Source organism: Deinococcus aetherius, assembly GCF_025997855.1.
GTDB classification, from domain to species: domain Bacteria; phylum Deinococcota; class Deinococci; order Deinococcales; family Deinococcaceae; genus Deinococcus; species Deinococcus aetherius.
Genome location: NZ_AP026561.1, coordinates 287,497 through 344,605 on the forward strand (window position 1 = coordinate 287,497; position 57,109 = coordinate 344,605).

Sequence of the window (57,109 nt, forward strand, 5' to 3'; positions counted from 1 at the left end):
CCGGTTGACCTGTGGGTTCGTCAGCGCGTGGGTCAAGCACAGGTCGTTCTCGCGCACGAACTCGTAGTAGCGGCGCATGTTGGCGGCGAAGTCGCGCACGCCGTCCCCGCTCGCCTCGCACCCGGCGAAGTACCCGGCGCCCATCCCCGCCGCCATCACGTTCGCGTTCATGTAGTCGGGCGCGCGGCCCAGGAAGCCCAGCGAAGAGTTCGCCCGGATGCGGTGAGCCTCGCCGATGCGCCCCAGGTCCTCCTTCGACCTCGGCACGAGCAGGCTCATCGGGAAGCGTTCGCCGCCCTCCTCGAAGGTGAGGGCGTCACGCATCTCAGGGCGGTGCTGAAGGTCGTACAGCCCGGCGAGGCTGCGCGCCATGTTGCGGGTCGCGGGGTGGGTGGTGGGGTCGGCGACGCGGGCGCCGTCCACGTAGAGGGTGGGCGGGTTGTGCCGCAGGCGGTCGAGGAACTGCTGGCCGGTGAGGGTTGCCATGGGGGCCTCCTTATGCCTCTTCGGTAGCGTTGTATTTGAAGACCTTGACGACGTAGCCATCCGGGTCAAGCACGAAAAAGCCGTAAGGTCCGGTGGCATGACTGTATTCCTCACGCATGTCCCGGTGAATGTTCGCTTGAGTTGCCAGCCGGGTGAACAGCGCATCCACCTCGTCAAAGGAAGCCAGTTCAAGACCTAAGTAGGTCAGGGCGCCCGAATCGGGGGAGAAGTCGACTTGGTCAAAAATCAGTCGCGTCCGACCGTCGAAAGTGGCGAATAGCCGCTGCCCACCGGCAGGGCGAGAGACGTTGGCTCCGAGGGCCTCGTAGAAGACCTGGGTGCGGCCAAGGTCAAGGGCCTTGAGGGCGACGTGTTCTAGCAGGGGCACGTCAATTTCCCCCTTTGCTTGGGGAGGCGAAAAAGCAGGGCGAGCGGGGCTCGCCACCCCTCTCCCAACCCTCTCCCGCAAGGGGAGAGGGCTTTAGGCTGCGGGTGTGGATAGGTTTTCGCGGCGGGAGGGCAGGGAGAGGTCGCGCGCCCTGCGGGAGCGGAGCACGCCGCAGGAGGTATTGCTGTGGGAGCACTTGCGGGCAGGCCGCCAGCTGGGCGTGAAGTTCAAGCGTCAGCAGCCACTCGGGTTTTACATCGCCGACTTTGTGGCGTTGGAGCGAAAATTGATCATCGAATTGGACGGCAGCCACCACGCCGGAAGCGAGTACGACGCTGTAAGGGATGCCGAACTTCGTGCCCGGGGCTTCACCGTCCTGCGCTTCTGGAACAACGAGGTGACGGACAACCTGGAGGGCGTACTGGCGCGAGTAGCCGAAGCCCTGGAGTAGCCCCTCTCCCCCTGCGGGAGAGGGGTTGGGGAGAGGGGTGGCAGCCCACGACTGCCCTCTCACGTCTTCTCCTGCCACCGCTCCAAAATCTGCTCCCCGGCGCTCTTCAGGCGATTCTTCTCGATAAACGCCGGTACGTCCTTCAAACGGGTCGGGTACGGTCCCCACGTTCCCCAGTAGCCGAAGCCAGCGTTCAAAAGCGTCTCTGCAACTCGCCATCCCTCCGTGTCGTCCTGCTGCGGCGCACGAAAGTTCTTCCCGATGAGGCGCATCTCTTTTCCACATTGGGGACAGAGATGTGCGATGGGCTTTGGGACGACTCGCAGGGCCTTCGAGTTAGGCCGACGAATAACTACGACTGGTGAGCGGTCGTCATGGACCTTTTGAAATTGCTTCCGGCAGTCAAAGCAGACATAGTGGTTGCTGCTCACCCCTCCGCCACCTCCTTGCTTACCACAGGCGCCTGCCCCACCCCCAGCCTCGCCGTCTTGTGCGTCCCCAGTGAGATGGCGATATTCTTCGTCTCCATGTAGAAGTCGAAGGAGTAGTCGCCGCCGTCGCGCCCGATGCCGCTGTTCTTCACCCCACCGAAGGGCGTCGGCAGGTGCCGGACGTTCTCGGAGTTCACCCAGATCATCCCGGCCTCCAGCCCATGCGAGAAGCGGTGGGCGCGGGTGAGGTCGTTCGTCCACAGGTATCCGGCCAGCCCGTATTGCACGTCGTTGGCGAGGGCCAGGGCGTCCGCCTCGTCGGTGAAGGGGATGGCGGTCAGGACCGGGCCGAAGATTTCCTCCTGACTGATTCGCATGTCGTTGCGCGCCTCGGTGAAGAGGGTAGGGGAGACGTAGTTGCCTTCCCCGCCCACACGCCCACCGCCCGCCGCGATGGTCGCGCCCTCCTCCCGCGCCCGGTCGAAGTACCCCATGACTTTCTCGAAATGCCGGGGGTGGACCAGCGGCCCGATCTCGGTCGCCGGGTCGAGCGGGTCGCCCACCCGGATGTTCCTCGCGCGTTCGGCGATGCGGGCCGTGAACTCGTCGTAGATGCCTTCCTGAATCAGCACGCGGCTGGAACTCGTACAGCGTTCGCCGTTCAGGCTGTAGATCATGAAGACGACGGCGTCGAGGGCCTTTTCCAGATCCGCGTCCTCGAACACCACGACCGGGTTCTTGCCGCCCAGCTCGAAGTGGACGCGTTTGAGGGTGTCTGCCCCCTGTCGCATGATGTGGCTCCCGGTCGTCGTCTCGCCCACGAAGGCGACCGCCTTGATCAGGGGATGCTCGGTCAGCGCCCTGCCCGCCGTCTCCCCGAACCCGTGGACGAGGTTGTGGACTCCTCCCGGCAGCCCCGCCTCGTCCATGATCTCGGCCAGCAGGGTCGCCGTGACCGGGCTCCACTCGGCGGGCTTGTGGACGACCGTGCAGCCCGCCGCGAGGGCCGGGGCGATCTTCCACGTCGAGAGCATGAAGGGCGTGTTCCAGGGCGTGATCACGCCGACCGGGCCGATGGGCTGGCGCAGGGTGTAGTTGAGGAAGCCGGGGGCGGGGAGGCTCTGCCCGTCCGAGGCGGAGGGCGCCCGGTCGGCGAAGAAGCGGAAGTTCTCGGCCCCGCGCGCCGCCGCCGACTTCATGAAGCGGATGGCCTGCCCGGTGTCGAGACTTTCGAGCAGGGCGATCTCCTGGGCGCGGGCCTCGATCAGGTCGGCGACGCGGTGGAGGACTCTGCGGCGTTCGGCCCCGCCCACCTCGCGCCAGGTCTGGAAGGCGTCGAAAGCGGCTCTGGCGGCCCGGTCGATGTCCCCGGCGTCGCCGCTCGCCACGCTGGCGATCACGGAATTGTCGGTGGGCGTGTGCGTCTCGAAGGTCTCGCCGCTCAGCGAGTCTACCCACGCCCCGCCGATGAAGTGCCGGATGCCCCGCGCGTGGGTGCGTTCACGAAGTTGACGGGCCTGCTCGTGGTTGTCGTGGGCCTGGGGTGGGGATTGTGTCTGAGTCATGGTGCCTCCAGGTCGAAGACGCCGCGCTCGCCGTGGGCGCGGAGGTGAAAGGGGAGACGGCGGGCAGGCTCTCCCACCGGGAACCAGCCGCGTCCGACCGGAACCACGATGAGCAGCCCCTCCTCATCGCCCAGGGGGGTGAAGGTGGGGGAAGACTCCCCGTAGGTCCGGAGCCCGAAGCGGCCTTGCAGGTCGCGCACGGTGCCCGGCACATCGGAAACGGACACCCCCAGCTCGCTCACGCCGAGAAGGTCCGTCACGTCGAAGCCGCTCCCGGGGAGGGCGGGAAGGGTGTGCCGCGCGATCAGTTCCAGAATGTTGCCGCCCGCGTCCCGGAAGTAGACCATGTCCGCGTTCCAGTTCTCCGAGTGGAAGACTGTTTGTCCCGTATCGTCGGGCAGCAGCGCCACCCGTTCCTCCAGCCAGGCCCTCGCCCCGGGGAAGCGGTCTTCGGGCACGTTGAGGGCGAAGTGGTACGGCCCGCCCGCCTCCCCGGGGACGAAGCGCAGGAGGGTGGAGCCGGCGCGCAGGGAGAGCCCGGTGGCGTCGTCCTCCAAGGGAAACCCCAGCACGCCCGCGTAAAAGGCCCGTTGCCCCTTGGGGTCGGGGGTGTGCAGGGTCAACCGCTCGAACCTCATGGCCGGGCCCCGGCGGGAAGGCTGACGGAGTAGGCGTTGAAGGATTCGTCGAGAAGTTGTTGGTTGCCCTTGGACACGAGGAGGGAACCTGCTCCGCCGTACTGCGGCGTCCACAGTTCCACCCGGTAACGGTAACCGTTCTTGGTCGTGAACTCGTAGGCCGTCAACTCCTCATTGGTGATCTTGCGGCCCCCGGTGACGTACACGCCCGGTGTTCCATCGAAGTTCCGGGTGGCGTAGGTCGCCGCCCTGCCGTTGTCCCAGACGATGACGGTGCGCTTGCTCGTCGCGCCCAGGAAGGCGGCCTGGGGGACGTAGCGGCAGGGAAAGTTTCCTTCCGGCGTGCGGAACCGGCCCACGCGCGTCATGCGGTAGGCGGGGTCGTTCACGCTTTCGACGTTGCTGGTGTGGATGTAAAACCGTCCGCCCCCGCCCGTGCCGTCCGGAAAGGTCAGGGGCGTGTAGATGTTCCCGGCGCCGGGATCGGGCGTGCCCAGGAGGTAGGTGGCCGTCAGGACGGCGGCGTCCGCTTCTCGCGGTGGGCGTTTCAGCCAGCGGCGGAGAGTGACGGGCTGCGGCGTGGCGGGGTCTGCCCTCACGGGTTGCGTGACTGCCAGCACCCGGTCCGGGGCGTCGCACCACGCAAAGGCGGACTGCACCTTCCCGCCCACGTTGACGTAAGACCGCATCTCGTACCGCTGGGGCGCGGCCAGGGCGAGGACGGAGAGGGCGAGGCCAAGGGGCAGGACATGCTGAAACTTCATGCTCACAGGTTGCCCCTGGCGCGTGAACCTCGCCATCCAATTTCCTGACGGCCCTTTCCTCCTCACCGCCCGTCCCATTCCCCTTCCCTGCTCTCCTTGCCCCGGATCGGCTCGGCGCCCTCGTCCTCCTCCTGAATGTCGTTTTCCAGCACGCCCAGGCCCTCCACCTCCAGCCGCATCACGTCGCCGGGGCGGACGTGGGAGATACCCTTCGGCGTGCCCGTCAGGATCACGTCGTCCTTTTGCAACGTCATGAAGCGGCTGATGTGCTCGATCAGCTCGGGGATGGAGAAGATCATGTCGTGCGTGGACCCCCGTTGCCGCAGCTCGCCGTTCACGTGGGCGGTGAGGGTCAGGTTATGCGGGTCCGCGACCTCGTCGGCGGTGACGTAGTAGGGGCCCAGCGGCCCGAAGGTGTCCCAGCCCTTGCCGCGCAGGGGGGGGCGGAAGGTGTTCGTCACGTAGTCGCGCACCACGAGGTCGTTGGCGACCGTGTAGCCGCCGACGTAGTCCAGCGCGTCCGCCGCCTTCACCCGCCGGGCGTCCCGGCCGATGACCACCGCGAGTTCGACCTCGTAGTGCATGAACTGGGCGCCGCGCGGGTAGATCACCGTGCCCCGGTGCGGCAGCAGGGTGGTGTTCGGCTTCCAGAAGAGGGCGGGTTCCTGCGGCTGGGTCAGGCCCAGTTCGCCCGCATGGTCGTTGTAGTTCAGCGCCAGGGCAAGGACCTTGGGCGGCTCGACGGGGAGGCGGAACTGCACCCGGTCCGGGTCGTGGGCGACTCCGGCGGGGTCGATCAACCTGCCGTCTTGCAGGTGGCCGGTCAGGGGGCGACCCCCGGCCGTGAAGCGGGCGAGTTTCAAGGGGTGGCTCCGGTCATGGGACCTCCGGGGGAGGGGAGAGGGGCTTCAGGTTGTCGGTGCCCCAGCATAGGCCCACTCGCGGCGGGGGGGGAGGCGGGGCCGTCCGTCTCCGCGCTGACCTTTCTGCTACGATCCCACAAAGCCCAACCCAGCCGGGGCACAGTCCTGCCCCTCGCCGTTCGAACCGTCCCCACGGAGGTTTTCCCCATGATGCGACCCGCCCGCCTGATCGTGACCGCCCTGCTCGCCCTCTCCTCGCTCGCGCTGGCCGACGTCCGGGTGGGGGTGGTGGTGTCCTCGACGGGTCCGGCGGCGAGCCTGGGTATCCCCGAGAAGAACACGGTCGCGCTGCTGCCCCAGACCATAGGCGGGCAGCGGATCGTGTACACGGTCCTCGACGACGCCTCCGACACGACCGCCGCCGTGACGGCCACCCGCAAGCTGATCCAGGACAACAAGGTCGACCTCATCATCGGGACGACGACCACGCCCGCCTCGCTCGCCATGATCGACGTGGCCGCCGAGGCGAAGGTGCCCATGATCAGCCTCGCCGCCTCCGAGTCGATCATCAAGCCCGTGGACGCCCGGAGGGGCTGGGTGTTCAAGACCCCGCAGACGGACGCCCTGATGGCCGCCGCCGTGGCCGCGCACATGCAGCAAAACGGGGTGAAGACCGTCGGCTACATCGGCTTCAACGACGCCTACGGGGAGGGCTGGCTGAACGAGCTTCAGAAGAACGCGGCGGCGCGCGGCCTGCGGGTGGTCGCCGTGGAGCGGTACGGGAGAAGTGATACCAGCGTCACCGGGCAGATTCTCAAGGTGCTCGCCGCCCGGCCCGACGCGGTGCTGATCGGCGCGTCCGGGGTGCCCGCCGTGCTGCCGCAGAAGACCCTCAAGGACCGGGGGTACGCGGGCAAGATCTACCAGACCCACGGGGTCGCCAACGCCGACTTCCTGCGGGTGGGGGGCCGGGACGTGGAAGGGGCGATCCTGCCCGCCGGGCCAGTGCTCGTCGCCTCCCAGCTTCCCGACGCCAACCCCAGCAAGAAGGTCGGGCTCGCCTACACCAGCCTGTACGAGGGCCGCTACGGCCAGAACAGCGTCAGCACCTTCGGGGCGCACATGTGGGACGCGGGCCTGCTGATCCAGAAGGCCATCCCGGTCGCCCTGAAGCGGGCCAAACCCGGCACCCCCGAGTTCCGCGCCGCCCTGCGCGACGCGCTGGAGGGCACCCGCAACGTGATCGGCGCCCACGGCATCTTCAACCTGGGGCCCCAGGACCACCTCGGCCTCGACGCCCGCAGCCGCGTGATGGTGCAGGTCGTGAACGGCGACTGGAAGCTGATCCGGTAGGTGGAGTCGGGGGCGGGGTGGGCTGCAGAGGAGCGGTCGGCCGTCAGCCGTCAGGAAAGACAGGCGTGTCCGCCCTGGGCGGGACGTGGGCCTGGGGTCGGGGGCGTCGCGGCTCCCGACCTCTCCCGTGAGGAGGTGAGGGCGTGACGACCCTGAGTTCAAGCTGGCTCAACGCGCTGCGCGCTGCGTTGGGCGACCGGGTGAGTGCCCAGCCCGGCCACCTCGGCGCCCACGCCCGCGACGAGGGCACGCCCCTGACCCGCACGCCGGGGGCGGTCGTCTTCGCCCGGTCGGAGGCGGACGTGCTGGGGACGCTGGCCGTCGCACGGGAGCACGGCGTGCCCGTCACCCCGTGGGGCGCCGGGACGAGCCTGGAGGGGGCGGCCCTCCCCGTGCCGGGCGCCATCTCCCTCGACCTCACGGGCCTGGACGCCGTGGGCGAGGTGGACCCGGTGGGCTGGACGGTGACGGTGGGGCCGGGGATGCGGCGCCTGAATCTGAACCGCCGCCTGCGCCCGCACGGGCTGTTCTTCCCGGTGGACCCGGGGGCGGACGCCTCCTTGGGCGGCATGGCCGCCACGAACGCCAGCGGCACGACCACGGTGCGCTACGGGGGGATGCGTGAACACGTCGCCGCCCTGCGCGTGGCGCTGGTGGACGGGCGTGTCCTGACGCTGGGAAGCGCGGCCCGCAAGAGCAGTAGCGGGTACGCGCTCAAGGGGCTCTTCATCGGCTCGGAGGGGACCCTGGGCGTGATCACGTCCCTCACCCTGCGGCTGCACCCGCTGCCGCCCGCGACGGCGAGCGCCCAACTCGCGTTCCCGGACGTGGAGGCCGCCGTGGGGGCGAGCCTCACCCTGCGCGGGCTCGGCGTGCTGCCCGAGCGGCTGGAGTTCGTGGACGCGGCGACCGTGCGGGCGGTGAACCGCCACCGGGACCGCCGTGACCCCGAGGAACCGACCCTCTGGGTGGAGGTGGCGGGCCGTGACCGGGGGGACGTGGACGCGCAACTCGCCCTCGTGGCGGAGGCGGCGGGCCTGCACGGGGGTCAGGTGGTGGGGGAGGCCCGGACGCCCGAGGCGGCGGGGGCCCTGTGGGCGGCCCGGCACGGCGTGTACGACGCCCTGCGTGCCGCGTGGCCCGGGCACGCCACTCGCATCGGGGACGTGTGCGTGCCCCTCCCGGCGCTCGCGGGAACGGCGGCCCTCGCGCTGCGGCTGCTGGGCGAACGCGGCCTGACCGCCCCCCTGGTAGGGCACATCGGGGACGGCAACCTCCACCTGCTCATGCACGCCCCGCCGGACGACGCGGGGGCCTGGGCGCGCATCGACCACGTCCTGCACGCCCTCGCCGCACACGCCGTCGCGGTGGGGGGCACCTGCACGGGCGAACACGGGGTCGGGCTGCGCAAGCGGGCCTACCTCCGCGCCGAGCACGGGGACGCCCTCGACGTGATGCGCGACGTGAAGGCGCTGCTTGACCCCCGGGGGCTGCTCAACCCCGGCAAGGTGGTCGGTGATCCCGGCTGGGACCCTGTTCCCTCATCCTGACCCGCGCTCGCGCGTCACCTGCGCCCCGGTTCCGTGCGGCGCAGGAAGCGCGTGAGGAGCAGCACCGCCGCCGTCGTCAGCCCCGCCGTCAGCCCGAACCACAGGCCGCGCGGCCCCAGCCCGAGGGGAAAGGCGAGGAGCGCCCCCACCCCAAGCCCCACGAGCCAGTACGAGGTCAGCGAGATCAGGAGCGGCCAGCGGGTGTCGTGCAGGCCGCGCAGGGCGGCGTTCGCGGTGACCTGCACCCCGTCGAGCGTCTGGAACAGGGCGGCAATGACGAGCAGGGCCGTGCCCGTGGCGATCAGGGCCGCGTTGCGCGGGTCGTCCACGTCCACGAAGACGCCGAGCGCCAGGCGGGGGGCGAGGAGTTCGAGGAGGGCGAACAGGGCCATCACGCCTGCCGCTACGCCCACGCCCGTCAGCCCGGCCCGGCGTGCCCCCGCCCGGTCCCCCGCCCCCGCCGCGTGGGCGACCCGGATGCCCGTCGCGGTGGCGAGCCCCAGCGGGATCATGAACACCGCCGTGATGACCTGCAACGCGATGTTGTGCCCGGCGAGCGCCTCCGGGCCGAAGCCCGCCATCAGCAGCGAGACCACGCTGAACATGCCGCCCTCGGCGCCGAGGGTCAGGCCGATGGGCCAGCCCAGGCGCAGCAGGGCGCCCACCTCCCCGCGCGTTCCCCCCGGCGGGCGGGGCGCGGCCCGCAGCGCGGCGGGAAGCAGGGCAAGGGTGGTGGCCCACGCCGCCCCCGCGCTCGCCACCCCCGCCCCCACCAGGCCCAGCCGGGGCAGGGGCCCCCACCCGAAGGCGAGGGCCGGGCTGAGCACGCTCACGAGCGCCACGCCGCCCAGCGCCACCGCCGTCACCACCCGGGGCCGCCCGGTGCCCTCCAGCGTGCCGCGCAGCGCGGTGAAGGTCAGCGCGGGAAGCATCCCCAGCGCGTACACCCGCAGGTAGGTGGCGGCGAGGTCGGCCCGGATGCCCTCCGGCGCGAGCCCCGGCAGGAGCGCCGCCACGCCCCACATCAGGGGAAAGGCGAGCGCCGCGAGCCCGAGGGCCAGCCGCAGCCCGCCCCGCAGCGCCCGGCCCACGCCCGCCGGGTCTCCCGCCCCGTGCGCCTGCGCGGCTCGGGGGCCCACCGAGAGCATCACCCCCACCAGGATCATGAACAGGAGGTAGTACGTGGCGTTCGCGTACGCCGCCGCCGCGAGTTCCGCCTCCCCCAGCCGCCCGATCACCGCCGTGCTGATCAGCGCCAGGGCGTTCGAGGCGAACTGCGACACGACCACGGGTCCCGCCAGCCGGGTCAGGGCCATGAGTTCCCCGCGCAGGGGGGAGGGGAGGGAGAGGGGGGTCAGCGTCACGGTCTGGCAGTCTACGCGCCGGGGGCGGAAAGGGAGGCCGGGCGAACCTGGCCTCCCCCGCGCCCCGCGCCGGGGTGGGCTACTGCGCCCCGTACCGGGTCAGGAAGTCGTAGCGCAGCACCCGGCCCGTGCCCGGCTCCCCGACCCCGTTCACCGCGACGAAGGCGTCCCCACGCGCGTTGAAGGCGATGGAGGTGGGGAAGTTCAGCCCGCCGAGCACCGTCTCCTTGACGTTGTTGGCCTTGACCCGGATCACCGAGCCGCTCCCGGGCCCGGTGGGGGCGAAGGACACCGCGTAGAGGTTGCCGTCCGGCCCGGCGCGGAGGTCGGTGAGCCCGCTCAGGCCCGTGGCGTAGTCGGTCTGCGCGCCCGTGACCGGGTCCACCCGGATGATCCTGGCCGACCCCGGGAGTTCCGGCCCGCCGGGGAACAGGGCCACGTACAGCGCCCCGTCGGCCCCGGCGGCGACGCCCGTGGGGACCGCCTGGGCCTCGATGGGCTCGGTGGCGCCCGGAGGCGTGACCCGCAGCGCCTGGAAGACGGTGACGGTGGCGAGCGTCTTCGTCGCCGGGTCGAGCCGCAGCAGGGTGTTGGCCGCCGCGTCGGTGATATAGAGCCTGCCGTTCAGCGCGGTGAGGCCGTAGGGGTGGGAGTCGATGCCGCCCTGTTCGGCGGGCACGCCGTCGGGGTTGTTGGCGGCCTCCCAGGCGTAGGTGTCGGCGACCTCGGTGGCCGCGTTCCCGCTGATCTTCAGCACGGCGGCGAGCTTGGCGGGCCGGGTTCCCCCGCCGGGGAAGGCAGTCCACTGGCCGTTAGTGACGTACACCTCGCCCCCCAGCGTGGTCAGCCGCGAGGCCCCCACCGCCCCGAAGGGCGTGCCCAGCGACGGCAGGGTCGTGACGACCGTCTGCTCGCCCCCCGCGCTCACCCGCACCACCCGCGCCGTGTCCCCGAGGGTGATCGAGACGGGCCCGCTTTCGCCGGGAATCGACCCGATCACCTGCGTGCCCCCCGTCCCGCTGTCGGCGACCCAGACGTTGTCCTGCCCGTCCACGTACACTCCCTGCGGCCCGTTGAGACCGCTGGCGACGACGCTGCCGTGGGCGGGGGCCACCACGACCTCCCGGGTGCAACCCGCGAGCAGGAAGGCGGTGGCGAGCAGGGCGGCGGAGCGGCGTGTTGCTGTTAAGCCCATAGTTCCTCCCGAGGCCAGCTCCCACCGGAACCGGGGCCGGCAGCCGTCACCCCGGCCGTGGGAAAAGGCAGACGGACCGTAACATTTTTCACTTTGGCTGTGAAGGGTCTCCCTTCGGCCTAAGCCATCTGGCTGATTCGGGAGACATGGGGAAGGAGCGGAGGAGGGAAGCGGCCCGTCTGCTCGTCACGTGACGAGCAACCTGTTTTCCCCTGCTCCCCCCCTCGTTGAGAGGACGGCCGACGTGTGGGCTACCGCCCGCCGAAGCCGTGCTCGCGCAGCCGCACCACGTAGTCCGCGAGCGCCTCCAAGTCCGCGTCGCTGATCTCGGAGGCGTCGAAGGCGGGCATGGCGCCCAGCCCGGCGCGCACCTGGGCGCGGATGGCGAGGTGGGGCAGGGGCTTGTTGTTGAGGGCCGGGCCCAGCCCCTCGGCGCCGCCGGGGTGGCACTGCTGGCAGTTCGCCATGTACACGACCCGCCCGCGCGCCTCCTGGGGGCTGAGCCCGGTGAGTTCCCCGACGAGGGGCGCGTCCCGCCGCTGGGGGAGGCAGGCGGTCAGCAGGGGGGCGAGCAGGAGGAGGGGAAGGAGCCGTCTCACCGCGCCCCCTCCCGGGTGATGCGCCACAGGACGCCCGTGTTGGGCTGCGGGATCTGGCCCTTCTTCGTCGTGGTCATCACCCCGAAGTCCACCACGTACAGGGCGTCGCCCGCCGGGGTGAAGCGCACGTCCACCGGGCGCTCGAAGCCGCCGCCCCCGAGTCTGGAGGCCGGGCCGTTCTCGGGACCCCGGTTCACCGCGAAGTCCTCCACCCGCCCGGTCGCCACATCCACCCGCACCACCTTGTAGCCCACCGGGCCGAGGACCTTGCCGACCCCCGGCGCGAGGTCCCCGAACTGGGCGACGAACGCCTCGCCCGCGTACCCGAAGGCGCCGCGCCCGAAGTCGATCCCGTTCGAGGAGGAGTGCACGCCCAGCAGGGCGGCGGGTTTCGGCGGGGTGCCCGGTGCCCGCGCCAGAACCTGTCCGGGCGGCGGCTTGCCGGGCCCGGTGAAGTGGTCGGCGTCGCTCAGGGGCCGCCCCGCGTGGAAGTCGGGCCAGCCGTACCACGTCCCCGGCGTGACCTTCCACAGCGGGTCCCCGGCCCCGTACACCGGGCGGCTGCCGCGCTCGTCGTAGCTGTTGTCCGCGACGTAGAGAGCGCCGTCCGGCGCGAAGGCGAGGCCGAAGGGGTTGCGGAAGCCCCAGGCGACGAGTTCGAGCGGCCCGCCCCGTTCGGGCACCCGCATCACCGCGCCCCCGCAGGGCAGCGCGCCGCGCACGACCTGCCCGGGTTGCGAGGGAGTGCCGAAGGGCAGGAACGCGCCCGTCGTCACCCGGTCGGCTTGCGGGGTGAGGGGATTTTCCGACTCGAAGTTGCGCCCCGCGAGGGTCACGTCCGCGCAGGGGGTGTCGTGGAACTCGGGGTGACGCCTGAGCCAGCCGTAATCCGCGTTGTCCGGCCCGACGACGGCGCTGTTCGTGGCGGTGCCCTGCCCGAAGTACACGTAGCCGTCGCGGCCCACGACCGGGCGATTGGTGTGGTGGTCCCCGAAGCTCGGCAGGTTCTCCACCAGGGGCGTGACCCGCCCGTCCGGGGTGATCTTCACGATCCGCCCCCCGCCGACCTCGCCCCCCTCGCCGACGTAGAAGGTGCCGTTCGCGTAGTCCAGGCCGTTCCAGGGCGGGCTCTCGCCCCGCGCGACCTCGGTGCGCTGGCCGTTCGCCTCGACCCGCAGGAGCCGGGGAACCGAGAAGACCTCCCCGTAGGAGTACCCGGCCTCCAGCACGTGGGGGCGCCCCGAGTCGTCGAAGGCGACGGCGGTGGGGAAGTTGAGCCCGGTGGCGACGGCCTCCACCCGGTACCCGGCGGGAACGGCCACGTCGGCGGGCCGCACGAGGCGGGCGGCGGGAGGAGCGATCTGCCCCCCGCCCTTCGAGGGGAGCAGGCTGTAGCAGGAGGTCAGCAGCAGGCCGGTGAGCAGGGCGGCGGCGAGGGAACGTCCGGGGGAGCGCGCGGTCTTCAAGGTCCGCCTCCTGATGGGAAAACAGCTTCGGGTCAGGCTTCCATCGTAGGAGGTGGGGCGTGCCCGCCACCGCAGCCCCTTTGACACTTTCTTCAGGTTCCCCGGAATCCACGGTCGGGCCCACGGCGGCGCACTTGCCCTCCGCCCCCGCCGGGCGCCGCCTATGCTGGGGTATGCCGCGCCTTTCCCTGCGAGCCCTCCTGCTCCTGACGGCCTGCCTGGGGGCCAGTGCCCGGGCGGACGTGACGGTCGCGCCCACCCCGCTGTACGCCTCCCCGGCGCTGGGCGGCGCCCCGGTCCTCACGCTGCCCTCCGGGAAGCCCGTGACCGTCCTGCGCACCTCGGAGGGGGAGCGCCCGGTCGTGACCATCCCCTACGGCGAACGGGTGCTCTACGGCCGCGCCGGGAACGTGAAGTCCACTCCCGAGTCCGTGCGGCTGAGCGGCCCGCAGTGGTATGTGCCGCCCCAGCCGAGCGCCCGCCCGGTGACGCTCTTCCTCAACCGGGAGTCGAACGCCCCCTCGGGTCAGGGGACAGATTGGGAGGTGCGCGTGCTGCCGCTCGCCCCGGCGACCCCCGGCGAGGTGAGTCTGCGGACCACGGGCGGCGCCCTGCGCACCGTGCGTGTGAGGCTCGCGGGGGACCGGGCCGCCGTCCCGCTGGAGCGCCTGAGCCCCGGGCGCTACCTCGTGACCGCCTCACGCGCTGACGCGCCCGCCTCGGTCCTCGACGCCGAGGTGCTGGAGGTCACCGACCTCGCCCTGACGGCGCTGACCACCCCGGCGGGCGTGTGGGTATGGGCGGCCCGGCTCGACGACGGCAGGGTGCTCCCCGGCGTGCGGCTGCGGGCGGTCGCCTCCCTCCTGAATGACGAGGGCCGGACCGTGTCGTCGCGGCCCCTGCCCCCTGTCACGACGGACTCCCGGGGTCTCGCGTTCCTGCCCCACCGGGACCGGGAGCGGCTCGCCGTGTACGGGGACGCGGCGCCCGGCGGCGTGACCCAGCGGGCCGTGCTGGGGGCGGGGGAGTTCGGGCTGTGGACGGGCGACGAGACGCGGGCGCGGGCCCTGATCCAGACCGACAAGCCGGTGTACCGTCCCGGCGAGACCCTGCGTGGGCTGGCGGTGGCCTACAGGCTCGGGCCCGGGACGCGGGTGCCGTACCGGGGCCCCGTCACCGTGCGGCTGGTAGATGACGGCTACCCGGCCCTGACCCTCGCGCGGCGGTCGGCCACCGCCGACGCGAACGGCCTGGTGGGGTTCGAGTTCCCCCTCCCCGAGGACGTGCGGGTGGGCGAGTACCGGGTGGAGGTCGAAGTGCCCGGCCCCTCCACGCCGGGCAACCCTGCCCCCGCGCCCGACATCGCCAGCCTGCCCGTGCGGGTGCAGGCCTTCGTCAAGCCGCAGTTTACCCTCGATCTCGGCGGCCCGGCGGAGGTCGTGAGCGGCGAGCCCCTGCCGGTGAACGCCCGAGCCGAGCTGTACGCGGGGGGCGGAGCGACTGTGCGGGCGGACGCCTACCTCGGCGGCGGCTACGAGCGCGGGACGCTCTGGCCGGGGGCGGTGGACACCGGGAACCCGTACGAACGTTTCGGGCTGGAGACCGAATCGTGGGACTACTGGCGCTCCTCGCCCAGCCTTGACCCCGGGCAGAAGCCCGCCGCCCGGCTCGACATCGCCTCGGGGAAGGGGCAGACCACCCTGCGCCCCACCGCGACCGGTGGCGTGCCCCGTGTCTACACGGTCGTCGTCCGCGCCCGCGACGAGTACGGGCGGGACGTGCTCGCCTCGCGCGAAGTCACCGTCCACCCTGCCGGGCTGAAGTTCGAGCTGCCCGGCTTCCCGAACCAGACGGGCGAGGAGGTGCGGGCCCGCGTCCTCGTCCGGCAGGTCGGCAAGGGCGCGCCGCTGGCAGGCCGCCCCGTGGCCGTCACAGTGGTCCGCGCCTACAGCGAGGCCGTGCAGGTGGGCGGGCGCACCGAGTCCCGCGACCGCGAGGAGGTCGTCTCGCGGCGGGAGGAGCGCAGCGGGGCCGGGGGGGCGCTCGACCTCGCCTTCCGGGTGGGGAAGCCGGGGGCCTACCTCGTCCGCCTGTCGGCGCGGGACGCGGCGGGCCGCCCGGTGCGCGCGACTTTCCAGGCCGCCTTCGTGCCCGAGCCCGCGCGAATCGAGCAGGGTCGCACGCTCGGCCTGAGTGCCGACCGCACCCGCTACGCGGTGGGCGACACCGCCCGCCTCACCCTGCGCACCAACCTCCCGACCGGCACGCCCGTCCTCCTGAGCGCGAACGCCGAGGGCCGCGTGACCCCGCGCCTCGTGCGGGTGACGGGGCCCGAGATGCGCCTGGAGTGGAAGGTCACCCCCGACCTCGCGCCCGGCCTCACCTTCTCGGCAGCGGCGGTCTTCGGGGCGGACTCGCTCAGATCGGGCACGGACCTCCTGTACGTGCCCCGCACCGACCGGCAGCTCGACGTGACGGTCACCTCCGGGAAGGCCACCCTGCGGCCCGGGGAGGAGACCACCCTGACCGTGAGCACCCGGCAGGGAGGCCGCCCGGTCCCCGCCCTCGTCACGCTCGCCGTGGTGAACGAGGCCGTCTATGCGCTCGCGGGCGACCCCAGCCCCGACCCCTGGCGCCTGCTGTGGGGGGCGAGCTACCCCGACGTGCAGGTGTACTCGACCGCCGGGGCGCCCGCCGACGGGGGCGGCGGGGGCGGGGGCGGGGCCGAGGGCGGCGTGCCGAGGCAGGACCTGCGCGAGGTGGCCCTCTTCCGCACGGTGACCACCGGGCAAGACGGCACCGCCCGCGTCCGGGTCCGCCTCCCCGAGGCGCTGGGGCCGTACCGGGTGAGCGCCCGCGCCCTGACCCGGGGGGGCGGTGCCGGGGAAACCCGGGGGGAGGTGCGCGCCGAACTGCCCTTCGCCCTGCGGCTCGCCCGCCCCCGCGTCCTGACTCAGGGGGACACGGGCCGCGCCGCCGTGAGCGTCCTCGACCGCACCGGGCCGGGAGGGGCCGCCGGGCAGGGCAACGTCACCCTGGGCCTGGGGGTCGGCGGGAAGGAAACCACTCGGGTCCTGCCCCTGAAGGCCGGGGCCGCGACCGCGCTCCTCCCGCTCACCGCGCCGGGGACAGGCCGCAACGTCCTGCTCGACGCCTGGGCACAGCGGGGCACGAACCGTGACGCGCTGCGCGAGACCCTCCCCCTGCGCGAGGCGGGGCCGCGCACCCTCCTCACCCGGAGCGGGGCGCAGGCGGGACCGGGCACCCAGACCGACCCCCTGACTCGGCCCGGCGGCGCGGCGGTCGAGAGCCTGGTCGTGGACCTCGCCGCCACGCCGCTGCAAGCCGCCCTGACCGGACTCGACGCCTGGCTCGCCGACCCGGAGGAACGCTGGGTCACGACCGACGGGGTGGCGGCCCGATTGGGAGCCAACCTCGACCTCGCGGCGATGGGCACCCGGTTGGGCTGGCCCGACGTCGCCGGGCGGGCGCTGGGGCAGGCCCGGCGCGACCTCGCCTCCCTGCTCGCCCTGCGGGGCCAGGAGGGGTGGGGCTGGACCGCCGGGAGCGCCCCCACCGCCGAGATGACCGCACGGGCCCTGGGCGCCCTGACCCAGGCGAAGGGGGTGGGCCTGACGGACGCGGCGACCCTGACGGTGGCCGCCGACGACGCCCGCCGCCTGCTGGCGAAGGCGGGCACGGGCGAACCGGACCGCGTGCTCCTCGCCGCCACGCTCGCCCGGGCCGGAGACCCCACCGCCGCCTTCCGCCTCGCCCGGTCGGGTGGCCCCGCCGACCCTGCGGACGCCGCGCAGCTTGCCGCCGTCCTCGCCCCGGTCGCCCCCGACCTCGCCCGGCCCCTTTACACGCGGGCACGGCGCGGGGCGCGGACGACCACGACGGGCACCCTGGTCCTCGGTGACGCCGGGGGCTGGAGGGGCGACACCGAACCCACCGCCCTGCTGCTGGAGGCGGCGGCGGCGCTGGGACAGCGGGCGGACATCCCGCCCCTGACGGGGGCGCTCCTCGACCGCAAGACCGGCGCCGCCTGGCCCGGCCCGCTCGCTACCGGGGCGGCCCTGCGCGCCCTGCGCCGCGTGGTGGAGGGGGAGACGGCGGGGCAGCGGCCGGGCGAGGTCACCCTGCGGGTGGGGCCCTGGGAAAAAACCGTGCGGGTGGGCGCCCCCCTCCGCGTTGTGGTGCCCCCGGAGGCGGTGAAAGCAGGAGGGGCGCTGACCCTCCAGGGGGACGGCCCCTTCGCCTTCCGCAGGGAACTGCGGGTCCGCGCGGGAGGCACGGCGCCCGCCGCCCCCAGCCTCGTCCACGTCGAGCGGCAGTACGACCGCACGCGGGTGGAGCGCGACGGGGTGGTCACGGTGACGCTGACCGTGCGCGCCGACGTGGGGACGCGGCACCTGCGCGTCACCGATCCCCTCCCCGGCGGCCTGGAGGCGGTGGACGACCGGCCCTTCGCGTATCCGGGCTCGGTCAACCCGCCGCGCTCGGGCACCGTGGCCTGGGCCGAGCGGTCCCTCTACGACGACCGGGCGGTCTTCTACCTGGAACGGGTCGCGCCGGGCGTCACCACCATCCGCTACCAGTTGCGCGCCCTCGCCCCGGGCCGCTACACCGCCCCGGCCCCCCGGGTGGACTTCGCCGGTGGCGGCGTGCCCGCCGTCGGGAGCGCGGAGGCGGTGGAGGTGCTGGAGTAGGGCTCAGGACGCGGGCGACTCCTGGGCCCCGCCCGACTGCTCCTCCCCCGCGAAGGCGGCGTCGAAGGCCACGTTCGAGCCCGGGAAGTCGAGCCGCCGCAGGAAGGCTGCGCTCTCGGTCGCCCCGTGTACCCGGTCCATGCGCGAGTCCTCCCACTCGACGCTCAGCGGCCCCGCGTAGCCGATGTCGTTCAGCGCGACGATAACTGCCTCGAAATTGATGTCCCCGCGTCCCATCGAGCGGAAGTCCCAGTAGCGGCGGTGGTCGCCGAAACTCGTGTGCCCGCCGAAGACGCCCACCTCGCCCGTTCCGTGGCCCCACCACACGTCCTTCATGTGCGCGTGGAAGATGCGGCCTCCGAAAGTGTGCAGGAAGCGGACGTAATCCACGTGCTGATACCCCAGGTGGCTGGGGTCGAAGTTGAAGCCGAAGCGGGGGTGATTCCGCACGGCCTCCAGCGCCCTGTGCGCCGTGGCGATGTCGAACGCGATCTCGGTGGGGTGGACCTCCAGCGCGAAGTTGACCCCCTCCGCGTCGAAGGCGTCGAGGATCGGCGTCCAGCGGGCCGCGAAGTCCGCGAAGCCCCGGTCCCAGAACGCCTGGTCGGTGGGCGGGAAGGCGTACAGGCTGTGCCAGATCGACGAGCCCGTGAAGCCGTTCACCACGCCGACGCCGAACCTGCGCGCGGCCCGGCCCGTGTCGATGATCTCCTGTGCCGCCCGCCGCCGCACCCCCTCCGGGTCGCCGCCCTGCCAGACGTGGGCGGGGAGGATGGAGCGGTGCCGCTCGTCGATGGGGTCGCACACCGCCTGCCCGACGAGGTGGTTGCTGATCGCCACGCATTGCAGGCCGTGTTGCTCAAGTAGGGCGCGTTTCTGCTGCACGTAGCCGTCGTCCCTCAGCGCCGCCTGAACGTCGAAGTGGTCGCCCCAGCAGGCGAGTTCCAGGCCGTCGTAGCCCATCTGCTTCGCCAGCGGCGCGAGTTCTTTGATTGGGAGGTCGGCCCACTGGCCGGTAAACAAGGTCACGAGTCTGGGCATGGGGTCTCCAGGGGAGGGGCCGCCCGCAGCCGGGGGCTGGACGGGCGGCGCGGGAAGGGCGTGTGGGTTGTGTGGGTCGGATGCCCGGGGGACAGCTTAAGCCCCCGGCGCCCCCGATGGCGTGCCCCTGAACCATGCGGGCTGGGCCGCAAGTGCCTCGGGCCGCTCCGCGTAGCTGCCCGGCGCCAGCGTGCGCTCCTGCTCGGCAGCCTCCAGGATCGTGTGCATCACGTCGAGGACGTGGAAGGCGAGGTCGCCGCTCGCCCGGTGGGGGGTGCCGTGCGCGATGGCGTCGAGCATGTCCGCCAGCCCGATGCCCCGGGCATTGCTGTGGAAGGGGCGGGTGAGTTCCACCGTCTCCCACTCCTCGGCCCCCCGGCGGCGCAGTCTCAGCGGGCCCCCGAAGGTGTTCGGGTCGGGGAGGCTCAGGGTCCCCTCCGTCCCGTAAACCTCGATGCGCGGCAGCTCGCTCGCGGGCGTGTCGAAGCTGGCGATGAAGGTGGCCGCCTGCCCGCCCCCGAAGCCGAGTTGCGCGGTGACGTGGGTGGGGGTGTTCACCCCTATCTTCTCCCCCTGCCGCGCCCCGCTGCCCACCACGCGCTCCTCGAACGCTTTCACGGCGCTGCCGCCCACCCGCGTCACGGCGCCGAGCATGTTGATCAGGGCGGTGAGGTAGTACGGCCCCATGTCGAAGAGCGGCCCCGCCCCCGGCTGGTAGAAGAAGTCCGGGCTGGGATGCCAGGACTCCGGCCCGCTCCCCATGAAAAAGGCCGTGGCGGCGACCGGGCGCCCGATGGCCCCGGCGTCGAGGAGTTCCCGCCCGGTCTGGAGCCCCGCGCCCAAAAAGGTGTCCGGCGCGCAGCCCACCCGCAGGCCGCGTTCTTCCGCCTCGCGCAGGATGGCCCGCCCGTCCTCGCGCTCCACCGCCAGCGGCTTCTCGCTGTAGACGTGCTTCCCGGCGCGCAGGGCTCCCAGGCTCACCTCCGCGTGCGCGGCGGGCGGCGTGAGGTTCACGACGGCCACGATCTCGGGGTCGGCGAGGAGTTCTTCTCGCGTCATCGCCCGCGTGCCGTGCTCGGTGGCCTGCGCCTGCGCGCGTCCCGGGTCTATATCGGTGACCGCCTTCACCTCGAAGAGTTCGAGTTCGCGGGCGATCTTGAGGTAGGCGGCGCTGATGTTGCCGGTCCCGACGATGCCGATCTTGTGGGTCATGGGTCTTCCTTTTGGTGGGGGAGAGGAGAGGGGCTTACCCCTCCCAGCTTGAGAGGCCCTCTTCGACAAGTCGGCGCGCACTCTGCTCGACGTCGGCGAACACGTCCCCGGCGCTGCGGTCCATCTCCAGCACATGCCACTTCGCGGAGGGGGCGGCGAGGATGGCGGCGCGGTAGTCCACCACGCCCCCGCCGAGCGGCACCTGATCCGCCTCGGGGGTCGCCGGGCCGTCCTTGACGTGGAGGGCGAGCGTCCGGTCGCCGAGGCGCTGCAGCAGCTCGGCCGGGTCCTGCCCCGCCGTGCGCGCCCAGTAGATATCGACCTCGGTGAAGACCTGGGGATCGAGCAGGCCCAGGAGGGTGTCGTAGGCGGCCTGCCCGTTTTCCAGCGTGTCCCACTCCCACCAGTGGTTGTGGTAGCCGAGCCGGATGCCCCGAGCCGAGGCATTCCGCGCGGCCTCGTTCATCGCCCCCGCGAACCGCCGGGTGCCGTCCAGCGTCGAGAGGGCGTCGCGCTCGAAGCCGTGGACCTCGCCGGGCCAGGAGACGACGGCGAGTTTGGCCCCGATAAGATCAAGTTCGTCGAGGATGGCGTCCGCCTGCGGCCCGTACGGCGCGGCGGCGTGGACGGACGAGAGCCCCAGGCCGTGGTCGCCGAGGTCGCGGCGCAGGGTGGTCGCCGTCGCCATCCGCGCGGCGGGGGTCTGCCGACTGCTGCCGATGCCGAAGGGCTCGACGTACCTGAAGCCGATCCCGGCAACCCGCGCGACCGTGGCGGTGGGGTCGGCCTGCTGAGCGTCGCGGAAGGTGTACATCTGCACCGAGAGGGTGCCTCGCGGGGTGGTCTGTGAGTCGGTCATGCGGAAACCTCCGGGGAGTGGGGTCGAAAGACGTTGTGGGGGGAGGAGGTCAGCGGGCGGCGGTCGGGGCCACCTCCCCACGCGCGGCGAGCAGGCGGGCGACGTGCCCGCTCACCCGGTAGGCGAGCGCCAGGATGGTCAGGACCGGGTTGACCCCCCCGTTCGTGACGTGGAGCGAGCCGTCGACGACGTGCAGGTTGTCGTGCCCCCAGACCTGCCCCCAGGCGTTCGTCACGGAGGTCGCCGGGTCGCTGCCCATCCGGCACGTCCCCGCCTGGTGCTGCCCGGCGCTGGGCCCCTCGGGCGGCGCGAGGACGAGAGGGACGACCGTGGTGGCGCCGCTCGCCCTCATCCACTCGGCGGCCCGCTCCGAGACGAACCGCGCCGTCCTGTGGTCCTCGGGGTGGAGGCCACCGCTCAGCCGGGCGACGGGCATCCCGAAGCGGTCGCGCACCTGGGGATCGAGAGTGACGCGCGACTCGGGGTTGGGAACCTCCTGCACCGGGCCGAACACCAGCGCGAGGCGGGAATAGAGCGCACGCATGCCCTGCTTGCTCGCCAGTCCCCACGCCGGGAGGGCCGACAGCGACGAGAACATCGTGTAGACCCACAGCGGCATGGGCACGAAGTCGTTGGCGAGCATCGCCCCGCCCAGGATGCCCGTGTTGCCGTGGCGGTGGTCGTTCGTGGAGAGGCTCGGCCCCGGCCCCACGCAGTCCTGCACCGGCTCGTCGAACACGGCGAACGCCCCCGCGTACACGTGCCCCTGGAGGTTGCGCCCGACCTGACCGTGATTGTTGCCCAGGCCGTTCGGCTCCCGCGCGGAGGGACTGTTCAACAGCAGGCGGGCCGTCTCGATGGCCCCGGCCCCCAGCAGCACCCCATCGGCGGTGACGGTGCGGCGCAGAACTTCCCCGTTCACCTCGGTCACGAGCGCGACGCCCGTCACCCGGCCCCCCTCGTCCGTGACCACCCGTTCGGCCTGCACCCCCACCAGCACGTCGCAGCGCCCGGTGGCGACGGCGCGCGGGATGACGGAGTTGCGCGTGTCCGTCTTGAACTCCCCCGGGCACCCGAAGCCCACGCAGGCCCCGCAGTGCAGGCAGGCGCCGCGCCCGCTGAACGGCACCGAGTTGATGAGCAGAGGAACCGGGGAGGTCCGCAGGCCCAGCGTCTCGGCACCCTGTCGCAACACTCCCACGCTGCCGTTGGGAGGGAGCGGCGGCATCGGGTAGCCGCGCCTCCGGGGCCCGGCGTGGACGTTGCCCGTGGGGTCGCCCGACACGCCCAGCTCCCACTCGGCGCGGTCGTAGTCCGGTTCCAGGTCCTCGTACGTGAGGGGCCAGTCGGCGAGGGAACTGCCCTCGGGCACCCCGTACGTCGAGGCCATCTTGAAGTCCTCGGGGCACAACCGCCACGCCTGCGCCCCGTAGACGCGGGTGCCGCCGCCCACCGTCATCGCGTTGTTGTTCCAGCGCGGGTCGCCGGGAAAGACCGTCACGTCCCCGGCCGCCCCCGCGAATACCCGGGGGTTGCCCTCGGCGGGCGGCCCGGCGGGTTGGTCGTACCCCAGGGCGAGGCGTTGGCTGCGGAGGTGGTCGGGCCGCAGGTCGCCCGAGGCCAGCCAGGGGCCGCGCTCGACGAGCAGGACGCGGTGCCCCGCCTCGGCGAGGACGCAGGCCGCCACGCCCCCGCCCGCCCCCGAGCCGACGACGACGGCGTCGTAGTGGTCGCGCGCCGCGTGCCAGTCGGTGACGGGTGCGGGTGTTCTCTCCCGCTCCGGCCACTCGACGCCCTCCGGCAGGACGCGGTAGCCGACCATGTGCCACGCCACCCCGTCCCGGTTGCCGCCGTTGTCCGGGTCGCCGTAGAAGCCCTGCATCGTCAGCCGGACGAGGGTCTGGAGAAAGGCGCCGGGAGGGGTGTCGCCCCACTCCGCCGCCGTCCTCCCGGCCAGCAGGTCCGTGATCAGGGCGTCCTGCGCCTCGCCGCCCAGGTTGGGAAAGGGAAGGGCGTGCCGCGCCCGTGCCTCCTCCTCCAGCCGTTCCAGCCCGGCCAGGAGGGAGGGAAGGCGGCCCCGCAGGTCCCGCTCGAAGATGCCGTGCAGGAAGTCGCCGACCCCCGCTTCCCAGCCGGAGGGAAAGTCGTCGGCGGGGATGACGCGGTCCACCAGGGCCCGCAGGGTCGGGTGTGCTCGAAGGTCGTTCATCTCGCTCGCTCCCGGGGCGGGTCCAGGACGATGGGGACGGGTGGAACCCTCACCTGCCCCGTCGTCCCGGCAGGCCTCAGCCCACCGCCTCGCTCCACTCCCCGGTCAGGGTAAGCGGCAACCTGACGGGCAGGTCCGTGCTGCTCGTCCCGACCAGGACCTCGAACTGCCCCGCGTCGGCCACCCAGGCGTCCCGCGCGTCGTCGAAGTAGGCGAGCGAGCGCATGTCGAGGGGCAGCGTGACCTCTCCGGTCTCGCCGGGCTCCAGGGTCACCTTGCCGAACGCCCTCAGTTCTTTACCGGGCCGCTCCAGCGTCGTCTCCACGTCGCGCACGTAGACCTGCACGACCTGCTGCCCCACCCGCTCGCCCGTGTTCCGCACCCGGACCAGGACGCTCACCTCGCCGCCCGGCTCGACCTGACCCGCGCTCAGCCGCGCGTCACTCAACTCGAACGAGGTGTAGCTCAGCCCGTGGCCGAAGGGGAAGAGGGGTGTGGTCCCCGCACGGTCCACATGGCGGTAACCGATGAACAGCCCCTCGCGGTACTCGACGTGCCCGTTCTCGCCGGGATACTGAATGTCCGGGGTCCCGGGGTGGGTGGGATCGTCCTCCAGACGCGCGGGGAAGGTCTGCGGCAACCTCCCGCCGGGGTCGGCCTGCCCCAGCAGCACGTCGGCGAAGGCGTGCCCGGCCTCCTGCCCGGGGAACCAGCCCTGCAGCAGGGCGGGCACCTGATCCAGCCACGGCATCAGGACCGGTCCGCCCGTCTGGAGGAGGACGACGGTGCGCGGATTGGCGGCCGCGACCGCCCGCACGAGGTCGTCCTGACCCCCGGGCAATTCCAGGCCCCAGCGGTCCACCCCTTCCGTCTCCCACTCCCCGTTGGTGCCGACGCAGACGACGGCGTAGTCTGCCCCGGCGGCGAGACGGGCCGCGTCCTGGGCGGCGGTGGGGGAGAGGGGAGCCCGGAAGCCCAGCCGCACCGCGCTGAAGGCGGCGACGGTGTTCTCCACGGGCTGGGGCGTCAGCTCGACGACGGCCCGGTGCTCCCCGGCCGTCAGGAAGCGGGCCGCGCGCACCTCACGGCTGCCGAAGCCGAAGTAGGTGTCGCCCGGCTGCCAGTTCGTCCAGTTGTCGATGACCTCCTCCCCGTCCAGCGTCAGGCGGCTGCGCCCCGCGCTGAACAAGCCCAGCTCGTACTCGCCGTCCGCCGGAATGCTGAGGGTCAGGCTCAGGCGGGCCCGGAAACTCGACGGGTTCACGCCCTCGGGGAAGGCGAACCACATCACCTCGCTGCCCTGCCGCTCCTCCGTCGCCAGCACCTCGTCACTGTCCGGGGCGAAATACTCGACCCGCACGGGCACCGCCAGCGCGGGCAGGAAGCGGTCGTTGTCGCAGCCGGTAGCAAAGGTGACGTTCTCCTCACCCAGCGCCGCGCGCAGGCCCTCCAGCGGCGAGGTCCGGCGGTGGGCGTTCATCTGCGCGCTGCCGCCGCCCATCACCTGCCCGGTCGCCGCGTTCGGCCCGATCACCGCCACCTTGGCGCCTGTCGGGAGGGGGAGCAGGCCGCCCTCGTTCTTGAGCAGCACCGTCCCCTCCGCTCCCGCGCGGCGGATCAGGGCGCGGGTGTCCGGGTACTCCTCGTCGCGCTCGGCCTCGTCGCGCACGTCACGGGGCTGGTCGAAGGTGCCGGTGCGCTCGATCAGGCGCAGGACGTTGCGGGCGGCCTCGCGCACCGCCTGCCGGGTGGCCTCGTCGTTCCGCGCCTCCTCCAGCAGGCCAGCGCGGGCCTTGGCGGGGCCGGGCATCTCCAGGTCGAGCCCGGCGCGCACGCTCTCTCCGGCCGAGTGGGTGCCGCCCCAGTCGCTCATCACCAGCCCGGTAAAGCCCCACTCGCCGCGCAGGATGCCGTTCACGAGGCGCGGGTTCTCACTGCAATACGTGCCGTCCAGCTTGTTGTACCCGGTCATGATCGCCCAGGCGCCGCCCTGCCTGACCGTCATCTCGAAGGGCAGCAGGTACAGTTCACGCAGCGCCCGCTCGGGAATGTCCGAACTGATCGTGTTGCGCTGGTACTCCGACTCGTTGCCGACGTAGTGCTTGACGGTGGCGGCCACGCCCCCCGACTGGAGGCCCTGCACGTAGGCCGTGCCCAGGCGGCCCGTCAGGTACGGGTCTTCCGAGTAGCTCTCGAAGTTGCGCCCGTTCAGCGTGGAGCGGAAGAGGTTCATGGTGGGGGCGAGAAGGACGCCCGCCCCCTTGTCCTGGGCCTCGCGGGCGAGGTGAACGCCGACCTCGCGCAGCAACTCGGTGTTCCAGGTGCTGCCGAGGGCGATGCCGACGGGGAAGGCCGCCGTCTGCTTGCCGCCGACGAGGGCCCCGCCGCCGCGCGCCCCGGCAGGACCGTCGGTGACCTTGAGGGAGGGGATGTTCAGGCGCGGAATGGGGACGGTGCGCCAGAAGTCGGCTCCGGCCAGCAGCGAGACCTGTTCCTCCAGGGTCATCTGGTCGAGCAGGGCGTCAATGGAGGTGAGTCGCGTGTCGGCCTTCGTCATGGTGGAACCTCGGGGGAAAAGGAAGCGCAGAGGGTGGGGCGGGAAGAGAGGGCGCCGCGAAGTCCCTTACCGGCCCGCGCGTGCTGGCCGGAGGTTCCGCCGTCACGCCAGGTTCTCGGCGTGGGGGTGGAGGGGCGGCTGGGCGGCCAGCGCCGGGTCGTGCAGGATGCAGCGGGCCTGATGCCCCGGCCCCACGTCGTACATCTTCGGCAGCCCCTCCCGGCACACCGGCCGCGCGTGCGGGCACCTCGGCTCGAAGGGGCAGCCCGGCGGCAGGTTCGTCAGGTCCGGCACCTCACCGCGCGCCTCGATGTGCTCGGGGTTCAGCCCCGCCTCGGGCTTCGGTGCCGCCGACTTGAGCAGCCTCGTGTAAGGCATCTGCGGCGCGTCGATCACCCGGTCCGCCGGGCCGATCTCCACGATGTAGCCCGTGTACATCACGGCGATCCGGTCGGACATGTACCGCGCCCCCGCTAGGTCGTGCGTGATGAACAGCATCGCCAGCCCCTCCTGATCCCTCAGGTCCAGGAGCAGGTTCATGATGTCGAGGCGGATCGACACGTCCAGCGCGCTCGTCGGCTCGTCCGCCAGGATCAGTTCGGGCCGGGCGGCAAGGGCGCGGGCGATCACCACGCGCTGCCTTTGCCCACCGGACAGCTCGTGCGGCTTCTTCGCCGCCCACGCCGCGCCGGGGGCGAGACCCACCCGTTCCAGCAGGGCGTTCACCTGCTCGTGGACGTTCTGCCGGTTGGCGACCCCGTGGATCAGCAGCGGGCGCGAGAGGATGTAACCCAGGGTGTTCAGCCCGTTGAGGCTGCCGTAGGGGTCCTGGAAGATCATCTGCACGTGCTTGCGGAACTTGCGCAGCCGCCCGCCCGACATGTGCCTGGGCACCTCCTGCCCGGCCAGCCGCATCGTGCCGCTCGTGGGTTCGTGGAGCCGGGCGATCAACCGGGCGATGGTGCTCTTGCCGGACCCCGACTCGCCCACCAGCCCCAGCACCTCGCCCCGCGCGATCATCAGGGTGACGTTGTTGACGGCGGTGACGGACTTGCCCGCCCGGCCCACCTTGAAGACCTTGGTGAGCCCTTCGAGTTCCAGGGCGTTCGGGGTGCCGAGAACCGCGTCCTGCATCAGGGGGTCAGTCGCTGGCGAGAGGTGCACGCGATTCCTCCTCCTTCACGGCCATCGAGTGCAGGAAGCAGGCCACGCGGTGCCCCCCCTCCACCTCCACGCTGGCGGGCTTCTTCATGTCGCACAGACCTGGCATCCGCGACGGGCAGCGCTCGTAGAAGGGGCAGTAGGGAATGTCCTGCGCCAGCGACGGCGGACGGCCGGGGATGCCCTCGCGCCGCTCGCGTTCCCCGCTCAGCGGCGGGAAGGCGCTCATCAGGCGGCGGGTGTAGGGGTGCTTGGGGTTGCGGTAGATCTCGTCTGCCGGGGCTTCCTCCACCACCTCGCCCGCGTACATGATGGCGATGCGGTCGCTCATCTCCACGAGCAGCGAGAGGTCGTGCGTGATGAAGATGACCGAGATGCCGAGCCGTCTGCGAACCTCGTCGATCTCCTGCAGGATTTGCCGTTGCACCACCACATCAAGCGCGGTCGTGGGCTCGTCCATCACCACGAGCTTGGGTTCGAGGGCGAGCGCGATGGCGATGACGACCCGCTGCTTCATGCCGCCGGAAAGCTGGTGTGGGAAGGCGTCGAGGTAGCTCTCGCGGATGCCGACGAGCCGGAACAGCTCTCGGGCGCGGGCGTCGAGCTTCTTCTTGTCCTGGACCCCGTGCGCCTGCATTGCGTCGTACACCTGCTCCCGAATCTTGATGACCGGGTTGAGGATGTTCATGGACGCCTGGAAGACGAGCGAGTAGTCCTTCCAGCGCACCCGGCGCAGTTCCTCAGGACTCATCGCGAGGAGGTCCTTGCCGTCCAGCCGCGCCTCGCCGCTGAAGACCACGCCGGGCGCGTCGAGCAGCCGGGTCGCCGCGAAGGCCAGGGTGGACTTGCCGCAGCCTGACTCGCCCGCCAGCCCCAGGAACTCGCCGGGCTTCACGTCGAGCGACACGTCCCGCACGGCGCGCACCGGCCCGCGCGGGGTGAGGTACCCGGCGTTGAGATGGCGGATGGAGAGCAGGGGCTGGCCCGTCTGGGGCGCCTCCGCGACCGGCGCCGTCCCCTTCTTCCGCAGCACCTTCGTCGCCTTGCCCGCGCGGCCCACCCTGGGGTTGCTGATCTCGTCGATCCCGAAGTTCACGAGCGCGAAGGCCGTGCCCAGGAGGGCGATGCTCAGGCCCGGCGCGGCGACCCACCACCACGCGTTGTTCAGCAGCGCCTGCTTGCCCTGCGCCCAGAACAGCATCGTGCCCCACGTCGTCTGCCCCACGTCCCCGATGCCGATGAAGGAGAGGGCCGCCTCGGACAGCACGGCGTACAGCGCGGTCGAGAAGAAGTTCGCCGCGATGATGCCCGCGAGGTTGGGCAGCATCTCCCGGAAGATGATCCGCCCCGGCCCCTCCCCGGAGGCGACCGCCGCGTGGACGAAGTCGCGGTTCCTGAGCGCCAGGGCCTGCGACCGCAGGACGCGCGTGCCCCACGCCCAGCCCGTCAGCGAGATCACCAGGATGATCGGCCACACGCCCGCCCCGCGCAGGAAGGCCGAGGCGACGATCAGCAGCGGGAGTCCCGGCAGCACCAGAAAGACGTTCGCCAGGGTGTTGATCGCCTCGTCCACCCGCCCGCCGAAGTAGGCGGCGGCGAGCCCCAGCGTGGTGCCGATGGCGGTGGCAATCGCGCCTGACATCAGGCCGATCAGGAGGGTCAGCCGTGCTCCGTACAGCAGTTGCGAGAAGATGTCCTCGCCCAGGGCGGTCGTGCCGAGGGGGTGGGTGAGAGAAGGCCTCAGCCACGGGTCGAAGATGCCTGCCTTGGGGTCATACGGGGTGAGCAGCGGGGCGAAGATCGCCATCAGCAGCATGACGAGGATGATGACGAGCCCGGCGGTGGCGCGCGGCGAGCGGGTCAGGAAGCCGAGTTGCCCGGTGCGGAGCCACGCCATGCGCGGCCTACGCAGCCGAATGGTGGTCATGAGCCCTTCCCGTCGCGCACGCGCGGATCGAGGACGACGTAAAAGGCGTCCACCAGGAAGTTGGCGACGAGCACGGCGATGGCGATGAAGAGGAAGATCGCCTGCATGAGGGGGTAGTCGAGCGCCGTGACCGCGTTGTAGAGGTACAGCCCCAGCCCCGGGTACGAGAACACCGTCTCCACCAGGATCGAGCCGCCCACCACGAAGCCCAGCGCCATCCCGAAGGCCGTGAAGGAGGGCAGCAGCGCGTTGCGCAGCACGTAGCGGTTCAGGATGCGCCGCTCGGAGAGCCCCTTGGCCCTCGCAAAGGCGAGGTAATCCTCGGCCATCACGCCCATCACGTTGTTCCGCATGGTGATCAGCCACCCGCCCGCCGCCGTGATGATGATCGTCAGCGCCGGGAGGATGGCGTGCCGGATCAGCGAAGACCACCACTGCGCGGTCCCCGGCTCCAGGAAGGGATCGAGGTTGCCGCCGACCGGGAAGACGTTGCGCTTGAGGGCGAAGGTGTAGATCAGGACCAGCGCCACCCAGAAGTACGGCATGGAGTTCAGGAAGAGCGCGAGGGGCGGCAGCGCGTCCGCCACCCGGCCCCCCCGCCGCCACGCGCTGTAGAGCCCGAACGCACTCCCGATCAGGAAGGAGAGGACCGTGGTGATGCCGATCAGCCCGATGGTCCACGGCGCCGCCTGCCCGATGATCTGGGTGACGGGTGTGGGGAACTGGCTGGTGGAGACGCCGAAGTTGCCCTGGAGCAGCCTGCCCAGGTAGGCGAAGTACTCCTGAAGGGCGCTGCCCTGGTTGTTCAGGCCGTAGGCGATCTTGAGGGCCTCCACGGCGTCGGGGCTGAGCTGGCCCTGGTAGCGGGCCATCATCGCGCCCACCGGGTCGCCGGGCACGAGCCGGGGCAGGATGAAGTTGAGGGTCGCCGCCACCCAGAGGGTGAACAGCAGCAGGCCGAATTTGCGCAGCAGGTAAGGCATGGCAAGACCTCCCGGTCAGTGGGAAGTGGTCAGTGGTGAGTGGGGAAAGATGGAGCACCACTGACCACTGACCACTCACCGCTTACCTCACTTGGGCTTGACGTTGAGGAACATCAGCCGCGCGCCGACCGTGTCCGGGGCGGAGGCGTCGTTGTAGGCGTTGTCGTCGTCGGGGAAGCCGGTGAAGCGGGTGGTGTTGTACACGTTGAAGCCGACCCGGGCGGTCAGCGGCACCCAGGGCATGTCCCTCAGGACGGTCGTGACCATCGTGGAGGTGGCCTGCTTCTGGGCGGCCACGCTACTCGTCGTGCTGAAGGCGGCGATGGCCTTGGTCAGCGCCGGGTTGGTGTAGTGCGCGAGGTTGGAGGCTGCCGTCTTGCCGACGGGCGCGCTGAACTCGGGCGCGAAGGACTGGTAGTAGAGGTTGTACGGCGTGGGGCCGCTGCCCCAGCCCCAGCTCACGCCCATGTCGAAGTTCGCGGTCTGGAAGCTGCCCGAGTACGAGGAGAACACCTGCTGGTCGATGGAGGTGTTGATGCCCAGCGGCTTGAGGTTGTTGCCGATTACCTGCCCCATCGTGATGAAGTCCGTCCAGCCCGCGCCCACCAGAATCTTGAGGGTCGGGAGGGGCTTCCCGTCCTTGCCCAGGCGCTGCCCCTGCGCGTTCTTCCTGTACCCGGCGGCGGTCAGGGCCTTGTCGGCGGCGGCGGGGTCGAACCTGGGCGCCAGGCTGGCCGCCGTGGCGGGCTTCCAGGCTTTCTGCTGCGAGGGGATGATCGCGGTGGGGTCGGCGGCGGGCACCACGCCCGCGTAGGCCTTCTGCGCCACGTCCTTGGTGTTGATCGCGCTCGCAATCGCGCGGCGGAAGGCGGGGTCGTTGAAGGGCGCCTTCGTCGTGTTGAAGTACAGGGCGTTGACGTTGTTGACCGGCCACCAGTACTGGAAGTTGGGCCCCTTGGCCTGGTAGTCGGTCTTGGGGTTGGGGATGGCGATGTAGCCGTAGTCCGTCTCGCCCTTGAGCATCTTCAGCAGCGAGGCGTCGTTGCCGGTGGAGGAGTACCACGCCACGGCGTCCACGTAGGGCTGGCCCTTCATCCAGTAGTTCGGGTTCTTCAGCACCCGGATCGCCTGCTGGCTGTACGCCTCGGCGACGAAGGGGCCGGTGCCGACCGGGTTCTCGTTCGTGTAGGTCAGCGGGTCCTTGACCGTGCTCCAGACGTGCTGGGGAACGATGGGCAGGTGCGCGACGTAGTAGAAGAGCGGCGTGTTCACCTTGCTGAAGGTGATCGCCACCGTGTTCGGGTTCGTCGCCTTCACGCTGGCGACGCCGTTCTTCCAGATGCCGGTCAGGTCGAGCGCGGGGTTGGCCTTGATCAGGTTGAAGGTGTAGGCCACGTCGTTCGCGCTGAAGGCCTTGCCGTCGCTCCACTTCACGCCAGGCCGGGTGGAGATCGTCAGCGTCTTGTTGTCCGGGCTCCAGGTGTACTTCGTGCCCAGGACGGGCGTGACCTTGCCGTCGAGGGCGTTCACGTAAAAGAGCGTCTCGTGGATCGCCGAGAGGGTGGGCGGCAGATGGCTGGCCGCCGGGGTGAAGGGGTTGTAGTTCTTCGAGCCCCAGGTGGCCGTGTTGGCAATGCTGAAGGTCGTCTTGGGCTGCGCGAGCGCGGCGGTGCTCAGGGCGGCGGTGATGAGGGCGAGAAGGGTCTTCGTGCCGTGCTTCATGGGGGACCTCGGGGGCGTTCTCCGGCGCACCAGGCCGGGCGGGAGGGCGACGGAACGAACAGGGGCGTCGGCGGGCGCCGGGGTCCGGCGCGGCAGGAAGCTCAGGTGGGCCCTCGTGCTCGGCGCGGGAGGCGTGTCGCGGCACCGGGCGGCGCGGTCGAGTCGCGGACGACTAGGGTCGTGGGAAAGAGGAGATGGGGCTCGGCCGGGGGCTCACCGCGCGTGAGGGCGAGGAGCATCCGCACCGCCGCCGCGCCCATCTCCTGAAGGGGTTGCCGGACGGTGGTGAGGGCCGGGGTGGTCAGCGCGCTGGAGGTCACGTCGTCGAAGCCCACGAGGGAGAGGTCCCCCGGCACGCGGACGCCCAGCCGCTCGGCGGCCCGCAGCACCCCGAAGGCGGTGGAGTCGTTCGCGGCGAAGATCGCGGTGGGGGGCTCGGGGAGGCGCAGGAGGGCCTCGGCGGCGGCCTGACCGCCACTTTCCGAGAAGTCGCCGTCCCGCAGGTACTCGGCGGGAACGCTCACGCCCGCTTCCCCCAGCACCTCCAGGAAGCCCTGCTCGCGCGCCGCCGCCTCCTCCCGGTTGAGGGCGGTGACCGTCGCGCCCCGGATATGGGCGATCCGGCGATGCCCCAGCTCCAGCAGGTGTCGCGCGGCGAGGTGCCCCCCGTGCCGGTTGTCGCTCTGCACCCCGTAGGTGCCCATCCCACCCGCCATCACCACCGGCACCACGCCCCGGAACACCTGTGGCTCGTCGTCCGTGGGCAGGATCAGCAGCACCCCGTCCGCCAGCGTCCGCAGCAGGGCGCCGCGTTCACGCTCCAGCGCCTCGTTCCCCGAGGTGGTCAGCACCGCGAGCGTCATCCCCGCGTCCTCGGCGGCGGCACTCGCCCCCTGCATCAGCTCGGTCACGTACGGTGAGTTGTACATCGGCGCCATCACCCCGATCAGGTTCATCCGCCGCCCCGCCAGCACCCGCGCCGCCGGGTTTACCACGTACCCGCTCTGCTGGATGGCCCCCAGCACCCGCTGCCGAGTCGCCTCACTCATGCCCGGCTTCCCGTTGATGACGTTCGAGGCCGTCATCTTAGACACCCCCGCCAGCCGCGCGACATCGGCCAGGGTGGCGGGAGAGATGGAGTCGGTCGTCATGGAACTCCTTGTGGGGCGAAGCAGAACAGGGTTTACCGGTAAAGCTGCCAGGCCGGGAGGAAGCATTCAAATCCTGAAGATGTGCCGCCTTAGAACGCTCGCTTTTCTTTACCGATAAAGTACGCTTCTTCACGTCTGGTGTCAATAAGAATGGATGAATCCGCTCTCATCCTTGAGGTCGAGGGGGAAGGGGAGGCGTGAGTCGGGAAGAGCCCCTGGTTTCTTGCCCTCCCTCTTTCGGCGAGTTTTGGCTCCGGCCAGGTGCCATATCCGCCCCGTCCGCGCATGGGGGCGCTGTCCGTGAGGCTCCGTGGGAGCGGCCTGCCGGGAAGGAGGGGCCTCCCGGAACCTTCATACGGTGGGCGGTCTGACCGTCTGCCCATGACGGCTCGCCTACGGTGGGCCCTCAGGAGGTGCTATGAGCAAAGTGCTGTTCACGACCCAGGCGACCGCGCATGGTGGCCGCGCCGGTTACATCGAAACCCCCGACCACCACCTCGGCGTGAAGCTGAGCGTGCCGCAGGAGATCGGCGGGGACGGCGGCGTGGGCACGAACCCCGAACAACTCTTCGCCGCCGGGTACGCCGCGTGTTTCCAGAGCGCCATCGGCGGCGTCGCCCGGCGCGACAAGATTTCCTTCGGCTCCTCGCGCGTCACGGCGGTGGTGGGCCTCGTGCGCGACGACCTCGGGTACGCCCTCGACGTGGAACTGCGAATCGTCCTGCCCGACCTCACCCGCGAGCGGGCGCAGTACATGATCGACGAGGCCCACAAGCGTTGCCCGTACAGCCGCGCCCTGGGGGGCAACGTGGACGTGCGCCTCGTACTGGAGGACGAGGGGCTGGTGGAGGAAGGGCAGGAACAGGAACAGGCGCAGCAGGCGTAGGGAAGAGCGGGGAAGGTGTGGGCCCATCAGGGGGTTCCATGCCTCCGCTTCTGAGTGCCTAGAGTGCGGAAGTGCCGAAAAGTCAGCCCCTCTTGCGACGCGGGCATGACGGAGACAAGACCGTCGCGGTGGGAGAGGGTGTGTCCGCCCTTTCTCAGTCCGCTCAAACGGTCCTCCAGGACGCCTCGCAAATCGGGGTCCAACCGGGGAAGCGGGCGATTTGCGACGGGGTGACCTGGGGTCCACTCGAAGCCGACGCTACCGTGCGCCGCGCCGCATGACAGGGAAGTGGATTGGGCAAAGAGGCTGCGGGGGAGGCCGTCGTGTTCTCGCTCACCGCCTCGGGCGTTCCCGAACATGCCGTGGGCGGCGAGCGCGTGCCGGCGACCCTGCTCGGCGGGGGGCTGGCCCTGGCAGTCTCGCGGCTGGGCCCGGCGTGGCAGTCGCGGCAGGTGGCGGGCGCGTTACGGGCGGCGGCACAGGCCCAGGTGGAGTACCCGGGCCTGCTCGCCTCCCCGTCCCGCCGCCCCTCTCCGGGCGAACTCGACGCCTCCCGCGCCCGGGCCCGCGCGTCGCGGGTGCAGGCCGAGGGGGTGGTGCGGGCGGCAGCCCTGGAGCCCCGCTGGGACCCGGGTGCCCGCGCGGCGGCGGAGGAATCGCTCGCCCGGCTGGAGGCGAACGCGGCGGCGCTGCACGCCCAGCACGCCCAGGCCCTGCGGGCTCCCCCCGAGTCGGCCCGACGGCTCCACCCTGGAGACCGTGGACCGGGCCCTCGCCGCTGCCCGCGCTCTTGCGGCCCGCTGGGTGGGGGCAGCGGTGAGGGGCACCTCCCCGGGGAGAATCTCCCGGTGCTGACCGAAGGCTGACGGCCGGGTGACGCCGGGCTGACGTGCGGCGGGTGTGATGACGGGTGGAGGACAGCTTGAAACACTTTGCCACCCTTTTGACCCTGGCCCTCGCGGGCGCTGCCGGTGCGGCGGACGTGACGATTTACCCCTACGACGGCGCGCGGCTGCTCGCCGGTCAGCGGTTCGACCTGCGCGTGGAGGTCGCTGGACTCGGTGCGGGTGAACAGCCCCAGATCACCCTGGACGGCCGGGCGCTGACGGGAGCGCAGCAGGGTTCCAGCGGGGCGGGCAAGGCCGAACTCATCCTGCGCGATCAGAGCCTCCCCGCAGGAACACACACCCTGACCGTCCGCACCCAGGGCGGCGTGCGCAGCGCCCGCTGGACCGCCGAGGGTTACGCGCGTGGCGCCCGGTCGGCGAAGAACGTCATCCTCTTCATCGGCGACGGCATGGGGTGGAACACGCTGAACGCGGCGAAGCTCGTCGCCGCCGGGTACGACCCCCGCAACGGGTTGCCGCGCGGCACGCTCGCCATCGAGGCGGATGCGGACGGCAGCGCCACGGTGACCACCAGCTCCTACGACTCCTTCATCGTCGATTCGGCGAACTCGGCCTCCAGCCTCGCTACCGGGCAGAAGGTGCAGGTCAACGCGCTGAACGTCTACCCCGACAACACCGAAGACACCCTCGACAACCCGCGCGTCGAGACCATCACCGAGATGCTGAGGCGAACTCGCGGAAGCTCCGTCGGGATCGTGACGAACACCTTCGGCACCGACGCGACCCCCGCCGCCTGGGCCGCACACACCCGGCGCCGGGGCGACTACAGCGCCATCGCCGATCAGTTCTTCCAGGGAGCGGCCAAGCCCGACGTGCTGCTGTTCGGCGGCAGCAAGGACTTCATCCCGCAGAGCGCCCCCGGCTCGCGCCGCAAGGACAACACCGACTGGATCGCCCAGTCCCAGGGGCTCGGCTTCCAGTTCGTCTCCAACCGCGCGGAACTGCTGAAGGCGAATGGCAACAAGCTCTTCGGCCTGTTCAACATCGACAACTTCCCCAGCTACCTCGACCGCACGGTGTGGCAGCGCCCCGAGATGCTGGGTGACTTCAAGGACATGCCCTACCTCTGGGAGATGACCCAGAAGGCCGTCGAGACGCTGGAGAAAAATCCCAACGGCTTTTTCCTGATGGTCGAGGCGGGCATGATCGACAAGTACGAGCACCCGCTCGACTGGACCCGCGCCGTGTGGGACGTGCTGGAACTCGACAAGACCGTGGCCTGGGCCAAGAATTACGCGAAGACCCACGGCGACACACTGGTGGTCGTCACCGCCGACCACGCCCACTCCTTCAGCGTGTACGGCGGCTTCGACACGAGCAAGGCGGCCAGCGGCCGTGAAGCGGTCGGCATCTACGAGAAGGCGGGCTTCCCGACCTACGGCGAGGGGCGGGACCGCAACGGTCTGCCCCTGCCCGCGACCACAAACGCCCTGGCGGCGGGCTTCGCGGCCACGCCCGACTACTGCGAGACGTACCGCTCGCGCGAGGTGTTCAAGGAACCGACCGTGAAGCAGGGCGACGTGTACGTGCCCAACCCCGAGGTCTGCCAGGAGCCCGGGGCTTTCCCCCGCACCGGCACCCTGCCCAGGGGAACGAACAACGGCGTGCACTCCGCCGACCCGGTGCCCCTCTTCGCCTTCGGCCCCGGTGCCAGCCTCTTCCGCAACCAGATCGACCAGACGGAAGTGTTCTTCACCATCGCCCGGGCGCTCGGCCTGAACCCCGAGCGCGAACGGCGCTGAGCGGGCAGGGGAGGTCGTGATGCGTTCCCTGTTTCTGTCCCTGTGGCTGCTCGGCGCCGCGTCGGCGGCCCCCACCCCCCTGCGCTTCGACCAGTTCTACTCCGGGACGAGCATTCGCGGGCCCGTCTTCTCCCCCCTGGCGCGCTCGCTGGACGGTCACGAGATCGTGCTCGACGGCTTCGTGGCGCCCGGGGAGGAGGGCGAACTTCCCCGGCTCCTGGTGCTGACGGCCACCCCCCTGAGGGAATGCCCGTACTGCCTGGAGGCCGCCGACTGGCCGAACGAGGTGGAGGGCATGTGGCGGCATGTGCTGGTAGAACTGCCCAGGGGCACGGCGATCCCGGCCCCCGGCTCGCGCGTTCGGGTGGTGGGGCGGCTGGAACTGGGGAACCGGCCCGCCCCGCTGGAAAACGTGGCGACGCCGCTGCGCCTGCACGCCTCCGCCGTCACGCCGCTGCCCTGAGGGGTCACTTGCCGAGTTTCCTGACCGCGTCCTCGGCGTCTTTCAGGCTGTCGAACTCCCCGTCCAGGTAAGCCCATTCCGCGCCGCCCTCGGGTTTGGCAAGCTGGGCGTTCAACCTCCAGAACTTGGGGTCGCTGTGCTTCTCCACGTAGATGCGGTGGATGGCGTCGGCGTGGACGAAGCTGCCGTCTTGCAGCCTGATGAACCTCGTCATGCCTCAGCTTAGGGGTTCGTCCCCACCGTTGTGTCAGCCCCCGGGGTAAGGTGCCGCATGGACTACGCGCGTCTCGGACAGAGCGGCCTCAAGGTCTCCCGCATCGCCCTGGGCACCATGACCTACGGGGACCCCGCCTGGCGCGACTGGGTGCTGCCGGAAGGCGAGAGCCGCCCCTTCATCGCCCGGGCACTTGAAATGGGGATCAACTTCTTCGACACCGCCGACATGTACAGCCTCGGCGCCAGCGAGGAGGTGCTGGGACGGGCGCTGCGGGACTTCGCCCGGCGCGATGGGGTCATCGTCGCCACCAAGGTCTTCAACCCGATGGGGGAGGGGCCGAACGACAGAGGCCTGTCCCGCAAGCACATCATGGACGCGGTGCAGGCGAGCCTGAAGCGCCTGGGCACCGACTACATCGACCTCTACCAGATTCACCGTTTCGACCCCGAGACGCCCGTCCTGGAGACGATGACGGCCCTGCACGACCTCGTGCGGATGGGGGCGGTGCGTTACCTCGGCGCGAGCAGCATGCTGGCCTACCAGTTCGCCAGGATGCAGCACGCCGCCGACCTGCACGGTCTGACCCGCTTCGTCTCCATGCAAAACCACTACAACCTCGTCTACCGCGAGGAGGAGCGCGAGATGCTGCCCCTGTGCCGCGAGGACGGGGTGGGCGTCATCCCCTGGAGCCCCCTGGCGCGCGGCTTCCTCGCCGGGAACCGCCCCGCTGGAGAGGAGGCCCAGACGACCCGCGCCCGCAGCGACCGCTTCAGCCACGCGCTCTACCACACCGAGGCCGATTACGCCGTCCAGCGCCGGGTCGGCGAGGTCGCCGGGCGGCTGGGCGTGAAGCCCGCGCAGGTGGCGACGGCGTGGCTCCTCCACCAGCCGGGCGTGACCGCCCCCATCGTTGGGGCGAGCAAGATGCCTCACCTGGAGGACGCGGTGGCCGCCCTGGGGGTGCGTCTTTCCCCCGAGGACCTGCGCGAACTGGAGGAGCCCTACGTGCCCCACCCCGTGCTGGGCATCTGAGGGAGGGCCGTGCCCCCGGCGGGGTAGACTCGGCAATGCCCCCGCACCTCGCGCTGCTGGGCGCCCCCCTCGTGACGCAGGGGGGGCGCCGGGAGGACGTGCCGCTCGTCCGGCCCGCTTACCTGCTGCTGTACCTCGCGTGCGTGGGCGAGTGGGTGAGCCGCGACATGCTGACCCACGTCTTTCGCCCGGAGGGCGCCGAGGCCGCCACGCGCGGCAGCCTGCGCCTGCTCCTCACCCGCGCCCGGCGCCTCGCCTGGGCGGCGGGGGTGGAGGCCGAGCCGCTGCGGGTGCGCTGGCGGGTGGAGACGGACGTGGGGGAGTTGCGCCGCGCCCTCGCCGCGCGCGACTGGCGCCGGGCAGCAGGGGTCTACCCCGCCCCCCTGCTGCCCGGGCTGCCGACCGGGGGGCTGCCGGGCTTTCACGAGTGGCTGGAGACCGAGCGCGCCACTCTCCACGCCGCGTGGCTGGAGGCCGTCACCCGCCACGAGGACGAGCTGCTGCGCCGGGGCGCCTTCGGCGAGGCCGCCCGGCTGCTGGGGCGGGCCCTCGCCCTCGACCCCCTCTCCGAGGACGTGCTGGGGCGCTTCCTGCGCGCATCGCACCTCGCGGGTGAGCGCGACGGGGCCCTGCGCGCCTACGAACGCTTCGCCGCGCGGCTGAGGGCCGACCTCGGCCTCACCCCGCTGCGGGGCACCCTCGACCTCGTGGACGCCCTGCGCCGGGACGCGCCGCCCGCCCCGCCGGTTGGGGGAGAGGCGCCCGCCGCCGTGCCCCTCGACCTCGTGCGTCCCCCCGCCCTGGTGGGCCGCGAGGCGGAGGTGGCCCTCGTGCGCGGGGCCTCCACCCCCGTCGTGCTCGTGATGGGGGAGCCGGGAGTCGGGAAGACGCGGCTGCTCGCCGAGGTGCTGCCGCATCCCCGGCCCCTGCGCTGCCAGGAGGGGCTGGAGCACGTGCCGTACTTCCCGCTCCTCGCCGGGGTGCGCGCCCGGCTGCCGGGGCTCCCCGACCTCGGCCCGTACGCGGAGGACCTCGCGCGCTTCGTGCCCGAGCTGCGCCCGCCCGGGGAGGCGCCGCCCGACTCCGGGGACGCCGACTCCGGCAAGGTGCGGCTTCTCGAGGCCCTCGCCCGCGTCTTCGCCCCGGAGGGCGCGGTCGTTGTGGACGACCTCCAGTGGGCCGACCCCGCCACCCTGGAGTGGCTCGTCTTTCTCGTGCGGCGCGGCGGGGTGCGGCTCCTCGGCGCCTTCCGGGAGGGCGAGGACGGTCCGGCCCTGCGGGAGACCCTGCGCGCCCTCGCCCCCGAGATGACGCTCGTCCCGCTCGCCCCCCTGCCCGAGGCGCAGACGGCGGCCCTCGCCCTCGGGGTCACGGGCGGGGCGGACGAGCTGGCGGGGTGGCTCTACCCCCGCAGCGGCGGCAATCCCCTCTTCGTGCTGGAGTGGCTGCGGGTCCTCCTCCAGGAGGGAGCGTACGAGGCGCGCGGGGGAAAGTGGCGCCGCCGCACCCCCGGCCCGCCCGACCTCGACGCCCTGCCGCTCGCGCCCCGTCTGGCCGACCTCGTGCTGCGCCGCGCCGACACGCTCCCGGAGGCTGAGCGCCGGGTGCTCGACGTGGGAAGCGTGCTGGGCGGGACGCTGAGCCCCGCTCACCTCGCGCGGGTGCTGGGGGAAGGCGAGTGGGCCGTGAGCGACGCGCTCGCCCGCGCCGAGCGTCTCGGCCTGCTGCGCGGCGAGCGTCTCGCGCACGACGTGGTGCGCCGGGCCCTGTACGAGGCGATGCCGCCCGCCCGGCGGCGCTTCCTGCACGGGCAGGTGGCGCGGGCGCTGGAGGGAGTCCTGGGCGACCTGATCGTGGCCGAGCACGCCCTCCTCGCCGGGGACGAGGCCGCCGCAGCCCGGCTGTGGTTCCACGAGGCGCGTTTCTCCTTCGAGGTGCGGCGCGGCTTCGAGGACGAGGCGACGGCCCTGTACGAGCGGGTGCTGCGCCTCGGCGTGCGCACCCCCGAGTGGTACCGGGCGCACGCCTACCTCGCCGTGCGCCGCCGGGTGGCGGGCCGCGCCGTAGAGGCCCGCGAACTCATCGCCACGGTGCTGCGCGAGTCCGGCGACCCGGCGGCCCGCGCGGTCGCCCACGCGGAGGGCGCGAACCTGGCGTACATGGACGGCGACCTCGGCGCGGCGGCCTCGCTGGTCTCGCTCGCCGCCCGGGAGGCCGCCACCCAGGACGACCCGGGGTTGAGGCGCGACGTGCTGCTGATGCATGCCAACATCGCCCACTACCGGGGCGAGTACGCCGAGGCGCTGCGCATCGCCGAGGAGGGCGTGGCGGCGGGGCGGCAGGAGCCCCTGAGCCTAGGCTTTTGCAACTGGCTGAGCCTGCTCGGTGCCCTGCTGTGCGACGTGGGCCGCTTCGAGGAGGCGCTGGGTCTCTACCGCGAGCAACTGGAGGCGGCCCGCTTCCTGGGGGCGCGCTCCGAGCAGGTCAAGGTGAGCAGCGACATCATCGCCACCCTGCACGACCTCGGGCGGATTCACGAGGGCGTCCCCCTCGCCGAGGCGGCCCTGGGGCTCGGGCACTTCAACGACTCCTACCCCCTGCGCTATCACCTCGCCCTCGCCTACTGCCGGGACGGCCGCCTCGCCGCCGCCCTCGACCACGCGGACGCCGTGCTGCGCGGCTCTCCCTCCGTGAACATGCGCGCCCACGCCCACGCCCTCCTCGCCGAGATCCACGACCGCGCCGGGCGGGCGGCGCAGGGGCACGCGGCCCTCGCGGCGGGGCTCGCGGAGGTGGAGGGCTGCGACGTGCTCACCGCGCGGGCCGTCGTCGTGATCGCCGTGCTGCAATTCGGGCCCGCCGACCTCCTGGCCCGCGCGCGGCCCATCCTCGCGGGCCTGCACGCGGACGTCCTGCCCGCCTACCTGCGCCCGGACTTCGTGACCGCGCTCACCGCCCGGGTTCATGAGCTGAGCGTTTGAAACGTCCGAGAAACGCCCCCTCCTTACCCTGGGTGCATTCCGAACATGAACCGTGCGGCGTGAGGCTCCGCCCGCGCGGCCCTGGGGAGGGAACCAAGGATGCCGATACCCGTCAAACGTCTCGCCCTGCTCGCGCTCACCCTGCTCGTCGCCTGCGGCGGATCAGGCCCCTCCGGCGGCGGCACCGACCCGCCCCCCACCCCGGCCGACCCGGGCACCGGGGGTGGTGGAGGCGGTGGGGGCGGAGGTGGCGGAGGTGGCGGTGGCGGCGGCCCCACCGGACCGTGTGCGGCCACACTCTCGGGAGCGGTCGACATCACGATTCCCACCCGGCTGGCGAACGGCGCGGCGGCGTGCGACTACCTGATCGACGGCGTGCTGGACGTGACCTCGGTGCTGACCATCGACCCGGGGACCGTGGTCCGGTTCGGTCAGGACGCCTCGCTGTACATCTCGTCGGGGGGGGTGCTGGAGGCCGTCGGGACACCTCAGGCCCGCATCCGGCTGGAGGGCCGGAACAAGACCAAGGGGTATTGGAACGGCATTTCCTTCAACGGCGCGCGCCCCAGCCGCATCGAGTACACCGACATCGAGAGCGCCGGGCAGACCGGCTATCTCAAGAACGGCGCGGCGGTGAGCGGCGTGGACGGCACGCTGAGCTTCAAGAACAACACCGTCTCCGGGAGCTACACCGACGGCCTCGTGATCAGCGGCGTGAACCGCCTGCTGATCAACGGCTTTGCGAACAACGTCTTTTACGACAACGTGGGCTTCGGCCTGCGGGTGAGCACCCAGCAGGCCACCGTCCTCGACGCGGCGAGCGACTACCTGGGCCGCAGCAGGGGGCTCCCCAACGGTGTCCCCTACGTGAAGCTCGACTGGGACGACACGTACGACGATACGACCCTGCACCGCCTCAACATTCCCTACTACGTCAGCATCGCCGTGTACTACAAGGGCGGCGTGCTGACCGTCGAGCCCGGCGCCGAGGTCGTGATGGCCCAGGGCGCGGCCTTCAACCTGCACGGCGGGGCGCTGCGGGCGGTGGGCACGCCCCAGGCTCCCATCGTCTTTCGCGGCGAGCGTGCGGAGCGGGGGTCCTGGGACGGCCTCGACTTCTTCTACTCGCGCTCGGACCAGAACGTGATGAGGTACGTCCGGGTACTGTCGGGCGGCGGCGGCAAGGGGGCCAACGTCTACGTCGGCAACGGCTCCTCGCTGCGCATCTCCGACAGCCACCTCGCCGGGAGCAGCGGCTGGGGTGTGTGCCTTGACAGCATCGACTTCGGTGACGCGGGTGCCACCGTGAACATCGGCCCCGGCATGACCTATGAGAACAACGCGGCGGGCAACGTGAACCTGGAGTGCGAGTGAGCCCCGCGCCGCCCACCCGTCCCCCGGCCCCGGGGGTGGACCTCGGCGGGCCGGTGTGTCAATGTGACAATTGTCACATCAGGCTGTTCCTCGCCCCTCCCGAAAGGAAGTCAAGATGCGCATGAACCCCAAGGCGATCCCGGTGCCCGGCCTGACCTGCTTGGGCCTGACCTGTCTGCTCGCGGCGTGCGGCGGAGGCGGGGGCGGCGGCACGACCCCCGGCACGGCGACAAGCTCCATCTCGGGCATCATCTCGTCGCCCGGGTCCCTGGGGAGCGCGGCGCTCGGCGGGGCGCTGCCCCACGCCGCCCCCCGGTGGTCGGGCCGGTGGTCGGGCGCCTCCTGGTGGACCGACCCGGCGGCGGTGCGGGCGAAGCGGGAGGCGCGCGGGGTGGGCCCGGAGGGGATCATTCCCGGGGAGTTCATCGTGAAGCGGCGCGGGAGTCTCGGCGCGCAGGCGCTCGAACCCCTGCGGGTGGGGGACACCTCGCTGCGGCTGTCGCGGTCCCTCGGGCTGCCGGGCGTGGGGCTGTACCGGGTCACGGCAGGCGCGGGGACGGACGCCGCCGGGATCGTGCGGGAGCTGGCGGCGCGGGCCGACGTGGAGTACGCCGAGCCCAACCGCCTCCTGCACGCGCTGCGCACGCCCAACGACACCTACTTCCCGTTCCAGTGGGACGCGCAGGCGATGCGGCTCCCGGCGGCGTGGGACCAGACGACCGGCAAGGCGGTGACGGTGGCGGTGGTGGACACGGGCATCGTGAACCACCCCGACCTCGCGGGCCGCCTCCTGCCGGGGCTCGACATGGTGCAGGACGTGGACAACGCGGGGGACGGCGACGGCATCGACGCGAACCCCACCGACGAGGGCGGGGACACCGGCTACCACGGCACCCACGTCGCGGGCACCATCGCCGCCGCGAGCAACAACGGGGCCGGGGTCGCGGGCGTGAGCTGGGGCGCGAGGATCGTGCCCGTCCGCGTGCTGGGCACCTCGGGGGGCGGCACCCTCGACGACATCGTCGTCGGCACCTTCTGGGCGGCGGGCGGGCAGGTCGAGGGCCTGCCCGCCAACCCCAACCCGGCCAGGGTCGTCAACCTCAGCCTCGGCGGGCCGGGCCAGTGCAGCGACGTGCAGCGCGACCTCTTCAGGGCGCTCGCCGACAACGGCGTGGTCGCGGTCGTCGCTGCGGGCAACGACGACAAGGACGCGGGGGGCTACACTCCGGCGAGCTGCCCGAATGTGATCACGGTGGGCGCGGTCGGCCCCGACGGCAAGCGGGCGTACTACTCCAACTACGGCGCGCGGGTGGACGTGATGGCCCCGGGCGGCAACACCCGGCTCAAGCTCGACATCGGCGGCCAGAAGGTTCCCGGCGGCATCCTCAGCACCGTCGCCGCCGTGGAGGACGGCAAGCTCGTGGCGACCTACGACGTCTACGAGGGCACCTCGATGGCCGCGCCCCACGTCGCCGGGCTGGTGGCGCTCATGAAGGGCGAGCAGCCGAACCTGACGACCGCGCAGACGCTCGCGCGGCTGAGGGCCACGAGCACGCCGCTGAGTGGCGCGGACTGTGGGGTGGCCGGGGGCTGTGGCGCCGGGCTGGTGAACGCGGCGGCGGCCCTGAGCGGGTCCGGCACCCCCGCGCCAGCCCCCACTCCCCCGCCGACGCCGACCCCGGTGGGCGAGATCCAGACCCTCGTCGCCGCCTTCTACGTGCTGCCGAGCGGCTACGACGAGGACCGCAGCCGCGCCGCCCTGGTGAATCAGGAGACGCTGCGCAACAGCTACAAGCTGGGGGGGCTGGAGCCGGGCCGCTACAACGTGGCCGCGTGGCAGGACCTCGACGGCGACGAGGAGGTGGACGACGGCGAACCCTTCGGCATCTACTTCGACCCCGTAAACAAGACTGCCAACGTGACCGTCGACAACGTCGCCCGCAACATCATCGGCATCGACATCGACCTGGAGCCCTACCGCGCTACGAGTCAGGCGCAGAGGGCGGCCAGGGCTCCCGGCGCACAGGGAGCGCTCGCGGCGGCGGCGCAGGCCCGCGCGGCCTCCCGCTGACCCTCCCCGCGCGCCCTCACCCCGTCCCCGGGTAGACCTCGGTCCGCAGACCGGGGAAGTCCCCCTCCAGCTCGCGCGCCAGTTGCCGCAGCCCCCACAACTCGGTGCGGCGGTGCCCGAGGGCGGCCACGCCGAGCCCCAGCGACCGGGCCGCCTCCTGCGCCGAGGGCCGCAACTGGCCCGTCAGGTAGACGTTCACCCCCAGGGAATGCGTCAGGCCCAGGAGGTCAGGGTTCATCGCGTTCATCAGGGCGACCCGCACGAAGGAGGTGTCCACGGGCGCCCACGAGCGGTCCTCTCCCCGCATCTCCTCCGTCAGCGCCCGGTGAAAGGCCCGCCACTCCTGTTCCGGCGGTGTGGCCGTCAGCCCCACCGGGCGCCCCTGCCAGAAGAGGGGCCGCACCTCCCGCCACCCCAGCCGCCCGACGAGGCGCAGATTGGGCCCGGTCGTGAGTTGCAGGTCGAAGCCGTCGTGCGCGTTCAGGACGCCCAGGGTTGGGAACGCCTCGCCCAGCCGCAGCGCCCGGTGGAGGAAGAGGGCGTCCACGTCGGGCCGCTGCGGCAGGTCGGCGGGTTCGAGCGCGAGCCCGAGGGCCGCCACCTCGGGGGGGCCGGGGCGGAAGAGGGGCCGGGGCTCGCCCAAGTGGACGTGCAGCCAGCGGGCGAGGTCGTCGAGGCGGGCGCTCACCGGGCCAGCCTGCCGTGCGGGGGAGTCGGGCGCCGCGTGGAATGACCCAATGGGAGGTCCTCAGCCCGCCCCCGCCTGGAGCTGCTTGCGGTGGTGGTGGATGTGGAGGACCACCATCCGCACCCAGTCGAGCGCAGTGAGTTCGCCCAGGAAGGGGTGGAAGAAGCGCCGCTCAGGGTTCTCGGTGGCCTGCCCGGCACTTTGGAGCAGGGCCGCGCGGGAGGCCGCGTGCCGCTCGGCGAGGGCCTCCCACTCCTGCCCCGGTCCCGGTCGTAGGTTGGCAGGCGCCTGCCGTCTGCCGTCCACCAGTTCGCCCGGCACGGCGGGCACCGGGCGCAGCGGTCGGTCGGAAGTCAGCAGGGCCACGATGCGGGCGGTGCCCTCGTTCACCAGGATGACGTGCTCGGCCTCCTGGGCGGCGGTCCAGGTGCGGCCCGGCAGCAGCTCGTGCCAGCGCCCCCGGGCCCCCTCCACGGCGGCCTCGAAGGCGTCGAGTTCGCGTTCCAGCCGGTGCCGGACCTCCTCGGGCGACGTGCCGAGGGCGCGCAGCATCGTCACCTGTTCCGCAGCTTGGGGATGGGTCATAAGTCAGTCTAAGCCTGGCCCTTTCCGGCCCCCACTACACTCCCCCCATGTGGATGAACTTGCTGCTGGTCTTCATTCCGGTCAGCCTGCTGCTGGAGTACGTGTTGCGGGCGCCGCCCCTGTGGGTCTTTCTCACCGCCACGGTCGCCGTCATTCCCCTCGCCGACGGACTGCGGCAGGCCACCGAGCAGGTCGCGGCGCGGGCGGGGCAGACGGTGGGCGGGCTGCTGAACGTCACCTTCGGGAACCTGGCGGAGCTGATCATCGCCGTCTTCGTGCTGCTGGCGGGCAACATCACCGTCGTGAAGGCGCAGATCACCGGGAGCATCATCGGCAACGCCCTGCTGGGGCTGGGGCTCGCCATCCTGATCGGCAGCTTCGGGCGGGTGCGGCAGAAGTTCAGCGGGGAGCACGCCGGTCAGCTCAACTCCATGCTCTTCCTGCTCCTCATCGCGCTGATGCTCCCGGCCCTCTTCGACCTCACCGAGCAACTGCCCAACTTCGCGGCGGGAAGCGAGACCCTGCGCGCCAACCTCGACGAGTATCTCAGCCTGGGCGTGGCCGTCGTCCTCATCGTGGTGTACCTGCTCAACCTCGTGTACACGCTGGTCACGCACAAGGACGTGTTCGCGCTGGAGGAGGAGCCCCACCACGGCCCCCTCTGGCCGGTGTGGCGGGCGGCTGCGGTGATGGTGGGGGCCACCGCCCTGATCGCGCTGGAGTCCGAGATGCTCTCGGGGGCGCTGGAGGCCACGAGCAGCGTCCTGGGCCTGAGCCCCTTCTTCCTGGGGATCATCGTGCTCGCGGTGGTGGGCAATTTCGCGGAATACATCGCGGGGAGCTACTTCGCCCGGCAGGGGCGCATCGGGCTCGCCATCAACATCGCGGTGGGGGCGACGATCCAGGTGGCCCTCTTCACGGCGCCGCTGCTCGTGCTGATCTCGTACTTCATCGGCAGGCCCATGAACCTCGTCTTCTCCAGCCCGCTCGAACTCGTCGCGCTCGCGGCGGTGGCCTTCACCGTCTCCACCGTCACCCGCGACGGCGAGGCGACGTGGTTCGAGGGCGTGCTGCTGCTCGCCGTGTACCTCCTGCTCGCGCTCGCCTTCTTCTTCGTGACCCCGCGCGGGGAGGGGGAGGCCCGGCGCCTTGCCCCGGTGGCCTTCCAGGCTGTGCAGCAGGACGCGGCCCTCCCTATACTGAGAGTGTCATGAAACTCAGGTTCCTCTCCGCCGCGCTGCTGCTGACCTCCGCCTCGGCCGCTCCCCTGACCGTCACCATCCTCCACACCGACGACCTGCACGGGCACGTCGATCCCGTGAAGGTCGGGCAGGGCACCTACGGCGGCTACGCCCGGCAGACGGCGCTCGTTCGCCGGTACGCGGCGCAGGACCCCAACCCGCTCGTGCTCTCGGGCGGCGACACCTTCCAGGGCACCCTGTACTACAACGTCTACCAGGGCCTCGCCGACGTGCTCTTTATGAACTACCAGGGCTATCAGGCGATGGCGGTGGGCAACCACGAGTTCGACAACGGCCCCGAGGCGCTGGCCCGCTTCGCCCAGAAGGCGCAGTTTCCCCTCCTCGCCTCCAACCTCGACCTCAGCGCCGAGCCGCTGCTGCGTGACCTCGTCAAGCCGTACGCGGTCCTGAGCGTGGGCGGGCAGAAGGTCGGCGTGATCGGCGCAGTGACGCCCGACCTGCCCCTGATCTCCTCGCCGGGGCCGAACGTGAAGATGGTCGAACTGGCCCAGAGCCTGAACGCCAGCGTGAAGGCCCTCCAGGGCCAGGGCATCGACAAGATCATCCTCGTCTCGCACCTCGGGTACACGCTGGAGCAGGAGGTGGCGAAGACGGTGCCCGGGATCGACGTGATCGTGGGCGGCCACTCCCACACCTTGCTCGGCACCTTCGACAACAAGGACTTTCCGCCGAGCGAGGGGCCCTACCCCACCATCGTCCAGAACCCTGACGGCAACCGTACCCTGCTGGTGGCTGCCTGGGAGTGGGGCAAGGTGCTCGGGCGCCTGAAGGTCACCTTCAACGACGCCGGGGCGGTCGAGAGTTACGAGGGCCAGCCTATCGTCGTGTCCGCCGACCTGCCGGAAGACCCCACCGCGCGGCGGATGATCGACACCCTGGCCGTGCCCATCGCCGCCCTGCGCCAGCAGGTCGTGGGGAACACCACGGGCGGCCTGAACGGCGCCCGCGAGATCGTCCGCCGCCGCGAGAGCACGATGGCGAACGTCCTCGCCGACGCGGCCCTCGACGCGGCGCAGAAGGCGGGGGCGACCATCGCCTTCGTGAACGGGGGAGGCGTGCGCTCCAGCATCGACGCGGGCCCGATCACCTTCGAGGAGGCGATCACCGTGCAGCCCTTCGGGAACACGCTGACGGTCCTCGACCTGACGGGCGCGGAGATCAGGCAGGCGCTGGAGCACGGGGTCGCCACCTGGAGCGAGAACAAGGGCCAGTTCCTGCACGTCTCCAGGGGCATGAGCTACACCTTCGACCCCACGCGCCCCGCCGGGAGCCGCGTCACCGCCGTCACCCTGAACGGCCAGCCCCTCGACGACGCGAAGACGTACACCGTCGCCATGAACACCTTCACCGCGCAGGGCGGCGACGGCTTCGACGTGTTCAAGAACGCGAAGGGCCGCCGCATCGACACGGGCACGCTCGACATCGACATCCTGGTGAACTACCTCCGCGCCCGCCCCACCACCGACGCGCAGAACGAGGGGCGCATCGTGATTCAGAACGAGCCGAAGTAAGGCGGTCGGGCTCGACAACGGCGAGAGGGACGCGGGCGCTGTACACCCCGCGTCCCTCCCCTTGTGGAGCCGGGCCCTACGCCCTCGCCCCGCCGAACTGCGGTGCCCCCGCCCGCAGCCGCGCGACGCTCTGCCGGAAGAACTCCGGGTCGTTCAGCGCGCGGGCCACGGTATACGCCCCCTGGACGGCGGCGAACAGGTCGTCTCCAGCCGACGGCGGCAACCCGAGGAGGACCGTCCTCTGCCGCAGGGCGTCCAGGTAGAGCCCGACCGTCCGCCCGGCCCGCGCCGCCGCCGGGTCCCCCAGGGCACGGAGTTCGCCCGCCAGCGTGCCGAAGGGGCACCCGAACTGCGCCGCGCCCCCGGGGTCGGCGAGCAGCCAGTCGAAGTACGCCTCGAACCACGCGCGGGAGGGCAGGGGAGAGAGCCGGGCGAGCAGGTCGAGCAACTCGGCTTCGCAGGCGTCGAGCGCGGCGCGCACGAGGTCGTCGCGCGTCTTGAAGTAGTAGTACATGTTCCCCAGGGGAACGCCCGCCGCCTCGGCCACGTCCTTGAGGGTCGTGCCCGCCACGCCGTTCGCGCGGTAGAGCCGCAGCGCCACGGCCACGATCTGTTCCCGTCTGCTCGGCATCCCTCACCCCCGGGGTCAAGATGCCATGAAGTCCGCCCGCACTTTGCGAGGCACCTCCACCTCTACGCTCAGTTGGAAAGCTGACTGAGTTGGGCTCCGGTCGTCTGTGCGGTCCGGTCGTCCCCGTTTTCCGCCCTCTTCCCGAAAGCAGGTCCTTCATGTCTCAGCACCCCCGCCGTCCGCTCCTCCTCGCCGCCCTGACCGCTGGCCTGCTCGGCTCCGCCCTCGCGGGGGGCAGTGCCGGGGCGGCCCCGCAGATGGGCGACCTCGACGTGAACGGCGCCCGCATCCACTACGTCAGCGTGGGGCAGGGCACCCCGATGCTCCTGCTCCACGGCTACCCCCTCAGCGGCGAACTCTTCGCCCGCAACCGGGACGCGCTGGCCGCCGCCGGGTACCGCGTGATCACCATCGACCACCGGGGCTACGGCCGCAGCACCGCGCCCGCCTCGGACCCCGGCAGCCTGGCGACGTACGCGCAGGACGCCCTCGCCGTCATGGACCGGCTCGGCGTGCAGAAGGCGATCATCGGCGGCATGAGCATGGGTGGGCCCATCGTCTTCGAGATGTACCGCCGCGCGCCTGACCGCTTCCTGGGCATGGTCCTGATCGACACCATCGCCAACCCGGCGGGGATTCCCGAGCAGTACCTGTGGAGGGGGATGGCGCAGGAGGCGCAGACGAACGGCCCGCAGGCGCTGGTCAACGACCTGCTCAAGGACATGCTGACCGGGCAGACGCGCCTGAACAGACCCGCCGACGAGACGTTCCTCTCGAACATCGTCAAGCAGGCCAGCGTGGCGGCGGACGTGGCGGGCGCGAACGTGCTGGCGACGAGGCCCGACTCCATCCCCACCCTCAAGACCATCACCGTGCCGACCCTGATCCTGGTCGGTCGGGAGGACACGGTGTACCCGCCCGTCTTCTCGATGAAGATGCAGCAGAACATCCCGGGCTCCAAGCTCGTGATCATCCCCGGGGCCGCCCACGCCGCGATCTTCGAGAAGGCCGACGCCGCCAACGCGGCGATCCTCGACTGGGCCCGCACGGTCCGCTGACCGGAGGGAACGCAGAGGGCGCACTCGGACGGAATTGTCCGGTGCGCCCTCTTCCGTCCCGCCTTCACACCACGTCGTCGCTCACCAGATGGCAGGCGTCCGCGCGGCGCTCGACCTGCACGGTCACGTGCTCGATCCCGAAGCTGCCTTCGAGGTCGTGCTGGAGGCGGGTGTAGAACGCGTCGTCCGGCACTCCCCCGGGCATGACGAGGTGGGCGGTCAGCGCCGTCTCGGTCGTGCTCATGCCCCAGACGTGCAGGTCGTGGACCGCCGCCACACCGGGCAGGCCCTCCAGGTACGTCCGCACCGCCCCCGGGTCCACATTCTCCGGCACCGCGTCGAGGGCGAGGTTCAGCGAATCCCGCAGCAGCCCCCAGGTCCCCAGCGTGATCACGACCGCCACGACGATGCTCACCAGGGGGTCGAGCCACCGCCAGCCCGTCAGGAGGATCAGGCCCCCGGCGACCACCACCCCGAGGGAGACCAGGGCGTCGGCGAGCATGTGCTGGAAGGCTCCCCGCAGGTTGAGGTCGTCCTTGCTCCCCGAGGCGAAGAGGTACGCGGTGACCCCGTTGACCAGGATGCCGACGGCGGCGACCGCGATCACCGTCCCCCCCTCGACCGGCCGGGGATCACCCAGGCGCCGCACGGCCTCCAGCAGGATCGCGCCCACCGCCACGAGGAGGAGCACCGCGTTCGCCAGCGAGGCGAGGATGGTGCCCCGCCGCAGTCCGTAGGTGTGGCGCACACTCGGCCTGCGCCGCGCGAGGAGGTACGCGCCCCAGGCGAGGAGGAGCCCCAGCACGTCCGAGGCGTTGTGCCCGGCGTCCGCCACCAGGGCGAGCGAGCGCGAGAGCACCCCGTAGACGAGTTCGACCGCCACGAAGCCGACGTTGAGGAGGATGCCCAGGGCGAAGGCGCGGCCGTAGTTCGCGGGGGCGTGCGAGTGCCCGTGGGCATGACCGTGGTCGTGGCCGTGCGTGTGGGCCATCTTCCCCTCACCCCGCCCGTCGGGGAAAGGTGCCGGGCCGCCCCTCGCCCTCGCCCGTCATGACCGAGACGGTGCCGCCCGACTCCAGGACGGCGAGGCGAACCCGGGTCACGTCGTCCACCCCCTGACGGCGCAGTTGCTGCTCCAGGGACTGCCGCGAGACCCGCACCCGGCGCATCGCCTCCTCCCGGAGCCGTCCGTGCTCGATCAGCACGACGGGCGGGTTGTCCACGAGGTCGTGAAAACGGGCGAAGCGGGCGCTGAGCCAGGACGTGAGCCCCTGGAGGAGGGCGAGGCACAGCAGGGCGAGGGCCCCCTCCGCGAGGTTGCGGCCCATGATCGAGCTGGCGACCAGGGACCCCGCCGCCACGTTGATCAGGAAGTCGAAGGACGTGAAGGACGCGAAGGTGCGCGAGCCGAAGGAGCGGGCGATGAGGACCGCCAGGGCGTACAGGAGCAGCACGGAGAGGATCACGCGGACGAGAAACTCCGCCGACCAGCCACCCTGTGGCGTGAGGATGTCCCGCAGGACCGAGAGCAACACGTCCATGCCCCACCCTACCCCGCGTTCCCCGGTTCCGTTCCCCGCCACCGCAGCAGCCGCAGGGCGTTGGCAGTGACGAGGGCCGTGGCCCCGGTGTCCGCCAGGATCGCCGTCCACAGGTTCGTGACGCCGAGCAGCGTGGTGACGAGGAAGACGGCCTTGAGCCCGAGCGCGAAGGCGAGGTTCTGCCGGATGTTGCCCAGGGTGGCGCGCCCGAGTGAGACGAGGTCGGCCACCCCCGTCACCCGTCCGTGGAGGAGGGCGGCGTCGGCGGTCTCCAGCGCCACGTCGGTGCCGCCGCCCATCGCCACCCCGACGCTGCTCGCGGCGAGGGCGGGCGCGTCGTTGATCCCGTCGCCGACCATAAGAACCCCGCCGTGCGCGCGAAGCTCCCCGATCAGGCGCAGCTTGTCCCCCGGCAGCAGCTCCGCCCGCACCTCCAGCCCGAGGGGGGCGGCCACAGCGTGCGCGGTGCGGGCGTTGTCCCCGGTCAGCATCAGGGGACGCAGGCCCAGGGCGCGCAGCCGGGAGACGGCCTCCCCCGCGTCGGGCCGCGCCTCGTCCCGCAGGGCGATCAGCGCGAGGGCGCCGCCTGGGCGGTCCTCGGCGAGGACGACGACGGTCTGGCCCAGGTCCTCCAGCCTCTGAACCTCCGCCTGCCCGTCAGCGCCCAGCCACCCCCGCTCCAGCGCGAAACGCGGGGAGACGACGTGCAGGGCCCGGCCCTCCACGGTGGCGCTTACCCCGCGTCCCGCCTGGGCCTGCCCCGCCTCGGCTCGGGGCACGTCCAGCCCCAGCTCCTCTGCCCGCCGCACGACCGCCCGGGCGAGGGGGTGGTCGCTGCCGCCCTCCACCGCCGCCGCGAGGCGCAGGGCCTCCTGTTCACCCAGAGCGCCCAGGGGCCGCACGGCCGTCACCGTCGGCGTTCCGGCGGTCAGCGTGCCCGTCTTGTCGAAAGCGACCGTGCGGGCCCGGCCCAGGGCCTCCAGCGCCGCGCCCCCCTTCACGAGCAGGCCGCGCCGGGCCCCCGCCGCCAGGGCGCTCGTGATCGCGGCGGGCACCGACAGCACCAGCGCGCACGGGCAGCCGATCAGGAGCAGCGCGAGCCCCCGGTACAGCCACGTCGTCCACTCGGCCCCGGTCAGGAGGGGCGGCAGGGCGGCGACGGCCACGCTCACCGCCACCACCCCGGGCGTGTACAGGCGGCTGAAGCGGTCGATCAGCCGGGCGGTGGGGGCGCGGCTGGCCTCGGCCTCCTCGACGAGCCGCAGGATGCGGGCCAGGGTGTTGTCGCCCGCCCCCCGGGTCACGCGAACGCTCAGCACCCCGCCCCCGTTCACGCTCCCCGCGTACACGGGGTCGCCCAGCCCCTTCTCCACCGGCACGCTCTCGCCCGTCACGGGGCTGTCGTCGAGCGCGGACCCGCCCGCCACGATCACCCCGTCGGCGGGCACCCGCGCCCCGGGCCTCACCTGGATGCGCTGCCCGACGTGCAGGGTGTCGGCCCCGACCTCGCGCACCCGCCCGCCCTCCTCCAGCAGGGCGGTGCGCGGCGTCAGGGCAGCCAGCGAGCGGATGCCCGCCCTGGCCCGCCCCGCCGCCACCCCCTCCAGCAATTCCCCCACCACGAAGAGGAAGACGACGACCGCCCCCTCCGCCGCCTCGCCGATCAGGAGTGCCCCCAGCGCCGCGAGCGTGACGAGCGTGTGAATCGAGAAGGGCTCGCCCAGCCGCGCGGAGGCCACGGCCCGCCGGGCGAGCGGCCACCCTCCCATCAGCGTCGCCGCCGCGTAGCCCCAGGCGGGGGCGCCGGGAAGGATCAGCGCCAGCCCCCACGCCAGGGCGAGCAGGGCCCCGGTGAGGAGGACCAGCCGCCCCTGCGCGCCCGCGTACCACGGCAGGCTGTCCCCGGCGGCCTGGTCACGCGCGTGGCCGTGGTCATGGTGGGATTCCGCCCGGCCCTCCGCGCCCGTCGGCAGCGCCCGGGGCGTGTACCCCAACGCCCGCAGGTGACCTTCGAGCACCTCGCGCGGCGTCTGCGTCTCGTCGAGGTGGAGCCGCAACACCCCGGTCTGGAAGCTCGACTGCACCTCCCGCGCTCCGGGCAGCCGCGTCACCGCGCGCTCGACCTTCTGCATACACGAGGCGCAGTCCATCCCGTCCACGTGGTAGCGCAGTTCCGGGCCCGGCGTGGTGGGCGAAAGGACTTCGGCGGGGCGGGACATGCCCCAGTATATCTGAGCAAGTGCTCAGGTGTCGGGGAGATGACGACGAGGATAGCTCTTTCGTGCTTGGGCGTCGAGTGCGACCCATCCCCGCCCTGCCCGGTGCCCTTGTGCGGTCGGGGCGGGCCTGTCTCGGTCCCGGAAGTCCGGCGGACGAGGGCTCAGGCGTTCCTTCGGAAAAGTGCGTTCTCGGTATGAAGAGCGGGACGTAGGTTTGCCTCCCGCCAAGCCCTTCACCACTTTCGGAAAGCCCCGCATTTCCCGGGCGATCAAGCGTCACAGAACCGGTTACGATACGCCGCCGCCCTCCTGATTGGCTAGACGGCTAGACGAGTATGTGAAGTTTTGCTCTAGGTTCCGTGCAGGCCTGTAAAGGAATTCACCTTCATTTGGCGCGCCCCCAGCCGCTAATCTCGGGAAGGTTCCGGGCTCCCTTTTTGCACCCGGCTCTGGGGCGGGCATTTTTTGTTTGGCCAACTCCATGAGAATTGTCAGTCTATGTTCTGTTTCCAGGAACATATTCGTCAGGCATTAGTCAGACCCACCTCACCTGTTTCCCGTGGGAGGAACCTTCTCTTGAAAACGATCCATCTGAATCCCGGCTCACGTGTCGTGGCCCCCGCCCTGATCGTGATCTCGCACCTCCGCTGGGACTTCGTTTTCCAGCGGCCCCAACACCTGATGACCCGCGCGGCCCGCACCCGCCGGGTTTTCTATGTGGAGGAGCCTGTCTTCGGTGCCGGGCCCGACCGTCTGGAGCGTAAGGACGACCCCAGCGGCGTGACGGTGCTCACCCCACACGTCGAGGAGGGGTACAGCCCGGCGCAGTCGCAGACCCGGACGGCGCAACTCCTGAACGAGTTCGTGCGCGACGAGGCGCTGGAGGTCTACGACCTGTGGGTCTACACGCCGATGGAACTCCCCGTCACGGCGGGGCTGCGTCCGCGTGTCACGGTGTACGACTGCATGGACGAACTCGCCAACTTTAAGGGCGCGTCCCCCGAGCTGCGCGACCGTGAGGCCCAGCTTTTCGCCCAGGCCGACCTCGTCTTCACCGGCGGCTACCGCCTGTACGAATCCAAGCGCGAGCAGCACGACGGCGCCCACCCCTTCCCGTCGAGCGTGGACGTGCCCCACTTCATGCGGGCGCGGACCGGTGTGGAGGACGCCCCCGACCAGCGCGACCTTCCCCGCCCCCGCCTGGGGTTCTACGGGGTGATCGACGAGCGGTTCGACATCGCGCTCATCGGTGAACTGGCCCGTCGCCGCCCGGAGTGGCAGTTCGTCCTGCTGGGCCCGGTGGTGAAGATCGACCCCGCTGAGCTGCCGCGCGGCGAGAACCTGCACTACCTGGGCATGAAGAAGTACGCCGAGCTGCCGACCTACCTCGCGCACTGGGACGTGGCGTTGCTGCCCTTCGCCCTGAACGAGGCGACCGAGTTCATCAGCCCGACCAAGACGCCCGAGTATCTGGCGGCGGGGGTGCCCGTGGTCTCCACCGGCATCCGCGACGTGATCCGGCCCTACGGCGAGCGTGACCTTGTGCGCGTGGCCGACGGGGTGGACGCCTTCGAGGCCGCCGTCGCCGCCGCCCTGGGTGAGGCGGGGACCCCCGCCGCCGAGGAGCGCAGAGGGCGGGCCGACCGCCACCTCGCCACCCTTTCCTGGGACCGCACCTGGGCCGAGATGAGCGCCCTGATCGAGGGGGCCGCCGCCGAGCGCGTGGCCGTGGCGGGGGTGGCCGATGACTGAGCCGACCTCCACCTCTCAGGGCTTCGACTACCTCATCGTCGGGGCGGGCTTTGCGGGCAGCGTGCTCGCCGAGCGGCTGGCGAACGACGGCAAGCGCGTCCTCATCGTCGACAAGCGTCCCCACATCGGCGGCAACGCCTACGACTGCTACAACGACGACGGCATCCTGATCCACCCCTACGGCCCGCACATCTTCCACACCAACTCGCGGGAGGTGATCGACTACCTCTCGCGCTTCACGAAGTGGCGGCCCTACGAGCACCGCGTGCTGGCGAGCGTGGACGGGCAACTCCTGCCCATCCCGATCAACCTCGACACGGTGAACAAGCTCTACGGCCTCAGCCTGACCTCCTTCCAGGTCGAGGAGTTCTTCGCCTCGGTCGCCGAGAAGGTCGATCAGGTGCGGACCTCGGAGGACGTGGTGGTCAGCAAGGTGGGGCGCGACCTCTACAACAAGTTCTTCCGGGGCTACACCCGCAAGCAGTGGGACCTCGATCCCAGCGAACTCGACGCCTCGGTGACGGCGCGGGTGCCCACCCGGACGAACCGCGACGACCGCTACTTCGCGGACACCTACCAGATGATGCCGCTGCACGGCTACACCCGGATGTTCGAGAACATGCTCGCGCATCCGAACATCAAGGTGATGCTGGGCACCGACTACCGGGAGATCGCGGACTTCATCCCCTACGGCCACATGATCTATACGGGCCCGGTGGACGCCTTCTTCGACTACTGCTACGGCAAGCTGCCCTACCGCAGCCTGGAGTTCGTCCACGAGACGCATGCCCAGGAGCAGTTCCAGGCGGTCGGCACGGTGAACTACCCCAACGACTACGCCTACACCCGCATCAGCGAGTTCAAGCACATCACCGGGCAGCAGCACCGCCACACGTCCGTGGTGTACGAGCTTCCGCGCGCCGAGGGGGACCCCTACTACCCGATCCCCCGCCCCGCGAACCAGGAACTCTACAAGAAGTACGCCGCTCTGGCCGAAGGGCGCCCCGACGTGACCTTCGTGGGCCGCCTCGCCACCTACCGCTACTACAACATGGATCAGGTGGTCGCCCAGGCCCTCACGACCTACAAGAAGCTCACGGCGGCGACGCCCGAGCCCGAGGCCCAGCCCGTCGGCTGAACCCGAATCACGAGAGCCCGCCCGAAGCCTCGACTGGCCGGGCGGGTTCTTCTTTTGGGCCTGGGTGGATCTCTCCTGCAAACGTGCGTGAAAAGGAGGGCAGAAGGCCGAGGGGGAGCGCCTTCTGCTTTCTGTCTCCTGCACCGTTCGCAGAACGTCAGTTGAACATCCGCCGCAGGTCCGCCGTGTACTTCGCCAGCTCGTGCGGGGGCGCGAAGGTCTCGGCGGCCCGTAGCCGCAACTCCAGCACCTCGGGCTCGTGGGGGTCGATGCGCAGGTACTGGTTGGCGAGCAGGACCACCCGGCGGTGGTCGCCCCCCTCCGCCACTCGCTCCATCTGGCGCCGCAGCTCCAGGGTCAGCGAGAGCAGCGCCTCCTCGCGCAGTCCCTCGGCCCACTCGCT

Annotated in this window: 46 protein-coding genes (2 of these 46 running past the window's edge); 17 read left to right on the forward strand and 29 right to left on the reverse strand. The window is 71.6% G+C overall.

Annotated features, from left to right (window positions below; all coding sequences use genetic code 11):
* A protein-coding gene (gene hpaB, locus DAETH_RS17520) for a 4-hydroxyphenylacetate 3-monooxygenase, oxygenase component (protein WP_264778001.1) crosses the window boundary here: on the reverse strand, window positions 1–486 show its 5' end (the start). Its footprint begins 1,002 nt before the window's first position; 486 of the gene's 1,488 nt are visible here — the first part of the coding sequence; its start codon is at window positions 484–486; the stop codon falls past the left edge of the window.
* Between the two features lie 10 nt (window positions 487–496).
* Window positions 497–874, reverse strand: a complete 378-nt coding sequence (locus DAETH_RS17525) for a VOC family protein (RefSeq protein WP_264778002.1) — start codon at window positions 872–874, stop codon at window positions 497–499.
* Between the two features lie 106 nt (window positions 875–980).
* Between DAETH_RS17525 and DAETH_RS17530 the strand changes: the two genes are divergently transcribed.
* Window positions 981–1,325 carry an endonuclease domain-containing protein gene (locus DAETH_RS17530; RefSeq protein ID WP_264778003.1) on the forward strand — a complete coding sequence of 115 codons (345 nt, stop codon included), beginning with the start codon at window positions 981–983 and terminating at the stop codon, window positions 1,323–1,325.
* Between the two features lie 59 nt (window positions 1,326–1,384).
* Here DAETH_RS17530 and DAETH_RS17535 read toward each other — a convergent pair whose 3' ends face one another.
* From DAETH_RS17535 to DAETH_RS17555, 5 genes are all read right to left on the reverse strand, one after another.
* Complete coding sequence (locus DAETH_RS17535) at window positions 1,385–1,597, reverse strand: hypothetical protein (protein ID WP_264778004.1); 213 nt, start codon at window positions 1,595–1,597, stop codon at window positions 1,385–1,387.
* Window positions 1,598–1,752: 155 nt separating this feature from the next.
* Entirely contained in the window at window positions 1,753–3,321 is a 1,569-nt protein-coding gene (gene hpaE, locus DAETH_RS17540) for a 5-carboxymethyl-2-hydroxymuconate semialdehyde dehydrogenase (protein WP_264778005.1), read from the reverse strand.
* The gene (locus DAETH_RS17545) at window positions 3,318–3,959 is read right to left on the reverse strand and encodes a VOC family protein (RefSeq protein ID WP_264778006.1); all 642 of its coding nucleotides are present in this window, start codon (window positions 3,957–3,959) and stop codon (window positions 3,318–3,320) included. The genes hpaE and DAETH_RS17545 overlap by 4 nt, the downstream gene beginning before the upstream one ends.
* A complete protein-coding gene (locus DAETH_RS17550) occupies window positions 3,956–4,723 on the reverse strand; it encodes a hypothetical protein (protein WP_264778007.1) in 768 nt (255 codons plus the stop codon). The genes DAETH_RS17545 and DAETH_RS17550 overlap by 4 nt, the downstream gene beginning before the upstream one ends.
* A gap of 62 nt (window positions 4,724–4,785) precedes the next feature.
* Window positions 4,786–5,586: a fumarylacetoacetate hydrolase family protein gene (locus DAETH_RS17555; protein WP_264778008.1), complete on the reverse strand. Its 801-nt coding sequence runs from the start codon at window positions 5,584–5,586 to the stop codon at window positions 4,786–4,788.
* 207 nt (window positions 5,587–5,793) lie between these two features.
* On the opposite strand from DAETH_RS17555, the gene DAETH_RS17560 reads away from it, so the two are divergent.
* Entirely contained in the window at window positions 5,794–6,939 is a 1,146-nt protein-coding gene (locus DAETH_RS17560; protein ID WP_264778009.1) for an ABC transporter substrate-binding protein, read from the forward strand.
* A 143-nt stretch (window positions 6,940–7,082) separates the two neighbouring features.
* Complete coding sequence (locus DAETH_RS17565) at window positions 7,083–8,489, forward strand: FAD-binding oxidoreductase (protein ID WP_264778010.1); 1,407 nt, start codon at window positions 7,083–7,085, stop codon at window positions 8,487–8,489.
* A gap of 14 nt (window positions 8,490–8,503) precedes the next feature.
* Here DAETH_RS17565 and DAETH_RS17570 read toward each other — a convergent pair whose 3' ends face one another.
* From DAETH_RS17570 to DAETH_RS17585, 4 genes are all read right to left on the reverse strand, one after another.
* Window positions 8,504–9,805 (reverse strand): MATE family efflux transporter, encoded by a 1,302-nt coding sequence (locus DAETH_RS17570; RefSeq protein WP_264778059.1) that lies wholly within the window; start codon window positions 9,803–9,805, stop codon window positions 8,504–8,506.
* A 127-nt stretch (window positions 9,806–9,932) separates the two neighbouring features.
* Window positions 9,933–11,048: a ScyD/ScyE family protein gene (locus DAETH_RS17575; RefSeq protein WP_264778011.1), complete on the reverse strand. Its 1,116-nt coding sequence runs from the start codon at window positions 11,046–11,048 to the stop codon at window positions 9,933–9,935.
* Between the two features lie 251 nt (window positions 11,049–11,299).
* Window positions 11,300–11,647: a c-type cytochrome gene (locus DAETH_RS17580; RefSeq protein ID WP_264778012.1), complete on the reverse strand. Its 348-nt coding sequence runs from the start codon at window positions 11,645–11,647 to the stop codon at window positions 11,300–11,302.
* Window positions 11,644–13,113 carry a PQQ-dependent sugar dehydrogenase gene (locus DAETH_RS17585; protein ID WP_264778013.1) on the reverse strand — a complete coding sequence of 490 codons (1,470 nt, stop codon included), beginning with the start codon at window positions 13,111–13,113 and terminating at the stop codon, window positions 11,644–11,646. Before DAETH_RS17585 ends, DAETH_RS17580 begins: the two co-directional genes overlap by 4 nt.
* A 173-nt stretch (window positions 13,114–13,286) precedes the next feature.
* Between DAETH_RS17585 and DAETH_RS17590 the strand changes: the two genes are divergently transcribed.
* On the forward strand, window positions 13,287–17,825 hold the full coding sequence (locus DAETH_RS17590; protein WP_264778014.1) for an MG2 domain-containing protein: 4,539 nt from the start codon (window positions 13,287–13,289) through the stop codon (window positions 17,823–17,825).
* Between the two features lie 3 nt (window positions 17,826–17,828).
* On the opposite strand, the gene DAETH_RS17595 is transcribed toward DAETH_RS17590, so the two are convergent.
* The 10 genes from DAETH_RS17595 to DAETH_RS17640 form a co-directional block, all read right to left on the reverse strand.
* On the reverse strand, window positions 17,829–18,866 hold the full coding sequence (locus DAETH_RS17595; protein WP_264778015.1) for a sugar phosphate isomerase/epimerase family protein: 1,038 nt from the start codon (window positions 18,864–18,866) through the stop codon (window positions 17,829–17,831).
* A 96-nt stretch (window positions 18,867–18,962) separates the two neighbouring features.
* The gene (locus DAETH_RS17600) at window positions 18,963–20,078 is read right to left on the reverse strand and encodes a Gfo/Idh/MocA family protein (protein WP_264778016.1); all 1,116 of its coding nucleotides are present in this window, start codon (window positions 20,076–20,078) and stop codon (window positions 18,963–18,965) included.
* A 34-nt stretch (window positions 20,079–20,112) separates the two neighbouring features.
* A complete protein-coding gene (locus DAETH_RS17605; RefSeq protein WP_264778017.1) occupies window positions 20,113–20,937 on the reverse strand; it encodes a sugar phosphate isomerase/epimerase family protein in 825 nt (274 codons plus the stop codon).
* A gap of 49 nt (window positions 20,938–20,986) precedes the next feature.
* On the reverse strand, window positions 20,987–23,146 hold the full coding sequence (locus DAETH_RS17610; protein WP_264778018.1) for a GMC family oxidoreductase: 2,160 nt from the start codon (window positions 23,144–23,146) through the stop codon (window positions 20,987–20,989).
* 76 nt (window positions 23,147–23,222) lie between these two features.
* Window positions 23,223–25,703, reverse strand: coding sequence for a glycoside hydrolase family 3 C-terminal domain-containing protein (locus DAETH_RS17615; protein ID WP_264778019.1), 2,481 nt, complete (start codon window positions 25,701–25,703; stop codon window positions 23,223–23,225).
* Window positions 25,704–25,805: 102 nt separating this feature from the next.
* Entirely contained in the window at window positions 25,806–26,837 is a 1,032-nt protein-coding gene (locus tag DAETH_RS17620; protein ID WP_264778060.1) for an ABC transporter ATP-binding protein, read from the reverse strand.
* A 7-nt stretch (window positions 26,838–26,844) separates the two neighbouring features.
* Window positions 26,845–28,791, reverse strand: coding sequence for a dipeptide/oligopeptide/nickel ABC transporter permease/ATP-binding protein (locus tag DAETH_RS17625; protein ID WP_264778020.1), 1,947 nt, complete (start codon window positions 28,789–28,791; stop codon window positions 26,845–26,847).
* Entirely contained in the window at window positions 28,788–29,774 is a 987-nt protein-coding gene (locus DAETH_RS17630) for an ABC transporter permease (RefSeq protein ID WP_264778021.1), read from the reverse strand. Before DAETH_RS17630 ends, DAETH_RS17625 begins: the two co-directional genes overlap by 4 nt.
* Window positions 29,775–29,861: 87 nt before the next feature.
* Complete coding sequence (locus tag DAETH_RS17635; RefSeq protein WP_264778022.1) at window positions 29,862–31,496, reverse strand: ABC transporter substrate-binding protein; 1,635 nt, start codon at window positions 31,494–31,496, stop codon at window positions 29,862–29,864.
* Between the two features lie 101 nt (window positions 31,497–31,597).
* On the reverse strand, window positions 31,598–32,647 hold the full coding sequence (locus tag DAETH_RS17640) for a LacI family DNA-binding transcriptional regulator (RefSeq protein WP_264778023.1): 1,050 nt from the start codon (window positions 32,645–32,647) through the stop codon (window positions 31,598–31,600).
* A gap of 418 nt (window positions 32,648–33,065) precedes the next feature.
* Between DAETH_RS17640 and DAETH_RS17645 the strand changes: the two genes are divergently transcribed.
* From DAETH_RS17645 to DAETH_RS17660, 4 genes are all read left to right on the forward strand, one after another.
* A complete protein-coding gene (locus DAETH_RS17645) occupies window positions 33,066–33,533 on the forward strand; it encodes an organic hydroperoxide resistance protein (protein ID WP_264778024.1) in 468 nt (155 codons plus the stop codon).
* 323 nt (window positions 33,534–33,856) lie between these two features.
* Entirely contained in the window at window positions 33,857–34,399 is a 543-nt protein-coding gene (locus DAETH_RS17650) for an FUSC family protein (RefSeq protein ID WP_264778025.1), read from the forward strand.
* A gap of 56 nt (window positions 34,400–34,455) precedes the next feature.
* Window positions 34,456–36,183 (forward strand): alkaline phosphatase, encoded by a 1,728-nt coding sequence (locus DAETH_RS17655; protein WP_264778026.1) that lies wholly within the window; start codon window positions 34,456–34,458, stop codon window positions 36,181–36,183.
* 19 nt (window positions 36,184–36,202) lie between these two features.
* Window positions 36,203–36,646, forward strand: a complete 444-nt coding sequence (locus DAETH_RS17660; RefSeq protein WP_264778027.1) for a hypothetical protein — start codon at window positions 36,203–36,205, stop codon at window positions 36,644–36,646.
* Window positions 36,647–36,650: 4 nt separating this feature from the next.
* On the opposite strand, the gene DAETH_RS17665 is transcribed toward DAETH_RS17660, so the two are convergent.
* Entirely contained in the window at window positions 36,651–36,860 is a 210-nt protein-coding gene (locus tag DAETH_RS17665; RefSeq protein ID WP_264778028.1) for a hypothetical protein, read from the reverse strand.
* Window positions 36,861–36,917: 57 nt separating this feature from the next.
* Here DAETH_RS17665 and DAETH_RS17670 point away from each other — a divergent pair, with 57 nt between their 5' ends.
* From DAETH_RS17670 to DAETH_RS17685, 4 genes are all read left to right on the forward strand, one after another.
* The gene (locus DAETH_RS17670) at window positions 36,918–37,895 is read left to right on the forward strand and encodes an aldo/keto reductase (protein WP_264778029.1); all 978 of its coding nucleotides are present in this window, start codon (window positions 36,918–36,920) and stop codon (window positions 37,893–37,895) included.
* A 35-nt stretch (window positions 37,896–37,930) separates the two neighbouring features.
* Window positions 37,931–40,876, forward strand: a complete 2,946-nt coding sequence (locus tag DAETH_RS17675) for an ATP-binding protein (protein ID WP_264778030.1) — start codon at window positions 37,931–37,933, stop codon at window positions 40,874–40,876.
* Window positions 40,877–40,975: 99 nt separating this feature from the next.
* Window positions 40,976–42,250 (forward strand): right-handed parallel beta-helix repeat-containing protein, encoded by a 1,275-nt coding sequence (locus DAETH_RS17680; RefSeq protein ID WP_264778031.1) that lies wholly within the window; start codon window positions 40,976–40,978, stop codon window positions 42,248–42,250.
* Window positions 42,251–42,365: 115 nt separating this feature from the next.
* Entirely contained in the window at window positions 42,366–44,321 is a 1,956-nt protein-coding gene (locus tag DAETH_RS17685; protein ID WP_264778032.1) for a S8 family peptidase, read from the forward strand.
* 16 nt (window positions 44,322–44,337) lie between these two features.
* Here DAETH_RS17685 and DAETH_RS17690 read toward each other — a convergent pair whose 3' ends face one another.
* Window positions 44,338–45,009 carry a Nif3-like dinuclear metal center hexameric protein gene (locus DAETH_RS17690; RefSeq protein WP_264778033.1) on the reverse strand — a complete coding sequence of 224 codons (672 nt, stop codon included), beginning with the start codon at window positions 45,007–45,009 and terminating at the stop codon, window positions 44,338–44,340.
* Between the two features lie 60 nt (window positions 45,010–45,069).
* Complete coding sequence (locus tag DAETH_RS17695; RefSeq protein ID WP_264778034.1) at window positions 45,070–45,594, reverse strand: DinB family protein; 525 nt, start codon at window positions 45,592–45,594, stop codon at window positions 45,070–45,072.
* A 47-nt stretch (window positions 45,595–45,641) separates the two neighbouring features.
* Between DAETH_RS17695 and cax the strand changes: the two genes are divergently transcribed.
* Both cax and DAETH_RS17705 read left to right on the forward strand, forming a co-directional pair.
* A complete protein-coding gene (gene cax / locus DAETH_RS17700; RefSeq protein ID WP_264778035.1) occupies window positions 45,642–46,808 on the forward strand; it encodes a calcium/proton exchanger in 1,167 nt (388 codons plus the stop codon).
* Window positions 46,805–48,367 (forward strand): bifunctional metallophosphatase/5'-nucleotidase, encoded by a 1,563-nt coding sequence (locus tag DAETH_RS17705; protein ID WP_264778036.1) that lies wholly within the window; start codon window positions 46,805–46,807, stop codon window positions 48,365–48,367. The genes cax and DAETH_RS17705 overlap by 4 nt, the downstream gene beginning before the upstream one ends.
* 76 nt (window positions 48,368–48,443) lie before the next feature.
* Here the strand turns inward: DAETH_RS17705 and DAETH_RS17710 are convergent, their stop codons facing one another.
* On the reverse strand, window positions 48,444–48,998 hold the full coding sequence (locus DAETH_RS17710) for a TetR/AcrR family transcriptional regulator (protein ID WP_264778037.1): 555 nt from the start codon (window positions 48,996–48,998) through the stop codon (window positions 48,444–48,446).
* Between the two features lie 158 nt (window positions 48,999–49,156).
* On the opposite strand from DAETH_RS17710, the gene DAETH_RS17715 reads away from it, so the two are divergent.
* Window positions 49,157–50,056: an alpha/beta fold hydrolase gene (locus DAETH_RS17715; protein ID WP_264778038.1), complete on the forward strand. Its 900-nt coding sequence runs from the start codon at window positions 49,157–49,159 to the stop codon at window positions 50,054–50,056.
* A gap of 64 nt (window positions 50,057–50,120) precedes the next feature.
* On the opposite strand, the gene DAETH_RS17720 is transcribed toward DAETH_RS17715, so the two are convergent.
* Genes DAETH_RS17720 through DAETH_RS17730 form a run of 3 tightly spaced genes read right to left on the reverse strand, consistent with a single transcriptional unit; the run spans window position 50,121 to window position 53,816 of the window.
* On the reverse strand, window positions 50,121–51,047 hold the full coding sequence (locus DAETH_RS17720) for a cation diffusion facilitator family transporter (RefSeq protein ID WP_264778039.1): 927 nt from the start codon (window positions 51,045–51,047) through the stop codon (window positions 50,121–50,123).
* 7 nt (window positions 51,048–51,054) lie between these two features.
* Window positions 51,055–51,597, reverse strand: a complete 543-nt coding sequence (locus DAETH_RS17725) for a DUF421 domain-containing protein (protein ID WP_264778040.1) — start codon at window positions 51,595–51,597, stop codon at window positions 51,055–51,057.
* An 8-nt stretch (window positions 51,598–51,605) separates the two neighbouring features.
* A complete protein-coding gene (locus DAETH_RS17730) occupies window positions 51,606–53,816 on the reverse strand; it encodes a heavy metal translocating P-type ATPase (protein ID WP_264778041.1) in 2,211 nt (736 codons plus the stop codon).
* A gap of 576 nt (window positions 53,817–54,392) precedes the next feature.
* Between DAETH_RS17730 and DAETH_RS17735 the strand changes: the two genes are divergently transcribed.
* Both DAETH_RS17735 and glf read left to right on the forward strand, forming a co-directional pair.
* Window positions 54,393–55,568 (forward strand): glycosyltransferase family 1 protein, encoded by a 1,176-nt coding sequence (locus tag DAETH_RS17735; protein ID WP_264778042.1) that lies wholly within the window; start codon window positions 54,393–54,395, stop codon window positions 55,566–55,568.
* The gene (gene glf, locus DAETH_RS17740) at window positions 55,561–56,706 is read left to right on the forward strand and encodes a UDP-galactopyranose mutase (RefSeq protein ID WP_264778043.1); all 1,146 of its coding nucleotides are present in this window, start codon (window positions 55,561–55,563) and stop codon (window positions 56,704–56,706) included. Before DAETH_RS17735 ends, glf begins: the two co-directional genes overlap by 8 nt.
* A gap of 157 nt (window positions 56,707–56,863) precedes the next feature.
* Here the strand turns inward: glf and DAETH_RS17745 are convergent, their stop codons facing one another.
* A protein-coding gene (locus DAETH_RS17745) for an SARP family transcriptional regulator (RefSeq protein WP_264778044.1) crosses the window boundary here: on the reverse strand, window positions 56,864–57,109 show its 3' portion. It continues 1,632 nt past the right edge of the window; the window shows 246 of its 1,878 coding nt (coding positions 1,633–1,878); its start codon lies off the right edge, out of view; its stop codon occupies window positions 56,864–56,866.

What these genes read in the sequence shown, in the direction of transcription:
- DAETH_RS17535 (WP_264778004.1), bottom strand. Translation starts at nt 1,597, where the DNA reads ATGCGCCTCATCGGGAAGAACTTTCGTGCGCCGCAGCAGGACGACACG.
- hpaE (WP_264778005.1), bottom strand. Translation starts at nt 3,321, where the DNA reads ATGACTCAGACACAATCCCCACCCCAGGCCCACGACAACCACGAGCAG.
- DAETH_RS17545 (WP_264778006.1), bottom strand. Translation starts at nt 3,959, where the DNA reads ATGAGGTTCGAGCGGTTGACCCTGCACACCCCCGACCCCAAGGGGCAA.
- DAETH_RS17550 (WP_264778007.1), bottom strand. Translation starts at nt 4,723, where the DNA reads ATGAAGTTTCAGCATGTCCTGCCCCTTGGCCTCGCCCTCTCCGTCCTC.
- DAETH_RS17560 (WP_264778009.1), top strand. Translation starts at nt 5,794, where the DNA reads ATGATGCGACCCGCCCGCCTGATCGTGACCGCCCTGCTCGCCCTCTCC.
- DAETH_RS17570 (WP_264778059.1), bottom strand. Translation starts at nt 9,805, where the DNA reads ATGGCCCTGACCCGGCTGGCGGGACCCGTGGTCGTGTCGCAGTTCGCC.
- DAETH_RS17575 (WP_264778011.1), bottom strand. Translation starts at nt 11,048, where the DNA reads ATGGGCTTAACAGCAACACGCCGCTCCGCCGCCCTGCTCGCCACCGCC.
- DAETH_RS17590 (WP_264778014.1), top strand. Translation starts at nt 13,287, where the DNA reads ATGCCGCGCCTTTCCCTGCGAGCCCTCCTGCTCCTGACGGCCTGCCTG.
- DAETH_RS17595 (WP_264778015.1), bottom strand. Translation starts at nt 18,866, where the DNA reads ATGCCCAGACTCGTGACCTTGTTTACCGGCCAGTGGGCCGACCTCCCA.
- DAETH_RS17600 (WP_264778016.1), bottom strand. Translation starts at nt 20,078, where the DNA reads ATGACCCACAAGATCGGCATCGTCGGGACCGGCAACATCAGCGCCGCC.
- DAETH_RS17605 (WP_264778017.1), bottom strand. Translation starts at nt 20,937, where the DNA reads ATGACCGACTCACAGACCACCCCGCGAGGCACCCTCTCGGTGCAGATG.
- DAETH_RS17610 (WP_264778018.1), bottom strand. Translation starts at nt 23,146, where the DNA reads ATGAACGACCTTCGAGCACACCCGACCCTGCGGGCCCTGGTGGACCGC.
- DAETH_RS17615 (WP_264778019.1), bottom strand. Translation starts at nt 25,703, where the DNA reads ATGACGAAGGCCGACACGCGACTCACCTCCATTGACGCCCTGCTCGAC.
- DAETH_RS17620 (WP_264778060.1), bottom strand. Translation starts at nt 26,837, where the DNA reads ATGCAGGACGCGGTTCTCGGCACCCCGAACGCCCTGGAACTCGAAGGG.
- DAETH_RS17625 (WP_264778020.1), bottom strand. Translation starts at nt 28,791, where the DNA reads ATGACCACCATTCGGCTGCGTAGGCCGCGCATGGCGTGGCTCCGCACC.
- DAETH_RS17630 (WP_264778021.1), bottom strand. Translation starts at nt 29,774, where the DNA reads ATGCCTTACCTGCTGCGCAAATTCGGCCTGCTGCTGTTCACCCTCTGG.
- DAETH_RS17635 (WP_264778022.1), bottom strand. Translation starts at nt 31,496, where the DNA reads ATGAAGCACGGCACGAAGACCCTTCTCGCCCTCATCACCGCCGCCCTG.
- DAETH_RS17640 (WP_264778023.1), bottom strand. Translation starts at nt 32,647, where the DNA reads ATGACGACCGACTCCATCTCTCCCGCCACCCTGGCCGATGTCGCGCGG.
- DAETH_RS17645 (WP_264778024.1), top strand. Translation starts at nt 33,066, where the DNA reads ATGAGCAAAGTGCTGTTCACGACCCAGGCGACCGCGCATGGTGGCCGC.
- DAETH_RS17660 (WP_264778027.1), top strand. Translation starts at nt 36,203, where the DNA reads ATGCGTTCCCTGTTTCTGTCCCTGTGGCTGCTCGGCGCCGCGTCGGCG.
- DAETH_RS17665 (WP_264778028.1), bottom strand. Translation starts at nt 36,860, where the DNA reads ATGACGAGGTTCATCAGGCTGCAAGACGGCAGCTTCGTCCACGCCGAC.
- DAETH_RS17670 (WP_264778029.1), top strand. Translation starts at nt 36,918, where the DNA reads ATGGACTACGCGCGTCTCGGACAGAGCGGCCTCAAGGTCTCCCGCATC.
- DAETH_RS17675 (WP_264778030.1), top strand. Translation starts at nt 37,931, where the DNA reads ATGCCCCCGCACCTCGCGCTGCTGGGCGCCCCCCTCGTGACGCAGGGG.
- DAETH_RS17680 (WP_264778031.1), top strand. Translation starts at nt 40,976, where the DNA reads ATGCCGATACCCGTCAAACGTCTCGCCCTGCTCGCGCTCACCCTGCTC.
- DAETH_RS17685 (WP_264778032.1), top strand. Translation starts at nt 42,366, where the DNA reads ATGCGCATGAACCCCAAGGCGATCCCGGTGCCCGGCCTGACCTGCTTG.
- DAETH_RS17695 (WP_264778034.1), bottom strand. Translation starts at nt 45,594, where the DNA reads ATGACCCATCCCCAAGCTGCGGAACAGGTGACGATGCTGCGCGCCCTC.
- cax (WP_264778035.1), top strand. Translation starts at nt 45,642, where the DNA reads ATGTGGATGAACTTGCTGCTGGTCTTCATTCCGGTCAGCCTGCTGCTG.
- DAETH_RS17705 (WP_264778036.1), top strand. Translation starts at nt 46,805, where the DNA reads ATGAAACTCAGGTTCCTCTCCGCCGCGCTGCTGCTGACCTCCGCCTCG.
- DAETH_RS17710 (WP_264778037.1), bottom strand. Translation starts at nt 48,998, where the DNA reads ATGCCGAGCAGACGGGAACAGATCGTGGCCGTGGCGCTGCGGCTCTAC.
- DAETH_RS17715 (WP_264778038.1), top strand. Translation starts at nt 49,157, where the DNA reads ATGTCTCAGCACCCCCGCCGTCCGCTCCTCCTCGCCGCCCTGACCGCT.
- DAETH_RS17720 (WP_264778039.1), bottom strand. Translation starts at nt 51,047, where the DNA reads ATGGCCCACACGCACGGCCACGACCACGGTCATGCCCACGGGCACTCG.
- DAETH_RS17725 (WP_264778040.1), bottom strand. Translation starts at nt 51,597, where the DNA reads ATGGACGTGTTGCTCTCGGTCCTGCGGGACATCCTCACGCCACAGGGT.
- DAETH_RS17730 (WP_264778041.1), bottom strand. Translation starts at nt 53,816, where the DNA reads ATGTCCCGCCCCGCCGAAGTCCTTTCGCCCACCACGCCGGGCCCGGAA.
- glf (WP_264778043.1), top strand. Translation starts at nt 55,561, where the DNA reads ATGACTGAGCCGACCTCCACCTCTCAGGGCTTCGACTACCTCATCGTC.